The 56,264-nt window shown below is 71.3% G+C and carries 53 protein-coding genes and 1 riboswitch (1 of these 54 running past the window's edge); of the genes, 29 read left to right on the forward strand and 24 right to left on the reverse strand.

The window, feature by feature from the left end; genetic code table 11:
* Window positions 1–36: 36 nt before the first annotated feature.
* The 5 genes from ACFYV1_RS10045 to ACFYV1_RS10065 form a co-directional block, all read right to left on the reverse strand.
* A complete protein-coding gene (locus tag ACFYV1_RS10045; protein ID WP_389394947.1) occupies window positions 37–696 on the reverse strand; it encodes a response regulator transcription factor in 660 nt (219 codons plus the stop codon).
* Window positions 693–2,129 (reverse strand): sensor histidine kinase, encoded by a 1,437-nt coding sequence (locus ACFYV1_RS10050; RefSeq protein WP_389394948.1) that lies wholly within the window; start codon window positions 2,127–2,129, stop codon window positions 693–695. Before ACFYV1_RS10050 ends, ACFYV1_RS10045 begins: the two co-directional genes overlap by 4 nt.
* Window positions 2,104–2,397: a small hydrophilic protein gene (locus tag ACFYV1_RS10055; protein ID WP_389394949.1), complete on the reverse strand. Its 294-nt coding sequence runs from the start codon at window positions 2,395–2,397 to the stop codon at window positions 2,104–2,106. Before ACFYV1_RS10055 ends, ACFYV1_RS10050 begins: the two co-directional genes overlap by 26 nt.
* A 411-nt stretch (window positions 2,398–2,808) precedes the next feature.
* Window positions 2,809–3,090 carry an Lrp/AsnC family transcriptional regulator gene (locus tag ACFYV1_RS10060; protein ID WP_065488891.1) on the reverse strand — a complete coding sequence of 94 codons (282 nt, stop codon included), beginning with the start codon at window positions 3,088–3,090 and terminating at the stop codon, window positions 2,809–2,811.
* Window positions 3,087–3,818, reverse strand: a complete 732-nt coding sequence (locus ACFYV1_RS10065) for a rhomboid family intramembrane serine protease (RefSeq protein WP_389394950.1) — start codon at window positions 3,816–3,818, stop codon at window positions 3,087–3,089. Before ACFYV1_RS10065 ends, ACFYV1_RS10060 begins: the two co-directional genes overlap by 4 nt.
* 187 nt (window positions 3,819–4,005) lie before the next feature.
* Between ACFYV1_RS10065 and ACFYV1_RS10070 the strand changes: the two genes are divergently transcribed.
* The 5 genes from ACFYV1_RS10070 to ACFYV1_RS10090 all read left to right on the forward strand — a co-directional run bounded on the left by ACFYV1_RS10070 (window position 4,006) and on the right by ACFYV1_RS10090 (window position 9,880).
* Window positions 4,006–4,248, forward strand: a complete 243-nt coding sequence (locus tag ACFYV1_RS10070) for a hypothetical protein (protein WP_389394951.1) — start codon at window positions 4,006–4,008, stop codon at window positions 4,246–4,248.
* A gap of 36 nt (window positions 4,249–4,284) precedes the next feature.
* Complete coding sequence (locus ACFYV1_RS10075; RefSeq protein ID WP_389394952.1) at window positions 4,285–5,649, forward strand: NYN domain-containing protein; 1,365 nt, start codon at window positions 4,285–4,287, stop codon at window positions 5,647–5,649.
* Window positions 5,650–5,970: 321 nt separating this feature from the next.
* Window positions 5,971–6,996: an NlpC/P60 family protein gene (locus ACFYV1_RS10080; RefSeq protein ID WP_389394953.1), complete on the forward strand. Its 1,026-nt coding sequence runs from the start codon at window positions 5,971–5,973 to the stop codon at window positions 6,994–6,996.
* Window positions 6,997–7,231: 235 nt separating this feature from the next.
* Window positions 7,232–8,281, forward strand: coding sequence for an NlpC/P60 family protein (locus ACFYV1_RS10085; RefSeq protein ID WP_389394955.1), 1,050 nt, complete (start codon window positions 7,232–7,234; stop codon window positions 8,279–8,281).
* A 381-nt stretch (window positions 8,282–8,662) separates the two neighbouring features.
* Window positions 8,663–9,880 carry a hypothetical protein gene (locus ACFYV1_RS10090; RefSeq protein ID WP_389394956.1) on the forward strand — a complete coding sequence of 406 codons (1,218 nt, stop codon included), beginning with the start codon at window positions 8,663–8,665 and terminating at the stop codon, window positions 9,878–9,880.
* Here the strand turns inward: ACFYV1_RS10090 and ACFYV1_RS10095 are convergent.
* A complete protein-coding gene (locus tag ACFYV1_RS10095; protein WP_389394957.1) occupies window positions 9,837–11,075 on the reverse strand; it encodes a glycosyltransferase 87 family protein in 1,239 nt (412 codons plus the stop codon). The two genes, ACFYV1_RS10090 and ACFYV1_RS10095, sit on opposite strands and share 44 nt — an antisense overlap.
* A 134-nt stretch (window positions 11,076–11,209) precedes the next feature.
* Between ACFYV1_RS10095 and ACFYV1_RS10100 the strand changes: the two genes are divergently transcribed.
* Complete coding sequence (locus tag ACFYV1_RS10100) at window positions 11,210–12,352, forward strand: glycosyltransferase family 4 protein (protein ID WP_389394958.1); 1,143 nt, start codon at window positions 11,210–11,212, stop codon at window positions 12,350–12,352.
* Between the two features lie 86 nt (window positions 12,353–12,438).
* Entirely contained in the window at window positions 12,439–14,058 is a 1,620-nt protein-coding gene (locus tag ACFYV1_RS10105) for a GMC oxidoreductase (RefSeq protein ID WP_389394959.1), read from the forward strand.
* A 648-nt stretch (window positions 14,059–14,706) separates the two neighbouring features.
* Here ACFYV1_RS10105 and ACFYV1_RS10110 read toward each other — a convergent pair.
* The gene (locus ACFYV1_RS10110) at window positions 14,707–16,503 is read right to left on the reverse strand and encodes an AMP-dependent synthetase/ligase (protein ID WP_389394960.1); all 1,797 of its coding nucleotides are present in this window, start codon (window positions 16,501–16,503) and stop codon (window positions 14,707–14,709) included.
* A gap of 290 nt (window positions 16,504–16,793) precedes the next feature.
* On the opposite strand from ACFYV1_RS10110, the gene ACFYV1_RS10115 reads away from it, so the two are divergent.
* The 6 genes from ACFYV1_RS10115 (at window position 16,794) to ACFYV1_RS10140 (ending at window position 21,831) form a co-directional block, all read left to right on the forward strand.
* The gene (locus ACFYV1_RS10115) at window positions 16,794–17,561 is read left to right on the forward strand and encodes a metallophosphoesterase (RefSeq protein WP_389395277.1); all 768 of its coding nucleotides are present in this window, start codon (window positions 16,794–16,796) and stop codon (window positions 17,559–17,561) included.
* Window positions 17,562–17,664: 103 nt separating this feature from the next.
* Window positions 17,665–18,114, forward strand: a complete 450-nt coding sequence (locus tag ACFYV1_RS10120; protein ID WP_389394961.1) for an SRPBCC family protein — start codon at window positions 17,665–17,667, stop codon at window positions 18,112–18,114.
* Window positions 18,114–19,448: an ArsA family ATPase gene (locus ACFYV1_RS10125; RefSeq protein WP_389394962.1), complete on the forward strand. Its 1,335-nt coding sequence runs from the start codon at window positions 18,114–18,116 to the stop codon at window positions 19,446–19,448. The genes ACFYV1_RS10120 and ACFYV1_RS10125 overlap by 1 nt, the downstream gene beginning before the upstream one ends.
* Before the next feature lie 67 nt (window positions 19,449–19,515).
* A complete protein-coding gene (locus ACFYV1_RS10130; RefSeq protein ID WP_389394963.1) occupies window positions 19,516–19,959 on the forward strand; it encodes a DUF5304 domain-containing protein in 444 nt (147 codons plus the stop codon).
* 65 nt (window positions 19,960–20,024) lie between these two features.
* Window positions 20,025–20,966 (forward strand): ROK family glucokinase, encoded by a 942-nt coding sequence (locus ACFYV1_RS10135; RefSeq protein WP_389394964.1) that lies wholly within the window; start codon window positions 20,025–20,027, stop codon window positions 20,964–20,966.
* 100 nt (window positions 20,967–21,066) lie between these two features.
* Entirely contained in the window at window positions 21,067–21,831 is a 765-nt protein-coding gene (locus ACFYV1_RS10140; protein WP_389394965.1) for an endonuclease/exonuclease/phosphatase family protein, read from the forward strand.
* A 381-nt stretch (window positions 21,832–22,212) separates the two neighbouring features.
* Here ACFYV1_RS10140 and ACFYV1_RS10145 read toward each other — a convergent pair whose 3' ends face one another.
* Complete coding sequence (locus ACFYV1_RS10145; RefSeq protein WP_389394966.1) at window positions 22,213–22,767, reverse strand: hypothetical protein; 555 nt, start codon at window positions 22,765–22,767, stop codon at window positions 22,213–22,215.
* A complete protein-coding gene (locus tag ACFYV1_RS10150) occupies window positions 22,760–23,566 on the reverse strand; it encodes an alpha/beta hydrolase (RefSeq protein ID WP_389394967.1) in 807 nt (268 codons plus the stop codon). Before ACFYV1_RS10150 ends, ACFYV1_RS10145 begins: the two co-directional genes overlap by 8 nt.
* A 263-nt stretch (window positions 23,567–23,829) precedes the next feature.
* On the opposite strand from ACFYV1_RS10150, the gene ACFYV1_RS10155 reads away from it, so the two are divergent.
* From ACFYV1_RS10155 to ACFYV1_RS10175, 5 genes are all read left to right on the forward strand, one after another.
* Window positions 23,830–24,603, forward strand: a complete 774-nt coding sequence (locus ACFYV1_RS10155; protein WP_389394968.1) for a lysophospholipid acyltransferase family protein — start codon at window positions 23,830–23,832, stop codon at window positions 24,601–24,603.
* A gap of 32 nt (window positions 24,604–24,635) precedes the next feature.
* A complete protein-coding gene (macS, locus tag ACFYV1_RS10160) occupies window positions 24,636–25,844 on the forward strand; it encodes a MacS family sensor histidine kinase (protein ID WP_389394969.1) in 1,209 nt (402 codons plus the stop codon).
* A complete protein-coding gene (locus ACFYV1_RS10165; RefSeq protein ID WP_389394970.1) occupies window positions 25,841–26,515 on the forward strand; it encodes a response regulator in 675 nt (224 codons plus the stop codon). Before macS ends, ACFYV1_RS10165 begins: the two co-directional genes overlap by 4 nt.
* 146 nt (window positions 26,516–26,661) lie before the next feature.
* The gene (locus tag ACFYV1_RS10170) at window positions 26,662–27,690 is read left to right on the forward strand and encodes a 6-phosphofructokinase (protein ID WP_389394971.1); all 1,029 of its coding nucleotides are present in this window, start codon (window positions 26,662–26,664) and stop codon (window positions 27,688–27,690) included.
* A 107-nt stretch (window positions 27,691–27,797) separates the two neighbouring features.
* Window positions 27,798–28,805 carry a 2-hydroxyacid dehydrogenase gene (locus ACFYV1_RS10175; protein WP_389394972.1) on the forward strand — a complete coding sequence of 336 codons (1,008 nt, stop codon included), beginning with the start codon at window positions 27,798–27,800 and terminating at the stop codon, window positions 28,803–28,805.
* A 24-nt stretch (window positions 28,806–28,829) separates the two neighbouring features.
* On the opposite strand, the gene ACFYV1_RS10180 is transcribed toward ACFYV1_RS10175, so the two are convergent.
* The 3 genes from ACFYV1_RS10180 to ACFYV1_RS10190 form a co-directional block, all read right to left on the reverse strand.
* Window positions 28,830–30,695 carry an anthranilate synthase family protein gene (locus tag ACFYV1_RS10180; protein ID WP_389394973.1) on the reverse strand — a complete coding sequence of 622 codons (1,866 nt, stop codon included), beginning with the start codon at window positions 30,693–30,695 and terminating at the stop codon, window positions 28,830–28,832.
* 97 nt (window positions 30,696–30,792) lie between these two features.
* Window positions 30,793–30,852, reverse strand: coding sequence for a trp operon leader peptide (locus ACFYV1_RS10185; protein WP_389395278.1), 60 nt, complete (start codon window positions 30,850–30,852; stop codon window positions 30,793–30,795).
* 212 nt (window positions 30,853–31,064) lie between these two features.
* Entirely contained in the window at window positions 31,065–33,851 is a 2,787-nt protein-coding gene (locus ACFYV1_RS10190) for an N-acetylmuramoyl-L-alanine amidase (RefSeq protein ID WP_389394974.1), read from the reverse strand.
* A gap of 152 nt (window positions 33,852–34,003) precedes the next feature.
* Here ACFYV1_RS10190 and ACFYV1_RS10195 point away from each other — a divergent pair, with 152 nt between their 5' ends.
* Both ACFYV1_RS10195 and ACFYV1_RS10200 read left to right on the forward strand, forming a co-directional pair.
* Complete coding sequence (locus tag ACFYV1_RS10195; protein ID WP_389394975.1) at window positions 34,004–35,362, forward strand: class II 3-deoxy-7-phosphoheptulonate synthase; 1,359 nt, start codon at window positions 34,004–34,006, stop codon at window positions 35,360–35,362.
* 155 nt (window positions 35,363–35,517) lie between these two features.
* Window positions 35,518–35,772, forward strand: a complete 255-nt coding sequence (locus ACFYV1_RS10200) for a bacterioferritin-associated ferredoxin (protein ID WP_389394976.1) — start codon at window positions 35,518–35,520, stop codon at window positions 35,770–35,772.
* 61 nt (window positions 35,773–35,833) lie between these two features.
* On the opposite strand, the gene bfr is transcribed toward ACFYV1_RS10200, so the two are convergent.
* Window positions 35,834–36,313, reverse strand: coding sequence for a bacterioferritin (gene bfr / locus ACFYV1_RS10205; protein WP_389394977.1), 480 nt, complete (start codon window positions 36,311–36,313; stop codon window positions 35,834–35,836).
* Between the two features lie 154 nt (window positions 36,314–36,467).
* Here bfr and ACFYV1_RS10210 point away from each other — a divergent pair, with 154 nt between their 5' ends.
* Entirely contained in the window at window positions 36,468–37,100 is a 633-nt protein-coding gene (locus ACFYV1_RS10210; protein ID WP_389394978.1) for a sulfite oxidase-like oxidoreductase, read from the forward strand.
* Window positions 37,101–37,119: 19 nt separating this feature from the next.
* On the opposite strand, the gene ACFYV1_RS10215 is transcribed toward ACFYV1_RS10210, so the two are convergent.
* The 6 genes from ACFYV1_RS10215 to thiO form a co-directional block, all read right to left on the reverse strand.
* Complete coding sequence (locus tag ACFYV1_RS10215) at window positions 37,120–37,671, reverse strand: DUF4396 domain-containing protein (protein WP_389394979.1); 552 nt, start codon at window positions 37,669–37,671, stop codon at window positions 37,120–37,122.
* Between the two features lie 98 nt (window positions 37,672–37,769).
* Window positions 37,770–38,618, reverse strand: coding sequence for a deoxyribonuclease IV (locus ACFYV1_RS10220; RefSeq protein ID WP_389394980.1), 849 nt, complete (start codon window positions 38,616–38,618; stop codon window positions 37,770–37,772).
* Between the two features lie 5 nt (window positions 38,619–38,623).
* A complete protein-coding gene (pknB, locus tag ACFYV1_RS10225) occupies window positions 38,624–40,561 on the reverse strand; it encodes a Stk1 family PASTA domain-containing Ser/Thr kinase (RefSeq protein ID WP_389394981.1) in 1,938 nt (645 codons plus the stop codon).
* Window positions 40,562–41,122: 561 nt separating this feature from the next.
* On the reverse strand, window positions 41,123–41,917 hold the full coding sequence (locus ACFYV1_RS10230; protein ID WP_389394982.1) for a thiazole synthase: 795 nt from the start codon (window positions 41,915–41,917) through the stop codon (window positions 41,123–41,125).
* 6 nt (window positions 41,918–41,923) lie between these two features.
* Window positions 41,924–42,124 (reverse strand): sulfur carrier protein ThiS, encoded by a 201-nt coding sequence (gene thiS / locus ACFYV1_RS10235; RefSeq protein WP_389394983.1) that lies wholly within the window; start codon window positions 42,122–42,124, stop codon window positions 41,924–41,926.
* On the reverse strand, window positions 42,121–43,290 hold the full coding sequence (thiO, locus tag ACFYV1_RS10240) for a glycine oxidase ThiO (RefSeq protein WP_389394984.1): 1,170 nt from the start codon (window positions 43,288–43,290) through the stop codon (window positions 42,121–42,123). Before thiO ends, thiS begins: the two co-directional genes overlap by 4 nt.
* Window positions 43,288–43,400, reverse strand: a riboswitch (TPP riboswitch). It overlaps the preceding gene by 3 nt.
* 269 nt (window positions 43,401–43,669) lie before the next feature.
* On the opposite strand from thiO, the gene ACFYV1_RS10245 reads away from it, so the two are divergent.
* The 5 genes from ACFYV1_RS10245 (at window position 43,670) to ACFYV1_RS10265 (ending at window position 47,927) form a co-directional block, all read left to right on the forward strand.
* Window positions 43,670–44,836 carry an NAD(P)/FAD-dependent oxidoreductase gene (locus tag ACFYV1_RS10245; protein WP_389395279.1) on the forward strand — a complete coding sequence of 389 codons (1,167 nt, stop codon included), beginning with the start codon at window positions 43,670–43,672 and terminating at the stop codon, window positions 44,834–44,836.
* A 43-nt stretch (window positions 44,837–44,879) separates the two neighbouring features.
* Window positions 44,880–45,245 (forward strand): Rv2175c family DNA-binding protein, encoded by a 366-nt coding sequence (locus ACFYV1_RS10250; RefSeq protein WP_389394985.1) that lies wholly within the window; start codon window positions 44,880–44,882, stop codon window positions 45,243–45,245.
* A gap of 85 nt (window positions 45,246–45,330) precedes the next feature.
* A complete protein-coding gene (thiE, locus tag ACFYV1_RS10255) occupies window positions 45,331–45,981 on the forward strand; it encodes a thiamine phosphate synthase (protein WP_389394986.1) in 651 nt (216 codons plus the stop codon).
* 119 nt (window positions 45,982–46,100) lie between these two features.
* A complete protein-coding gene (gene metF / locus ACFYV1_RS10260) occupies window positions 46,101–47,018 on the forward strand; it encodes a methylenetetrahydrofolate reductase [NAD(P)H] (RefSeq protein ID WP_389394987.1) in 918 nt (305 codons plus the stop codon).
* Between the two features lie 51 nt (window positions 47,019–47,069).
* Window positions 47,070–47,927 carry a hypothetical protein gene (locus ACFYV1_RS10265; protein WP_389394988.1) on the forward strand — a complete coding sequence of 286 codons (858 nt, stop codon included), beginning with the start codon at window positions 47,070–47,072 and terminating at the stop codon, window positions 47,925–47,927.
* Between the two features lie 43 nt (window positions 47,928–47,970).
* On the opposite strand, the gene ACFYV1_RS10270 is transcribed toward ACFYV1_RS10265, so the two are convergent.
* The 5 genes from ACFYV1_RS10270 to ACFYV1_RS10290 form a co-directional block, all read right to left on the reverse strand.
* On the reverse strand, window positions 47,971–49,482 hold the full coding sequence (locus ACFYV1_RS10270; RefSeq protein WP_389394989.1) for a phytoene desaturase family protein: 1,512 nt from the start codon (window positions 49,480–49,482) through the stop codon (window positions 47,971–47,973).
* Between the two features lie 47 nt (window positions 49,483–49,529).
* Window positions 49,530–50,132: a DUF4126 domain-containing protein gene (locus ACFYV1_RS10275; RefSeq protein ID WP_389394990.1), complete on the reverse strand. Its 603-nt coding sequence runs from the start codon at window positions 50,130–50,132 to the stop codon at window positions 49,530–49,532.
* 372 nt (window positions 50,133–50,504) lie between these two features.
* Window positions 50,505–51,119 carry a TetR/AcrR family transcriptional regulator gene (locus ACFYV1_RS10280; protein ID WP_389394991.1) on the reverse strand — a complete coding sequence of 205 codons (615 nt, stop codon included), beginning with the start codon at window positions 51,117–51,119 and terminating at the stop codon, window positions 50,505–50,507.
* Between the two features lie 29 nt (window positions 51,120–51,148).
* Window positions 51,149–53,236 (reverse strand): YhgE/Pip family protein, encoded by a 2,088-nt coding sequence (locus tag ACFYV1_RS10285; protein WP_389394992.1) that lies wholly within the window; start codon window positions 53,234–53,236, stop codon window positions 51,149–51,151.
* On the reverse strand, window positions 53,208–54,143 hold the full coding sequence (locus tag ACFYV1_RS10290) for an ATP-binding cassette domain-containing protein (RefSeq protein WP_389394993.1): 936 nt from the start codon (window positions 54,141–54,143) through the stop codon (window positions 53,208–53,210). Before ACFYV1_RS10290 ends, ACFYV1_RS10285 begins: the two co-directional genes overlap by 29 nt.
* A gap of 163 nt (window positions 54,144–54,306) precedes the next feature.
* Between ACFYV1_RS10290 and ACFYV1_RS10295 the strand changes: the two genes are divergently transcribed.
* The 3 genes from ACFYV1_RS10295 to ACFYV1_RS10305 form a co-directional block, all read left to right on the forward strand.
* Entirely contained in the window at window positions 54,307–54,867 is a 561-nt protein-coding gene (locus tag ACFYV1_RS10295) for an SAV_6107 family HEPN domain-containing protein (protein WP_389394994.1), read from the forward strand.
* A gap of 255 nt (window positions 54,868–55,122) precedes the next feature.
* Entirely contained in the window at window positions 55,123–55,839 is a 717-nt protein-coding gene (locus ACFYV1_RS10300; protein ID WP_389395280.1) for a class I SAM-dependent methyltransferase, read from the forward strand.
* A gap of 248 nt (window positions 55,840–56,087) precedes the next feature.
* A protein-coding gene (locus ACFYV1_RS10305; protein WP_389394995.1) for a DUF3040 domain-containing protein crosses the window boundary here: on the forward strand, window positions 56,088–56,264 show its start. The gene runs 228 nt beyond the window's last position; the window shows 177 of its 405 coding nt (coding positions 1–177); it begins with the start codon at window positions 56,088–56,090; its stop codon lies beyond the right edge, outside the window.

The following is a 56,264-nucleotide window of genomic DNA, read 5'->3' on the forward strand; positions in this document are numbered from 1 at the left end:
CCGGATGAGGGAAAGTTCATCCCGGTCCGTGCCGTTCTACGGCATACGGTAGCCCATGCCCCGTACGGTCTCCAGGCGCTCGGCGCCCAGCTTCTTGCGCAGCGCCCTCACATACACGTCCACGATGTTCGAGCCGGGATCGAAGTCGTACCCCCACACATGGGACAGGATCTGCTCGCGGGACAGCACCTGGCCAAGATGGCGCAGGAACAGCTCCAGCAGCACGAACTCACGTGCCGTCAGGTCCACGGTGCGCTCGGACGCCCGGGCCCGGCGGGTGCGCAGATCAAGGCTCAGGTCCTTGCTGCGCAGCACCGTCACCTCCGGGGCGCGGGCCGCGGTGCGCAGCCGCAGCCGCACCCGGGCCAGCAGCTCCTCGAACCGGAACGGTTTGGTCATCCAGTCGTCGGCCCCGCCCTCCAACCCGGCCACGGTGTCCCGTACCGAGTCGCGGGCCGTCAACACGACGACCGGCAGCGTCACCCGCGCCTCGCGCAGCTCGCGCAGCACGGTGAAACCGTCCCGGCCCGGCAGGCCGATGTCGAGCAGCATCAGGTCGAAGCCACCGGTGACGGCGTAGTCCAGCGCAGTGTCGCCGTCGGCGGCGACCGTGGTGGTGAAGCCGTTGGAGCGCAGCCCCTTCTCGACGAAGGACGCGATCCGGTCCTCGTCCTCCGCGATCAGAATGCGGTTCACAGCGCTTCCTCCATGACGAGTACGAATGTCGCTCCGCCGCCGTCGGTGCGACGCAGTTCGACACGGCCGCCGCGATGCCCCTCCGCGATGGCCCGGACGATGGACAGGCCGAGTCCCGCGCCACTGGTGCGGGTGCCGCGGCGGGCGGTGCCGCGGCGGAAACGTTCGAAGATCACCTCGGCGTCCTGCTCCTGGACGCCGGGCCCGCTGTCGGCGACGTACAGCTCGACCCGCCCGTCGAGATCGCGGGACCCGATTCCTATCCGGGCGCCGGGGGCCGTGTGCTGGACGGCGTTCTGCGCCAGCTGCACCATCGCCTGGGTGATGCGCTGCGGGTCGAGCACCGCCTCGCGGTCGGCGACCTGGTCCAGGACCCAGTCCCGCTCGCCCAGCGCCCTCGCCTTCACGAACACGTCGGCGGTCAGCTCGCCCAGCTGCACCGGCTCGGGGCGGATGAAGTCGGGGCGCTCGGCCTTGGCGAGCAGCAGCAGGTCCTCGACGATCCGGCTCATCCGGTCGAGCTCGTCGGTGACCAGACGGATCGTCTCGCGCTGTTCGGCCGGGTCGTCGCCCATGACCTCCAGATGACCGCGGACGATGGTGATGGGAGTGCGCAACTCGTGCCCGGCGTCGTCGACGAACTGGCGCTGGCCGGCGAAGGCCCGCTCCAGCCGGTCGAGCATGGCGTTGAAGGTCTCGGCGAGCGCGGCGATGTCGTCGCGGCCCTGGACCGGGATCCGCTGGGTCAGGTCCTGCTCGGTCAGCTGCTCGGCGGTCGCCCGGACCACGCGTACGGGCGCCAGGATCCGGCCGGCGACCGCCCAGCCGATCCCCGTCGTCAGCAGCAGCGCCACCCCCGAGATGACCAGCAGAGTGCGGAACGCGGCGTCGGCGACGGAGCGTTCGCGGTCGGCGTGGAAGGCGACGACGAAGGCCGCCGGGGCGTCACCCACCGCGTCGATCGGGACCTTCGCCCAGCGCACCTCGCCGGCCGGCCGCCGCAGCACACCGGAGGAGGCCTTCGAATCGAGGATCGCGGAGAGGGAGGCCCGGTCGGGGTGGAGCGCGACGGAGGCCCGGATGTCGCGGGACTGCCGTATGACGTGCAGGCCCTGCCCGCTGGGCCGGGTCAGCCCGAGCAACTCCTCGTCGGGATCGGAGTACTGGCGCTGCAGGAAGACCCGCAGCAGCTTCTCGGGGTCGGTGAAGGTACGGCCGGTGTCCGGGTCGACGCCCTGCGGGACGAAGTTGCCGAACTCCTGCGTCTCCTGGGTGAGCAGCTGGTTGATCCGGTGGTCGATGTCGCGCAGCAGGATCGAGCGGGTGGTCGTGGCGACGGCGGCGAGGGCCACCGCCATCATCAGCAGCAGCCAGAGCAGGATGCGGACCCGTGCGGAGATCCGGCGGTCAGTTCTCTTCACCGACGTCGTCATCGTCGTCGTCGTCGGTGGCAGCGGGGCCGGGCACGACCGCGTCGGTGCCCGGGCCGGGGCCGGTGGACGGGGCGGACGGTGTCCCGGACGGGCTGCCGACCGGGCTCCCCGACGCCGGGGAGGCCGGCCGCGGGGTGGCGTCCAGCTCGACGGCGGGCGGCACCCGGGGCGTCTCCGGCGCTTCGGTCAGGGCGTAGCTCGTCGCGGCGATTCCGAGCGGGATGGCGACGACTGCGGCGAGCGTCATCAAGCGGTGGGTGAAAGCCATGTCTGTCAGCCTTGCGGCGGGGGAGTAAGCACGGATGAGCCCTGGATGAGGACTTCTTCATCTTCGGCTCCCGGACGCGGGCCTCTCGGGCTCGACCGGGCGGCACGCCTGCCTTGCGGCCGGGGCGCCCGCGACCGGGACGACCGGTCCGCCGTCCTCCCCCGGCACGGGAGGTACCCCCGAGGCCGGGGTCTTTCGTTCGGATCCTGCCGGGCTCGCGTGCCCTGGCACCGCACCTCGCTGCGTTGCCGTCAGTCGCCGACTCCTCCGTAGCCCTCCTGGCACGGGAGGTGCCCCCTCCGCGTGGGCTCCTTCCTCCGCCTTGCGATGCACGGCACCAGACCCTCCCCCTGCGCCCTGCGGGCGTGGGGGACCCCCACTCGCTGATCCGGCCTGATCCAAACGAGAGATCTAGGCGTCCAGGCCGATCGCGAACGCGGCCTCCAGGTCGTGCTGCGAGTAGGTGCGGAAGGCGACATGGGTGTCGGTGCCCTCGACGCCCGGGATCTTGCTGATCCGGCCGGGGATGACGTCCGCCAGGTCGTCGTGCCTGGCCACCCGCACCATGGCGATCAGATCGTAGGTGCCGGTGACGGAGAAGACCTCGCTGACACTGTCCAGCGCGGCGATCGACTCGGCGATCTCGGGGATACGGTCCACGCTGGTCTTGATGAGCACGATCGCGGTGATCACGGCTGGCTTTCTCCCTCGGTCGCTGCAGTTGCGTTCACTCTAGTCCCACGCCCGTAGCGGCCCCACGCGTAGACGAAGCCGACCCCGAACCCGACCAGGTGCGCCAGATACGCGACGCCCGGTCCGCTGTCCGCGCCCCTGGCCGCCAGCCACTGCAGCACGAACCAGAAGATCAGCACCGCCCACGCGGGGAAGCGCAGCGGCAGGAAGAAGAGAAAGGGGAAGAGACTGGTGACACGGGCCTTCGGGAAGAGGAAGAGGAACGCTCCGAGTACGGCGGAGATCGCCCCCGAGGCCCCCACCAGGGTCTGCTCGGAGTCGGCGTTGACCGCCGCGTAGACCAGGAGCGCGAGATAGCCCGCCACCGTGTAGAAGACCAGGAACTGGACCTGCCCCATCCGCTCCTCCGTCATCGCGCCGAAGACGAAGAGAAAGAGGAGGTTCCCCAGCAGGTGCAGCCAGCTGCCGTGGACGAACAGCGCGGTGAGCGGGGTGAGCAGGGCGCTCAGGGAGTTCCCCATCAGCTCGGCCGGGATCACACCCCAGCGTTCGAAGTACCCGGCCTGGGCCGCGAGCAGCCGGTCACCGAGGCCGTACGCCGGGTTGAGGCCGGAGACGGGACTGATGACGAAGATCGCGCAACAGACGGCGATCAGGCCGTAGGTCACCGCGGGCCCCGTCGCCGCGTTTTTGAGCGCATCCCTGGCCGTGGTCCACCGACTGATCATGGACAGAGCATGGCGTAGCGGGAGCGAACGGTACAGAGCGCCTCGCCGCGACACCCGGTACCCTCCACCGAGCCCGGCTCCGCGTGAGCAACGGGTACCCCCTTACCCGTAGGGTTGCAAGCAGTACATCCGCAGTTCGACGGCGCACCGCGGTACCCGCACTCGCACGAGACAAGAGGACGGCACCATGACGACGGTTCCCTCGCCGACGGCAGACACCCGGTGGCGCTGCACGCTTTGCGGCAACCTCACGCGCTTCGACGTCACACGCTCGTCCAAGGTCGTCGAGTACGTCCATCTGGACCTGGCCGGAGAGCCGAGCGTGGAGGAGCGCGAGGTCGTCAGTGAGACCATCGAGTCGGTCCGCTGCCGGTGGTGCAACGCGGTGGACCAGATCGAGCTGGTGGACAGGCCGGGAACAGCTTCCTGACGGAGCGGCCCGCATGGGTGGTTGGGGTGACGGATCGTGGGGCAGCCGGAGAACGGCGCGGAGCCGGCCGGTGCGGCCGGTGACGCCGCCGAGGCGCTCGACCGACCGCTGCCGGAAGGCGTACGACGGCGGGTCGTCGCTCTGGTCTCCGACGCGTTCGGCGGCCTGACGGTCTCCGAACTGCCCACCCAGCTGCGCCAGTACGCCCGCTTCACCCCGACGCGGCGCGCCAAGTTCGCCGGGAACGCGATGGCCGCCGCGCTGGAGGCCGACGCCGTCTTCCGCCAGCGCATCGGCGAACGGCTCGGCAAGACGCAGCCGGAGCTGGCCAAGGCACTCGAGTCCGGCTCGCCGCCGGCGGCCGCCGACCCGGTCGACGTGGCGGCCGCCGCCTATGTGCTGCGCCCCGTGGGCTGGGTCAAAATGGTCGCCGCCGCCGGTGAGGAGGTCCAGCGGGCCGACGCGGAGCGTGCCGACGAGGCCGGCCGCCGCGAGGTCGACCGGCTGCGTGAGGAACTGGCGGAGGCCCGCGGCCAGGTAAAGGCCGAGACCGAGCGGCTCCGGGCCGAGCTGGACGGCGCCCGCAAGGAGAGCGAGTCCGTCCACCGCAAGCTGCGCAGCGCCCAGGCCGATGTGAAGCGCGGGGAGGCCGCCCTGCGCCGCAGGGAGGCGGAGATCGACGGCATCCGGGCCCAGGCCGCGGCCCAGGTGTCGGCCGCCGAGAGCGAGACGCGGCGGCTCAAGGCGCGGCTGGCGGAGGCCGAGGCGGCGGTCGAGGCCGGCCGCCGGGCCGCCCGTGAGGGTCGTTCCGTCGAGGACATGCGGCTGCGGCTGCTCCTGGACACGGTGCTCGACGCGGCCCAGGGGCTGCGCCGCGAGCTCGCCCTCCCGCCGGCGGGTATGCATCCGGCCGACACCGTGGACGCCGTGGAGCCGGGGCGGATGTCGCCCAAGGACATCGCGGCGAGGGCGCTCTCCGAGACGGATCCCGCACTGCTCGACCAGCTGCTGGCGCTGCCCCAGGCGCATCTGGTCGTCGACGGCTACAACGTCACCAAGACGGGTTATCCGACGATGCCGCTGGAGAAGCAGCGGCTGCGGCTCCTGGGCGGCCTGTCGATGCTCGCCGCCCGTTCCGGCGCCGAGATCACCTGTGTCTTCGACGGTGCCGAACTGGCCGCGCCCGTACTGCTGGCGCCACCGCGCGGCGTCCGTGTGCTGTTCTCCAAGGCCGGAGTGACGGCGGACGAGCTGATCCGTCAGCTGGTGCGTGCCGAGCCGCCCGGCCGACCCGTGGTGGTGGTGTCCACCGACCGCGAGGTTGCCGACGGCGTCGCGAAGGCGGGTGCCAGGCCGGTCGCGTCCGCCTTGTTGCTGAAGCGGCTTTCGCGCGCCTCGTAACTACCGCGACTTATGCCCGATTTGGTGCGCCGCGGGCGGGACGTTGCGTCAAGTTCCCACTACTACGCGTGTGATGAGAGTAAAGAATGGTCTCCGTGGGTAAGATTTTCCCTGTGGGGATTTGAACTGATCACAAGAAGGTCACTAGGGTCATGCCTCGAACCTTCGCGCGGTTGATCGCCCATCCGGGGTGACAGCGAAGGAACCGCCGAGTTCGTGCAGTTCGACCCCATTTCCCCCAGGGACACGATGCGCGGACGCCGGGGATCCACGTCCCCCCACTGCCCGGTAGGCGGCTCGAGGAAGAAGGAGCTCGCCTTCGTGGCGTCCCACCGTCGTCCCAAGCAGCCGAGCCGCACCCGCGTGACCGTGCTCACCGCGACCGCCGCTGCCGCCGTCGCCCTGACCGCCCAGACCGCTCAGGCCGACCCGAAGCCGAGCAAGAGCGAGGTCAAGGAGAAGGTCGACAAGCTCTACCAGGAGGCGGAGCAGGCCACCGAGAAGTACAACGGGGCCAAGGAGCAGCAGGAGAAGCTCGACGAGCAGATCGACGCGCTGCAGGACAAGGTCGCCCGCGGACAGGACGAGCTCAACACCCTGCGGGACAGCCTGGGTTCGGTCGCGAGCGCCCAGTACCGCACCGGCGGCATAGACCCGTCCGTGCAGCTCTTCCTCTCCGGCGACCCGGACACCTACCTGGACAAGGCCTCCGCGCTGGACCAGCTCGGTGCCAAACAGACCGAGGCGATCCAGGAGATCCAGGCCAAGCAGCGCACCCTCGCGCAGCAGCGCCAGGAGGCCCAGAGCAAGCTCGGCGACCTGGCCGAGACGCGCAAGACGCTGGGTGAGAAGAAGAAGGAGGTCCAGGGCAAGCTCGCCGAGGCGCAGAAGCTCCTGAACTCCCTCACCGCCGCGGAGCGTGCGGCGCTCGCCGCCGACGAGAGCCGCGCGAACCGCGCCAGCGCCCGCGTGGACCTCGGACCGGCCGTGCCGGCCTCACAGCGCGCTTCCGCCGCGTTCGCGGCCGCCCAGAGCCAGATCGGCAAGCCGTACGTCTACGGCGCCTCCGGCCCCAACTCCTTCGACTGCTCCGGTCTCACCTCCTGGGCGTTCAGCCAGGCCGGTGTCTCCATCCCGCGCACCTCGCAGGCCCAGGCCAACGCCGGTACCCGCATCTACTCGCAGAGCCAGCTGAAGCAGGGCGACCTGGTCATTTTCTACGGCGACCTGCACCACGTCGGCTTCTACGCGGGCAACGGCCAGGTGCTGCACGCCCCGCGCAGCGGAACCAACGTGCGCTACGAGTCGATCAACAACATGCCCTTCCAGTTCGGCGTGCGCATCTGACGCACCTGGGCCGGGAGGCCGGGCGGATCGTTCGGGCCGGGTGCACACCCGCCCGAACGGGGGAATTCGCTCTCTTCGTTCTGACGTGGCGCCCCGCCGGTGACCTGTGGTCTCCGGCGGGGCGTCACTTTGTATGCCCGGTGGGGTTCTTGGTCACCCCGTGTTCACCCGGCTACTGTCTGCCGCGCACCGAACCGGTTTCTCCCCGGCAGTACTGCGGAAGGGAGCGCGGCACGTGGTTTCCCACCGCCGAACCTCACAACTCGGACCCGGCCTCACCCGAAGTGCCAGAGGCGTCGTCCTGTCCGCCGCGGCGGCGACGGCCGCCGCGGCCCTCGGCGCCGGTGCCGCACCGGCCGGCGCCGAGCCCGCGACCGGCGCGGAAGCGGCCCGCGCAGAGGTCGACCGGCTCCACGAGGAGGCGGAGCGCGCCACGGAGCGGTTCAACGAGGCGGGCGAGCGCGTCGAACACCTCAAGGACCAGGTCGCACACGCACGGGACAGGGTCGCCAGGAGCCAGGAACGCATCAACCGGATGCGCGAAGCGCTCGGCTCCGTGGCAGGAGCGCAGTACCGTTCCGGCGGCATGGACCCGGCCCTGGCGCTGCTGCTCTCCCAGGATCCGGACGGCTACCTCGAGGCCGCTGCCGGACTGGCCCGCATCAGCGAACGGCACTCCGTCGCGTTGAGCGACCTCCGCCGGGAGCAGCGCAGCCTCGGCCAGGACCGCGCCGAGGCGTCGCGGGACCTCGCGGAACTGGAACGCACCCGGAGCGCGGTGACCCGCCACAAGCGGACCGTCGAGCACAAGCTGGGCGAGGCCCGCCGGCTGCTGAACACGCTGCCGGAGGAGATGCGCGAGGCGTACGACCGGCCCGCCCGCTCAGGCCGCGACGGCCTGCCGGACCTGTCCGCCCTGTCCGGGCTCACGGCCGCTTCCCCGCACGCGGCGGCGGCGACGGCGGCGGCGCGCGGCGCCGTCGGGCGCCCCTACGTGTGGGGCGCGAACGGGCCGTCCGGCTTCGACTGCTCCGGCCTCGTGCAGTGGTCGTACGCACAGGCGGGCGTCGGCCTCCCCCGCACATCACAGGCCCAGGCGAACGCGGGCCACCGCGTGCCGCTGTCGCAGGCACGGCCGGGGGACATCGTGACGTACCGGAGCGACGCGAGCCATGTGGGCATGTACGTGGGGAACGGGCAGGTGGTGCACGCGCCGTACCCGGGAGCGGCGGTGCGGTACGACCCGGTGGGGATGATGCCGGTCCACGCGGTGACGCGGGTGTAGTGGGTACGGTCACGCCTGCGGCGGGCCGTTTCCCCACCCCGCCCTGCCCTCCCCTTTGGCCTGGCGGCCATGGAGGCACCCCCGTCCCGCAACCGGGCTCGGCCCGGACCCGTTCACCGCGCTCCGCGCGGCATTTCGGGGGCTCTGCCCCCGTACCCCCGCGCCTCGAGCGCCCGGCCGGGGCACCATCCACGGCCGCCGGGCCGTAGGGGGAGATCGAGGCCACCGCGCGAAGCGCGGTACACCGCCTGCCAGGGCGGCACGGGTCCGGGCGGAGCCCCCGTGCGGCGGAGCCGCACATCGGTACAGCGGGAAGGGGCGGGTGGGGGGGACAGGCCCGCGCAGCGGCCACCCGTGCGCCCCGTTGCGTACCATCGCAGGATGGCCCGTCACCGCCGCGCGCAGCGCACCGCAGGGGTCGGAGCCGCCGTGCTCGTGCTCGTCGGCGGGTGCGCCGTCGCCGACCGGCCCGTCGATCCCGCCGCGGCGGAGATCCGGCACACCCTGGACGCCCGCGCCGCCGCCCTGCTCGAACACGACCGCGTCGCGTACCTCGCGTCGCTCGAGCCCGGTGCGGCCGAGCTGAGGGCCGCGCAGGGCACCGAGTTCGACAACCTCGCGGACGTGCCGCTGAGTTCCTGGGAGTACCGGATCAAAGACGTGCGCCGGCACGGCGCCGAGGCCGTCGCCGACACCGAGGTGCGGTACCGCGTCGCCGGTTACGACACCGCCCCCGTGACCGCCTCGCGCACCGTGGAGCTGGCCGTGCGCGACGGCCGCTGGTACGTGACCGCCGACCGCCCGGGCACCGGCGCCCCCCAGCAGCTGTGGCAGCAGGGCGATGTGGACGTCGTACGCGGCAGGCACAGCCTGGTGCTCGGCGTCGGCCAGGACGAGAAGCGGCTGCGTGCCCTCGCGGAAGCCGCCGACCGTGCCGTGCCCGCGGTCTCCCGCGCCTGGCCGTCCGAGTGGGCGGGGCGCGTCGTCGTGCTCGTACCGGACTCGGTGGACGCGATGGGCAGGCTGCTGGGGGGGCCCGCCGCCGGGTACCGGGGTATCGCGGCCGTGACCACCGGCGAGACGGACCCCGGTGCGACGGCGCCCGCGGACCGGATCGTGGTGAACCCGCAGGCGTACGGACTGCTCGGCGATTTCGGGCAGGGCGTCGTGCTGACCCATGAGGCGACTCATGTGGCGACCCGGGCGCACACCTCGGCCGTGACCCCGATGTGGCTGTCGGAGGGGTTCGCCGACTGGGTCGCGTACCGGGGCACGGGGCGCACGGCCGCACAGGCGGCGCCGGAACTGCAGCGGGCGGTCCGGGCGGGCGACGTACCGGCCGGCCTGCCCGAGGACCGGGACTTCTCCTTCGGCGGGGACACCGGCGCGCTGGCCCGGGCCTACGAGGGAGGAAAGCTGGCCTGCGAGATGATCGCCGACCGCTGGGGCGAGGAGGCTCTCACGGAGTTCTACCGGTCCGTCGGCGCCGGCCGGCACCGCGACGGTGCGGTGGAGCGCGCGCTGGGCGCGGAATTCGGCGTCACCCCGGCCGAGTTCACCGTGATGTGGCGGGACTATCTGACCGCTCGTCTCGGCTGAGCGCGGATCCTGCCTGCTCCCCGCCCGTGACCGTCTGCCGCCGGAGCCGCAGGCACGCGTCGGCCGTCGCGGCCACGAGGAGCCCGTTGCGCACCACGAGCAGCGCGATCCCCAGCGGATCGCTCGCCACGACGTGGGAGAACCACATCGGGAACTCCAACTGTGTCACCCCGGTGGCCGCCAGCACCAGGACGGCCGGCCGGACCATCCGACTCGACCGGTGCACCAGGCACACCGCCGCCAGCCCGACCAGCCACACCATGTACTGAGGGCTGATCACCCGGCTCGTGGTGGTGAACAGCAGCACGGCGGCGAAGGCGGCGTCGCACGGTGTGGCGGGCGTGAACCGCCGGGCCCGTGCCCGCCACACCGCCAGCCCGCCGAGCGCGGCGAGCGACAGGGCCAGGGCCAGTCCGCTGACCAGCGGCACGTACGGGCCGAGGAACTCGACCGAGCCGTAGTTGAGCAGGACCTGCCCCTGCCAGCCCAGGTGGCGTCCTACGTGGAACACCAGGGCGCCCAGCGACTCGATCTCGGTGCCGCGGTCGCGTTGGGACAGCAGGAAGGCCAGGGCGCCCGGCATCGTGGCGGTCAGCAGCAGAGCGGGCAGAACGACCGCCACACCCGCGGCCGACCACGACCGGCGGGTGACCGGCCCCCGCGGCGTGCCGAGGAGGACCAGCAGCGGCCACACCTTCATCAGCGCGCCGAGGCCGGCGAGCGCGCCCATCACCTTGGGGCGGCGGACTCCCGCGAGGAGTGCGGCCACCGCGAGCGCGGTCACCATGAGGTCGTACCGGGCGTAGACGGTGGGGCCGAGCAGCGGTACGCCCGCCACCCACACCCAGCTGCCGCGCCGGGCGGCGGCACGGCGTTCCGTGCGCAGCAGCAGTACCAGGACCAGCAGGTCGCACAGCAGGACGACGAGGAAGAACGCGGAGGTGTAGCCGAGGCCCGGCACCAGCCCGGGCGCGAGGATCGCGAGCGCGGCGCCCGGCGGGTACTGCCAGGTGACGTCGTTCAGCGGGTAGCTGCCCGTCCGCAGCACCTCGTGCCAGCCCTGATAGATCACGGAGACGTCGGTGGTGACGTCGGGCCCCGGGTACGTGACGACCTTCAGCACGCACAGCAGCAGTGCCGCCCGCGTCAGGACCCACACCGCGACGTGACAACGGGCCGGACTCGGCAGCACCATGGCCGTATCGCCCCTTTCGTACGGTAATGGGCGTTCCCATGATGCCGGGAGGGCCGGCGCCGGAGGCCGAGGCGTGGCCGGGCGGGGGCCGTGGAGGAGCCAGGGGGCGGAGTCGTTCGGTACTGTCGGCGGCGATGCACAAGACCTTGATCGTGACCAACGACTTCCCGCCCAGGCCCGGCGGCATCCAGGCGTTCCTGCACAACATGGCGCTGCGGCTGGATCCCGGGCAGCTCGTCGTCTACGCGTCCACGTGGAAGCGTGGCCGGGAGGGCGAGGAGGCGACCGCGGCGTTCGACGCGGACCAGCCTTTCACGGTCGTACGGGACCGTACGACGATGCTGCTGCCGACCCCGCGGGTCACCCGCGCGGCCACCCGGCTCCTGCGTGAACACGGCTGCGAGTCCGTGTGGTTCGGGGCGGCCGCCCCGCTCGGGCTGATGGCGCCCGCCCTGCGCAGGGCGGGGGCGCGGCGCCTGGTGGCCACCACGCACGGCCACGAGGCGGGCTGGGCTCAGCTGCCCGCGTCCCGGCAGTTGCTGCGCCGCATCGGCGAGGGCACCGACACGATCACGTATCTCGGCGAGTACACGCGCTCGCGTATCGCCGCGGCGCTGACCGCGGACGCCGCCGGCCGGATGGTGCAGCTGCCGCCAGGTGTGGACGAGAAGACCTTCCACCCAGGCTCCGGCGGGGATCTGGTCCGGCGCCGGCTCGGTCTGAGCGACCGGCCGGTCGTGGTGTGCGTCTCCCGCCTGGTGCCGCGCAAGGGGCAGGACACCCTGATCCGCGCGATGCCCGCGATCCTCACGAAGGTGCCGGACGCGGTGCTGCTGATCGTCGGCGGCGGACCGTACGAGAACGAACTGCGGGGGCTCGCTGCCGAGACCGGCGTGGAGGGTTCTGTGCGCTTCACCGGCGCCGTCCCGTGGTCGGAGCTCCCGGCGCACTACGGCGCGGGCGACGTCTTCGCCATGCCGTGCCGTACCCGCAGGGGCGGTCTGGACGTCGAGGGACTCGGAATCGTGTACCTGGAGGCGTCGGCGACCGGACTGCCGGTCGTGGCGGGCGACTCGGGCGGTGCGCCCGACGCGGTGCTGGACGGGGAGACCGGCTGGGTGGTGCGCGGAGGCTCGGCCGAGGAGTCGGCTGAGCGCATCGTCGCGCTGCTGGAGGACCCGGAGCTGCGCCGGCGGATGGGGGAGCGGGGTCGGGCGTGGGTCGAGGAGAAGTGGCGCTGGGACCTGCTGGCCGAGCGTTTGAAGACACTTCTCTGAGCTGCGTAAACCATTTTTGACGGGTCGTCATGTCCGGTGCCGCGTGACGGCTGGGCGGATTCCGGAATTGCGCCCATGCTCCGGACATGACACCACATCTGACGCGTCGTCATCTGTTGGGCATCGCCGCCCTGCAGGCCGCATCGGCGCTCGGCTTCACCCGCATCGGTCTCTCCTCGGCGGCAGCCGTGGAGCCCCCCGCCGTCGACCACTCGACCGCCGTCGTGGTCGGCTCCGGATACGGCGCGGCCGTCGCCGCGCTCCGCCTGGGCGAGGCGGGCATCGACACGCTCGTCCTCGAGATGGGCCGCCTCTGGAACACCCCCGGCCCGGACGGCAAGGTCTTCTGCGGAACGGCCGCGCCGGACCGGCGGGCCATGTGGTTCCGCACCCGTACGGAGGCGCCGCTCGCCACCTTCCTGTGGCTGGACGTCGTCAACAAGGACATCAGCCCCTACCCCGGCGTCCTCGACCGGGTCGCCCACGACGGCATGTCCGTGTTCGTGGGGCGCGGCGTCGGTGGCGGGTCCCTCGTCAACGGCGGCATGGCCGTGGCACCCCCGCGGGCTTACTTCTCCGAGGTGCTGCCGCGGGTCGACGCGTCGGAGATGTACGGGACCTGGTTCCCCAGGGCCCGGCGGATGCTCGGCGTCAACACCGTCGACCCCCAGTGGTTCGAGTCCACCGAGTGGTACCGCTTCGCCCGGGTCTCCCGCAAACACGCGGCCGCCGCCGGACTGCGGACCGTGTTCGTGCCCAGCGTCTACGACTTCGGGTACATGCGGCGCGAAGAGGCCGGGCAGGCGGCGCGGTCGGCCCTCGCGGGCGAGGTCATCTACGGCAACAACCACGGCAAACGCAGCCTCGACAAGACGTACCTGGCCGCTGCGCTGGGCACCGGGCGGGTCACGATACGGACCATGAGCCGCGTGCGGGACGTGCGCCGGGAGCCGGACGGCACCTATGTCCTCGGCGTCGACACGCTCGCTCCGGACGGCCGCGTCACAGGGACCTCGGAGATCGGCTGCCGGCGGCTGTTCCTCGGGGCGGGCAGCCTGGGCACCACGGAGATCCTGCTGCGGGCCAGGGAGACCGGAGCCCTGCCGGACCTCGACGAGGAGGTCGGTGAGGGGTGGGGACCCAACGGCAACGTGATGACCGGCCGCGCGAACCATGTGTGGGACACGGTCGGTGCGAACCAGGCGACGATGCCCGCGCTCGGCATCGACGACTGGACCAACCCGTCCGACCCCGCCAACCCGGTGTTCGCGGAGATCGCACCGCTGCCGATGGGCTTCGAACACTGGGTCAGCCTCTACCTGGCGATCACCAGGAACCCGGAACGGGGCCGCTTCCGCTACGACGCGGCGACGGACTCGGCTCGGCTGGAATGGACCCGCTCCCAGAACGAGCCCTCCGTGGCGGCCGCGAAGGCGCTCTTCGACCGCGTCAACCGGGCCAACGCGACGATCTACCGGTACGACCTGTTCGGGGCCAACCGCGTCTTCGCGGACGACTTCACCTACCACCCGCTGGGCGGCTGCCTCCTGGGCCGCGCGACGGACGACTACGGCCGGGTGCGCGGGGCGAGGGGGGTGTACGTGACGGACGGGTCGCTGATACCGGGCTCGCTGGGGGTGAACCCGTTCGTGACGATCACGGCGCTGGCGGAGCGGAATCTGGCGCGGGTGGTGGGGGAGGCATAGCCGTACGTGTTCCCCTCCCCGCCCCTTCCCGAACCGAGCTCGGCCCAGGGCCCGGGCCCCGTTGCCCCTGCGGGCGGCGTACCGCGCTTCGCGCGGTGGCCTCAATCTCCCCTTGCGGCCTTGCGGCCTTGGGTGGTGTCCCCGTCCGGGCTGGGATTGCGGCTGCGCGATCCCTTCCGTATCGGGCTTCGGCCGGGTCTGTTGTTGCGCTGGGGGCGGTGTACCGCGTTTGGTGCGGTGGTTTGAGTCGCCCCTTGCGGCCGTGGGTGGTGTCTCCGTGCGGGCTGGGATTGCCGCTGCGCGAGGGTGGCTTCAGTCTCGCCCCGCGGCCTGGCGGCCGTGGGTGGTGCCCCCGGCCGGGCTGGAATTGCGGCTGTGCGGCTTCCTGTACCCGGCTCCGGCCGGGGCCGGTGTACCGCGTTTGATGCGGTGTTCTCGGACTGCCCCACGGGGGGGGCGGGAGCCTCCCGCACGCCGTCAGGCGTAGGGAGAGTTCCCCCGGCCGGCTGGAGAAGCCGCTGCGTGGCACCAGCGCGCCGGCGGGGGCAACTTCAGCCTCGCCGGCGTTTGAGGCGCGGGGGTACGGGGGCGGAGCCCCCGAACCGGGTCCGGGCGGAGCCCGGAAGGGGCGGGGAGGGGGCAGACCCCTCAGCCCCGGTAGATCGCCTCGATCTCGTCCGCGAAGTCCTTCGCCACCACGTTCCGCTTCAGCTTCAGCGACGGAGTGATGTGCCCCGCCTCCTCCGTGAACTGCGAAGGCAGGATGCGGAACTTGCGCACCGACTCCGCCTTGGAGACCGCCGCGTTGCCGTCGTCGATCGCCTTCTGGATCTCGGCCTGCAGGTCCGCGTCCTCGCGGAGCGCCGCCGCCGTCGAGCCGGTCGGCTTGCCGTGTTCCGCGGCCCAGCGGCCGAGGAACTCCTCGTCGATGGTGACCAGCGCGCCGACGAACGGGCGGCCGTCGCCGACGACCATGCACTCGGCGACCAGGGCGTGCCCGCGAATGCGGTCCTCGATCACCGCGGGGGCGACGTTCTTGCCGCCGGCGGTGACCAGGATCTCCTTCTTGCGGCCCGTGATCGCGAGGTAGCCGTCCTCGTCGAGGGTGCCGATGTCACCCGTGTGGAACCAGCCGTCGGCCAGCGCCTCCGCCGTCGCGGACTCGTTGTTCCAGTAGCCGGCGAAGATGTGCTCGCCGTGCAGCAGCACCTCGCCGTCGTCGGCGATGCGCACCACGGAGCCCGGCAGCGGCTGGCCGACCGTGCCGATCTTCTGCCGGTCCCACGGGTTGAACGCGGTCGCCGCGCAGGACTCGGTGAGGCCGTAGCCCTCGAGAACGGTGAAGCCGATGCCGCGGAAGAAGTGACCGAGCCGCTCGCCCAGCGGCGCGCCGCCGGAGACCGCGTACTCGCCCCGCCCGCCGAGCACGGCCCGCAGCTTGCTGTAGACGAGCTTGTCGAAGACCTTGTGCTTGAGCTTGAGCCCGATCGGTACGCCCTGCGGGCTGCCGATGGCCCGGCTGTAGGCGATCGCCGTGTTCGCGGCCTTGTCGAAGATCTTGCCCTTGCCGTCCGCCTGGGCCTTCGCCCGCGCGGAGTTGTAGACCTTCTCGAAGACGCGCGGCACGCCGAGGATCAACGTCGGCCGGAAGGAGGCCAGTTCGTCGGTGAGGTTCTTGATGTCCGGCACGCAGCCGAGCTTGATCGGCGCCATCACGGCGGCCAGTTCGACCATGCGTCCGAAGACGTGCGCGGCCGGCAGGAAGAGCAGCACCGAGCTCTGCCCCGTACGGAACAGCGGCTTCAGGCGCTCGACCAGGTTGCCGCACTCCGCGAAGAAGGCGCGGTGGGTGAGGACACAGCCCTTGGGGCGCCCGGTGGTGCCGGAGGTGTAGACGATCGTCGCCGGGTCGTCGGCCTTGGCGGTGGCGCTGCGCTCGTCGACGGTCGCGTCCAGGACCTCGGCGCCCGCGGCGGTCAGTTCGTCGACCGCGCCCTTCTCGATCTGCCAGACGTTGCGCAGGGCGGGCAGCGATTCGCGGACGGACTCCACGGCGGCGGCATGCGCGGTGCCCTCGACGATCACGGCCGAGGCGCCGGAGTCACCGAGGATCCACTGCACCTGCTCCGCGGAGCTCGTCTCGTACACCGGCACGGTCACCGCGCCGACGCTCCAGATCGCGAAGTCGAGCTGGACCCACTCGTAGCGGGTGCGGGACATCAGGCCGACCCGGTCGCCGGGCTGGATGCCGGAGGCGATCAGTCCCTTGGCGGCTGCCCGGACCTCGGCCAGGAACTGGGTCGCGGTGACGTCGGTCCACGCGCCGGCGACCTTGCGGCCCATCACCGCCACATCCGGGTGCTGCGCGGCATTGCGGCGGATGAGATCCGTCAGGTTGCCGTCCGTGGGGACCTCGTACAGGGCCGGAAGGCTGAACTCGCGCAAGACTGCTGCTCCTCATCGGGCGCCGGCGCCACGGCTCTGTGTGATGCACCGGCTGCGGTCCAAGATCGGGCAGGTGCTCGGTGGGGGTGAGCACGACTGGACTGCCCGGACGTTACCCACCAGTAGTCGGTTCCCGATAGGGGTTCCCGGCCAATGTTCTGTGCGTCACACGTTGATGGCTGTACTTCGCGCAGAGTATTCCACTCCCCCTGCGGAGCCCAAGTAACCGCAGGTAGGCCCCCTCTACCCAGGGCTCGCCGGGGCGCTCTAGGGTGATCGTCATGCGAGGCATGCGAGTCAACGTGGTCAGTGACGTGCACGGCAATGCAAGAGATCTCGCCACGGCGGGTGACGGCGCCGACGCTCTGATCTGCCTCGGTGACCTGGTGCTTTTCCTCGACTACGCCGACCACTCGCGCGGCATCTTCCCCGACCTGTTCGGCGTCGAGAACGCCGACCTGATCGTGGAGCTGCGCACGGCCCGGCGCTTCGAGGACGCCCGCGAGCTCGGGCGGCGGCTCTGGGCGGAGCTCGGCATGGACAAGGAGACCGCCATCGAGGCGGCGGTGCGGCGCCAGTACGCCGAGATGTTCACCGCCTTCCCCACCCCGACGTACGCCACCTACGGCAACGTCGACATTCCGGCCCTGTGGCACGAGTACGCCCGCCCCGGCACCACCGTGCTCGACGGCGAACGCGTCGAGATCGGCGGCCTGGTCTTCGGTTTCGTCGGCGGCGGGCTGCGCACCCCGATGCGCACGCCCTACGAGATCTCCGACGAGGAGTACGCCGCCAAGGTCGAGGCGATCGGCGAGGTCGACGTGCTCTGCTCGCACATCCCGCCCGACGTGCCCGAGCTGACGTACGACACCGTGGCCCGCCGCTTCGAGCGGGGCAGCCGCGCCCTGCTGGACGCCGTCCGCCGCACCCGGCCCCGGTACGCGCTCTTCGGCCATGTCCATCAGCCGCTCGCCCGCAGGATGCGCGTCGGCGCGACCGAGTGTGTGAACGTCGGGCACTTCGCCTCCGCCGGGCGTCCCTTCTCGCTCTCCTGGTGACCCGGTTCCTCTCCAGGGCCACGCGCAGTCCCGTGGTCGTGGCGCGATAGCCTGCACACCACACATCAGCCCGGTCCGTACCGCACTGTGAGGAGCCGCAGAGATGGCGGAACACACCAGCTCGAGCATCACGATCGATGCGGCGCCGGCCGAGGTCATGGGGGTCATCTCCGACTTCGCCCGCTACCCCGAGTGGACCGGAGAGGTGAAGGAGGCGGAGGTGCTCGCCACCGACGCCGAGGGCCGTGCAGAGCAGGTCCGACTGGTGCTCGACGCCGGCGCGATCAAGGACGACCACACGCTCGCCTACACCTGGCACGGCGTCGACGAGGTCAGCTGGACGCTGGTGAAGTCCCAGATGCTGCGCGCCATCGACGGCTCCTACAGCCTCGCGCCGGTCGGTGGCGGCGACCGTACCGAGGTGACCTACCGGCTCACCGTCGACGTCAAGATCCCGATGCTCGGCATGATCAAGCGCAAGGCCGAGAAGGTCATCATCGACCGTGCCCTGGCCGGACTGAAGAAGCGCGTCGAGAGCGGCGCCGGCGCCTGATGCGCAAGGTCCTCGTCACCGGCCTCGGCGGCGCGGGCCGCACCACCGTCGCCGCGGCCACCGCGCTCGCCGCGGCCGAAGGCGGCAGTCGCGCACTGTTCCTTTCGGCCGGCCCCGGCGAAGTGCTCGGTGCCCCCGTCACCGCCGGCGTCGAGGAACCGGTCAGGGTTCACGAAGGGCTGTGGGCCGCCCGCGTCGACGCCGCCGCGGACTTCCGCGCCGAATTCCTCGACCTCCAGGAGCGCGCCTCCGCGGCCCTCGACCTGCTGGGTGCGGCCCGGCTCGAGGACGAGGAGCTGACCCGGCTGCCCGGCAGCGAGCAGTTCGCCCTGCTCCGTGCGCTCACGGTGGCGTCGCGCGGCGAGTGGGACGTGGTCGTCGTCGACATGCCGCCGCTGCCGGAGACGATCGCGCTGCTGGCCCTGCCGGAGGAACTGCGCCGTTATCTGCGCCGCCTGCTGCCGGCCGAACGCCAGGCCGCCCGCGCCCTGCGCCCCGTGCTCGCCCAGCTCGCGGGGGTTCCGATGCCCGCACAGTGGCTCTACGGGACCGCCGAACGCTGGGACACAGAGCTGGCCGGCGTGCAGTCGGTGATCGAATCCGCGAACACCACCCTGCGCGTGGTCGCGGAACCGGGCCCACGGGCCGCCGCGGACCTGCAGGAGGCACGTACAGGGCTCGCGCTGCACGGGCTGCGCGTCGACATGCTCGTACCGAACCGGAACCTGCCCAAGGAGACGGCGGACCCCTGGCTCGCCGGTCTCGCCGTCCAGCAGGAGAAGTGCCTGCGGGACTGGTACGAGACCTGGCTGCCCGGCTCCTCCGTGTGCGAGGTGCCCCACCTCGGCCGCGACCCGCAGGGCCTCGACGACCTGGCCCTGCTCCACACCGGGGCAGTCCTCACCCACGGGGACTCCCGGGACACCGGGGACGGCACCGGCTCCGGTGCGGGCAGCGGGCTCGCACCCGGACATCACCCGGACAGGGAGGCGCCACGCGGCGGCCCCGGCCGGGTCACCCGGCAGGACGCGGACACGGACGCAGACGCGGACACGGGCGCGGACACGGGCGCGGACACGGGCGCGGACACGGGCGCGGACACGGGCGCGGACACCCTCTTCGTGTGGGAACTGGAGCTGCCGGGCGCCGTCAAGGACGAGCTCTCGCTCGTCCGCCGAGGGGACGAACTCCTGATCGACGCCGGGCCGTTCCGCCGGATCCTGCCGCTGCCCTCCGCGCTGCGCCGCTGCACCGTCGCAGGCGCCGGACTGGCGGACGGCCTGCTGAGGGTCCGATTCGCGCCCGATCCCGCCCTGTGGCCGCGTACCCGCTGAACGCCGTACCGCCGTTCGGGTAACGTCGAGAGCACACGACATCTCGAAGCGGCTCCAGGAGTACGTCATGAGCGAAGCGACCGAGCGCCCCGACGCCGACGCCTGGGCGACCGCCTGCGAGGAGGACCTTCGCGAGGAGCAGGCCCGGCGCCGTGCCCAGCACGGCCCGCCGCCCGGCTCGGCCGCGGAGGAACTGCGCAAACTCTTCGACGTCGTGGCCGAGAAGGTCACCTCCTTCCAGACCTCGCTGCCGGGCGTTGCCGCGCAGAGCGCCGTCCAGCAGTTCGTGAACCAGGCGAAGGCCGCCGTCGAGCCCGTCATCGAGCGAAACCCGCAGGTCTTCGACCATCTGGCGGCCGCCGGCGGTGAACTTCTCGCCGCCTACCGGTCCGCCGTCGAGGGCCAGGAGCGCCGCTGGACCCAGCGGCCGGCCGGTTCCCGGGACACCGAGGACACCGACGACCCGCGTGACGAGGGCCCCGGCGGCAGCGAGCACATCGACCTGGACTGACCAGGGGATGCCCGCCCTCGGGTACCGTTGGCCCCAGCGGGGCTCGACCGAATACTGAGGGACACATGGGACTCACCATCGGCGTCGACATCGGCGGCACGAAGATCGCAGCGGGCGTGGTCGACGAAGAGGGCACCATTCTCGAGACGCACACCGTGCCCACCCCGTCGACTCCCGAGGGAATCGTCGACGCGATCTGCTCCGCCGTCGCGGGCGCGGGTTCCGGGCACGACATCGAGGCGGTCGGCATCGGAGCCGCCGGATACGTCGACGACAAGCGCGCCACGGTCCTTTTCGCGCCGAACATCGACTGGCGCCACGAGCCGCTCAAGGACAAGGTCGAACAGCGCGTCGGCCTGCCCGTCGTGGTCGAGAACGACGCCAACGCCGCCGCGTGGGGTGAATACCGCTTCGGCGCCGGCCAGGGCCACGAGGACGTCATCTGCATCACGCTCGGCACCGGCCTCGGCGGCGGCATCATCATCGGCAACAAGCTGCGCCGCGGACGCTTCGGCGTCGCCGCCGAGTTCGGCCACATCCGGGTCGTGCCCGACGGTCTGCTCTGCGGCTGCGGCAGCCAGGGCTGCTGGGAGCAGTACGCCTCCGGCCGTGCCCTCGTCCGTTACGCCAAGCAGCGCGCCAACGCCACCCCGGAGAACGCGACGATCCTGCTCGGCCTCGGTGACGGCACGATCGACGGCATCCAGGGCAAGCACATCAGCGCGGCCGCCAGGCAGGGCTGCCCGGTCGCCGTCGACTCCTTCCGTGAGCTGGCGCGCTGGGCGGGGGCCGGCCTCGCGGACCTGGCCTCGCTCTTCGACCCGTCCGCGTTCATCGTCGGCGGCGGTGTCTCCGACGAGGGCGACCTCGTCCTCGACCCCATCCGCAAGTCCTTCCGCCGTTGGCTGATCGGCGGTCAGTGGCGCCCGCACGCCCAGGTGCTCGCCGCGCAACTGGGCGGCAAGGCGGGTCTGGTGGGCGCGGCTGACCTGGCGCGCCAGGGCTGACCCGCCCCTTTGCCGGTACCGATTACGCCAGGTGCCCGCCACGCTTCCCGACGGCCGCAGCCTTCGGGAAGCGCGGCGGGCACCGTCGTATGTTGCTCCCATGTCGATCACTCCGAGCAGCGACCTCCCCAAGTCCCGTACCGAGCCGGACGGTTCGGCCGTGATCAGGGTCCTGAGCTACAACATCCGCTCCATGCGCGACGACGAGGCGGCCCTGGCGCGGGTGATCCGGGCCTGCCGCCCCGACCTGGTGTTCGTGCAGGAGGCCCCGCGTTTCTTCCGCTGGCGCAAGCACGCGGCACGGCTGGCCGCCGCCACCGATCTGGTGATGCTCTCCGGTGGTGCGACGGCGGCCGGACCGCTGCTGCTGTGCTCGCTGCGGGCGACGGTCGAACGGACCGAGGACCTGCTGCTGCCCCTCCGCTCCGGTCTGCACCGGCGGGGCTTCGCGACAGCCGTCGTGCGGTTCGCGGGTGCGCGGGTCGGGGTCGTGAGCTGTCACCTGAGCCTGCAGGCCGATGAGCGTCACGCGCAGGCGGGGATGGTGCTTGACCGACTGAAGGCGATGGACGTGCCGCAGGCCGTCGTCGCGGGCGACATCAACGAACGCCCCGGCGGCCGGAGCTTCCGCCGGCTGGCGGGGGAGCTCCAGGACTGCTGGGCGGTGGCGCCGTGGGGCGGCGAACAGACGTCGACGGCGGCCGATCCGCATCAGCGGATCGACGCGGTCTTCGCGACCGAGGGCGTGGAAGTGCTGGGCTGCGGCGTCCCGCTCCACGTACCGGGCGTCTCACCGGCGGACCTCGCGACGGCCTCCGACCACCTTCCGGTCCTGGCGGCGCTGAGGCTTCGGGCGACGGGGTAGTGGGCGGCTGCTGCTCCCCGAACCGGGGCGGGTTCCGGGCCCTGGGCCGCCCGGTGGGCCCTGTGCCGCCCGATGGGCCCTGTGCCGCCTTGCGGCCGGTGCTCCGCGCTTGGCAGGGCGGCCTTTGACGGCCTTTGGACCGCGGCGGCACTGAGGCTTCGGGGGGCGGGGTTTGCTCCCCGAACCGGGCTGCCGCCCTGCGCGCGGTGTGGCCCGGCTTCCCCGGCCCCGTGCCGCCCTGCGCACGGCGGCCTCGGGGAGTGCCCGACGGGAGGCACATCCAGCCTCGCCGGCGTTTGAGGCGCGGGGGTCCGGGGGCGGAGGCCCCGGACCCCCACGCGGAGCGCGGTACCGGCCGGTGCCGCGCGAAGGCGCGGGCGGTCAGACCACCGCGCCCCGCCCCGGATCGTCCGGCTCGTCGTCGTCGCCGTGCGACATCCGCGCCACCAGCGTCGCGAACCCGCCCAGGAAGCCGCCGATGCACAGCGTCGTCAGCCACCACGTCATGTCCCATCGCAGCACCACCGCGATCAGCATCAGCACCGGCCCGCCGATCACCGCGAGCCATGCGAACTTGGCCGTCACGTCGGCCTCCGGCAGCGGCGGTGGCTCCGGCGGGACGAAGTGGCCCTCGTCGCCGTCGTCGAAGTCGTCGTCGGACGGTTCCGCCACCTTGTAGTCCCGAGGCCCGCCGACCCCCGGCGCGAAGGTGACAGAGCTGCCCAGCGCGGGCTTGTCCTCCTCCTCGGGGCGGTTCGCCGGCTCCGGTGTCCCGTTCATGTCGCTCTCGAGCAGCGCCAGGTCCTCCACCGACTTGAACGGCTTCGCGCCCGGCGGGTCGGACGGCTCCTCGCCGTACCCTGCGACGATGGCCGCCCACGCGGCCTCCTCGTCGATCGGCTGCGGCTCACGGTCCGCGTCGTGCTGTTCAGCCACCGGTCGTGCTCCCTCCCAAGGCTTCCGGCGCGGCGGACCCCGTGGTCCCCGCGCTGGGAGCGAGCCGGCCGATGAACGCGTAACTCTCCTCGAAGATCCGCTCCGCATCATGGTCCAACGTCGCCACGTGGTAGCTCTGTTCCAGCAGGATCTCCGTGACGTCCGTGGAGGAGACACGGCTGAGGATCCGGGCCGAGTCGGCGGCGGGCACCACATGGTCCTCGGGGCTGTGCAGCAGCAGCATCGGCTGCGTGACCTGCGGCAGCTCGCTGTCGACCATCCGGAAGAACCTCCGCACCGAGTGCGCGGCGTGCAGCGGTACCCGGTCGTACCCGACCTCCACGACGCCCTCCTTGGCGATGTCGCTGGTCAGGCCCTTCGTGGAGGGCACCAGGTGCCGTACGACGGGCAGCAGGGACGCCATCGCGCCGTGCACCTTGATCCCCGGGTTGACCACGACGATGCCCCGGACGGTGTCCCCGTGCCTCGCGGTGAGCCGCAGCGCCAGTGCGCCGCCCATGGAGAGGCCGAAGACGAAGACCTGCCGGCAGCGCTCGAGCAGCGAGCGCAGCTCCCGGTCCACCTCCGCGTACCAGTCCTGCCAGCCGGTGACCTGCATGTCCTGCCAGCGGGTGCCGTGACCGGGCAGCAGCGGCAGGGACACCGTGAGCCCCCGCTCCGCCAGATACTCGGCCCAGGGCCGCAGCGACTGCGGGGAGCCGGTGAATCCGTGACAGAGAAGGACTCCGACCTCGCCGCCTTCATGGCGGTAGGGCTCGGCTCCAGGAATGACCGGCACCGGGGTCTCCTGTTCGTGAGGTGTACGTGGTGTACGCGGTGTATGTGGTCTACGTGGTCGTACGTGGTGGTGTACGTGGTCTGAGGGAGGGATGCGCTGCGCGGCGTACGGGCGGGACGAAGGGTGTACTTCACGGTACGCGACCGGACCGACACCGACCAGGGCCGTCCGTACATGGGTCGTGGCGGCCCGGGGACCCGGCGCGGAGAGCGCGGGCCCACCTCGGGTTAAGGTCTGTTCGACAGCAACAGGAGGCATTCGAGTTGATCTACGGCGCCATGAAGTTCTCCATCGGAGGCTCGCTGAAGCTTGCCTTCAGGCCCTGGGTGGAGGGTCTGGAGAACGTTCCCGCCGAGGGCCCGGCGATCCTCGCGAGCAACCATCTGTCGTTCTCCGACTCGTTCTTCCTGCCCGCGGTGCTCGACCGCAAGGTCACCTTCATCGCCAAGGCGGAGTACTTCACCTCGCCCGGTGTGAAGGGCCGGATGACGGCCGCGTTCTTCAAGGGCGTCGGCCAGCTTCCGGTCGACCGCTCGGGCGCGCGCGGTGCGGGCGAGGCGGCGATCAAGGCCGGCATCGACGTGATCGAGTCCGGTGGGCTGTTCGGTATCTACCCGGAGGGCACCCGCTCCCCGGACGGCCGCCTCTACCGCGGCAAGCCGGGTGGCCTCGCACGCGTGGCGCTGGCCACCGGCGCCCCTGTGATCCCCGTGGCGATGATCGACACGGAGAAGATCCAGCCGCCCGGCAAGGTCGTCCCCAAAGTGATGCGTCCGGGTATCCGGATCGGCAAGCCGCTGGACTTCAGCCGCTACCACGGCATGGAGGGCGACCGTTTCATCCTTCGTTCGGTGACCGACGAGGTCATGTACGAGATCATGAAGCTGTCCGGCCAGGAGTACGTCGACATCTACGCGACGGCCGCGAAGCGGCAGATCGCCGACGCGGAGAAGGCCGAAAAGGCAGCCCGCGCGGAGGCCGAGAAGGCGGAGAAGGCCGGCAAGGCCGAGAAGAAGTCGCAGCGACCGGCCGCGTAGCCGGGTCGCGGCACTGCTACGGGGTGGGGAAAATGGCCAGGCGCGAGCGGGTCGTACGGATGTCCGTCGAGCTGCCGCTGTGGCGTGCGCTGGCCGCGTACCGCCTGCTGACCATGGTGTACGCGGTGCTCCTCTTCGTCTTCACCCGGCAGAACTTCGAGCGCCCGCTGGTCGCGGTCGGTGTCCTCGCGGTGATGGTCGTGTGGACCCTCGCCACCCTCCCCAAGGTCGCGAACGCGGCGCGCTGCACCGGCGGCTTCCTGGTCGCGGACCTGGCCATCGCGCTGACCGGCATCCTCCTCACCCCGCTGGCCGATGTGCACGCCCAGACCCATGACGGCCCCACCCTGCCCTCGATCTGGACGGCGGGCTCGGTGCTCGCCTTCGCGATCAAGGGTGGCTGGCGGTGGGCCGGCTTCGCGTCCTCCTTCGTCGCCGTCGCCAACATCATCGAGCGCGGTGAACCCAGCCGGGACACGTTCCACAACGTGCTGCTGGTGTGGGTCGCCTCCATAGCCATCGGCTACGTCGTCGAGGTGGCGCGTGCCTCGGAGCGCACTCTCGCCCGCGCCTTGGAGATCGAGGCGGCGACCCGAGAGCGGGAGCGGCTGGCGCGCGACATCCACGACGGTGTGCTGCAGGTGCTGGCGATGGTGCAGCGGCGCGGTACGGCGCTCGGGGGCGAGGCCGCGGAGCTGGGCAGAATGGCGGGCGAGCAGGAGATCGCGCTGCGCAGCCTGGTCGCCGGCGGTCTGGTCCCCGCCTCCCGGGTGTCGGAGGACGAGTCGCAGGGCGCGGTCGTGCGGATCGTCGACGTACCGGACGACGACGAGCCGGGGCGGCCGTGCGATCTGCGCACGCTTCTCTCCCCGCACGCCGGGGCGCGGGTGACACTGTCCGAGCCGGGTGCCCCGGTGCTGATGGACGCCGCGGCGGCGCGCGAACTGGCGGCCGCCGTCGGGGCCGCCCTGGACAATGTGCGCAGGCACGCCGGTGAGGACGCCCGGGCCTGGATCCTCGTCGAGGACTGGACCGACGAGGTGATCGTGACGGTCAGGGACGACGGCCCGGGCATCGCGGAGGGCCGGCTCGCGCAGGCCGAGGGCGAGGGCCGGCTCGGTGTCGCCCAGTCGATCCGCGGGCGGCTGCGGGATCTCGGCGGGACGGCCGAGCTGATCTCGGTCCCCGGCCAGGGCACGGAAGTAGAGCTCAAGATCCCTCGGGGGAAGGCAGGAAGATGACGGACCAGCAGACGATCAGGGTGATGGTGGTCGACGACCACCCCATGTGGCGGGACGCGGTGGCCCGCGACCTCGCCGCGGCCGGCTTCGACGTCGTCGCCACCGCGGGCGACGGCGCGCAGGCCGTGCGCAGGGCCAGGGCCGCCGCGCCCGACGTGCTCGTGCTGGACCTCAACCTGCCCGAGATGCCGGGCGTGCAGGTGTGCAAGGAGCTCGTGGGGGCGCTGCCGGGGCTGCGGGTCCTGGTCCTGTCGGCGAGCGGTGAGCACGCCGACGTCCTGGAGGCGGTGAAGTCCGGCGCCACGGGCTATCTGCTGAAGTCCGCGAGCACGGAGGAGCTGACGGACGCCGTGCGTCGCACGGCCGTGGGCGACCCCGTCTTCACGCCGGGTCTCGCGGGCCTGGTGCTCGGCGAGTACCGTCGCCTCGCGTCCGAGCCCGCGTCACCGGCCGGTGCCGACGATCCGAAGGCGCCGCAACTGACGGATCGGGAGACCGAGGTGCTGCGACTGGTCGCAAAGGGCCTGTCGTACAAGCAGATCGCCGAACGGCTGGTCATCTCGCACCGCACCGTCCAGAACCATGTGCAGAACACGCTCGGCAAGCTGCAGTTGCACAACCGGGTCGAGCTCGTGCGGTACGCGATCGAGCGAGGCCTGGACGACGCGTGACCGGACGGATCCATCCGTACGGGTGAACAGCGGGCGGTCAACGGGCGCACATCGCGCAGGAATTGACCATTCGGCCCATCCCTGAGTGACCTGCGTCACCATTAGCGTGACGGTCATAGGGCTCATCAGGCGAAGGGAATTCTTCCATGCGCGTCGGAGTACTGACCGGGGGCGGCGACTGCCCCGGCCTCAACGCGGTCATCCGCGCCCTTGTCCGCAAGGGTGTGCAGGAGTACGCGTACGAGTTCGTCGGCTACCGCGACGGCTGGCGCGGTCCGCTCGAAGCCGACACCGTCCCGCTCGACATTCCGGCCGTCCGGGGCATCCTGCCCCGCGGCGGCACGATCCTCGGCTCTTCGCGCACCAACCCTCTGAAGGAAGCCGACGGCATCCGCCGCATCAAGGAGAACCTCGCCAAGAACGAGGTGGACGCCCTGGTCGCGATCGGCGGCGAGGACACCCTCGGCGTCGCCGCGCGGCTGTACGACGAGTACGGCGTCGCCTGCGTCGGCGTGCCGAAGACCATCGACAACGACCTGTCCGCCACCGACTACACCTTCGGCTTCGACACGGCAGTCGGCATCGCCACCGAGGCCATCGACCGCCTCCACACCACCGCCGAATCGCACATGCGTGTCCTCGTCGTGGAGGTGATGGGCCGTCACGCGGGCTGGATCGCCCTCCACTCCGGCCTGGCCGGCGGCGCCAACGTGATCCTCATCCCCGAGCAGCGCTTCGACGTCGACCAGGTCTGCGCCTGGGTCACGTCCCGCTTCAAGGCGACCTACGCCCCGATCGTCGTGGTGGCGGAGGGGGCGATGCCGCAGGACGGCGACGCGGTCCTCAAGGACGGCACGCTCGACTCCTTCGGCCATGTCCGGCTGTCCGGCGTGGGGGAGTGGCTGGCCAAGGAGATCGAGAGCCGTACGGGCAAGGAGGCCCGCACCACCGTCCTCGGCCACGTCCAGCGCGGCGGCACGCCGAGCGCGTTCGACCGCTGGCTGGCCACCCGCTTCGGGCTGCACGCCATCGACGCCGTGCGGGACGGGGACTTCGGCAAGATGGTGGCGCTCCAGGGCACCGACATCGTGCGGGTGCCGATCGGGGATGCCACCGCCAGGCTCAAGACGGTCGACCCCAAGCTCTACGAGGAGGTCGGCGTCTTCTTCGGCTGACACCGAACACGCCGAAGGCGTCGACGTCTCCGGTCGGCGCCCACCTGCCCGGCTGTGGGCCGTATATTCGCGATATCCGGCCCACAGCTCGCGAACCGGGAGAAATCGTGGAAATCCTCGCCTTCGGTGTCCAGGCGGACGAGAAGCCGCTGATCGAGAGGGCGTTCGCGCCGACCCACGACGTCCACTGCCTGGACGTGTTCCTCAACGAGGACACCGCCCCCATCGCCGCGGGTCACGAGGTGATCTCCACCAGCGTCAACGCCCGGCTGAACGCCGAGGTGCTGCGGACCCTCGCCGCCGGCGGCACGGCGATGATCGCCCAGCGGTCCACCGGCTTCAACAACATCGACCTCGACGTGGCCGCGGACCTCGGCCTGACCGTCGCACGCGTGTCGTACTACTCGCCGTACGCCGTCGCCGAGTTCGCCTGGACGCTGGCCATGGCCGTCAACCGGCGTGTCGTACGAGCCTCCAACCGCACCCGCGACTTCGACTTCCGGCTCGACGGCCTGATGGGCCGCGACATGCGCGGCCGCACGGTCGGCGTGATCGGCACCGGAAAGATCGGCGAGGCGTTCACCAGGATCGCCCACGGTTTCGGCATGCGGCTGCTCGGCTGGGACCTCGCCCCCAACCCCGTCTGCGTCGAACTGGGCATGGAGTACGTCGACAAGGACGAACTCCTCGCCGCCGCGGACCTGGTCAGCCTGCACGTACCGCTGCTGCCCGCCACCCGGCACCTGATCGGCGCCGGGGAGCTGCGGGGCATGAAGGACGACGCGATCCTCGTCAACTCCAGCCGCGGGGGCCTGGTCGACAGCGACGCGCTCGTCGCCGAACTGCGCCGCGGCCGCTTCGCCGGGGTGGGCCTCGACGTCTACGAGGCGGAGGCCGGGCTCTTCTTCCTCGACAAGTCGATGGAGGCGGTCGACGACGACACCCTGGCCCGGCTGATGACCTTCCCCAACGTGCTCGTCACCTCGCATCAGGCGTACTACACGGCGGAAGCGGTCGGCCAGATCGTCGACACCACCGCACGCAACGTCGACGACTACCTGGCGGGCCGGCGAGGCGAGAACGTCCTCGTCCCCGCCTCGCCGCCCGCCCCCTGACGGTCGCCGCCCCCGGTTCGGCCGCTATCCGACGAGCACACCCGCCAGCAGCGACGCCGTCAGCGCCGCGCCGTTCATGGTGAGCACCGACTCCGGGTGGAACTGCACGCCCGCGAAGCCGTCGCCGCGCAGCGCGTGCACGTCGCCGGTCTCCGCGTCCCGGCTCAGCTCGATCCGGTGCATGGCGAGCTCCGCGGCGGCCGCGTCGTCGCACCGCGCCGTGAAGCTGTTGTAGAAGCCGACCGTCTCCGGGCGGCCGAAGAAGTCGATCCGCTCCTGCGCGCCCTGGTACGGCTCGGCCTTGCGGACGATGTCGATGCCGAGCTCCGCCGCCAGCAGTTCGTGACCGAGGCACACACCCAGCAGACCGTGGCGGTGACTTCTCAGCAGGTCCGCCGCGAGCGCCCGCAGGAAGCGCATCTTCGGGTCGAAGGCGTCCCCCGGATCGCCGGGACCGGGGCCCAGCACCACGGGCCCCCGGTGAGAGAGCACCCGGTCCCGCAGAGCCGGCGCGTCGTACCGCAGCACCGTCACGTCCAGGCCCGTCGAGCGCAGCAGATGCGCCAGCATCGCGGTGAACGTGTCCTCGCCGTCGACGACCAGCGCGTGACCCGACAGCTCCGCCGTACGCTCCTGCATCCGCAGCCAGAACGGCGCGAGATCGGCCCGCCGGGCGTCCAGCGCCGCCCGCACCCGCGGGTCCTCCGCCAGCCGCGGGGCCGGTCCCGCGGCGTGCGGCCGGCCGGGGCGCACGCCCAGCGCCGCGAGCACCCCGGCCGCCTTGGCATGCGTCTCCGCGACCTCGCCCGCCGGATCCGAATGCCGCACCAGCGTGGCCCCGACCGGCACCCGCAGCGCGCCTTCGGCGTCGATGTCGGCGGTACGGATCAGGATCGGCGAGTCGAGCGTCTGCGCGCCGCCCGTGTCCTGACCGATCAGCGCCAGGGCCCCCGCGTAGTAGCCCCGCCCGCCGGCCTCGTGCCGCTCGATGACCCGGCAGGCGTTCTGCACCGGCGATCCCGTGACCGTGGCCGCGAACATGGTCTCCTTCAGCACCTCGCGCACATCGAGGGAGGAACGCCCGCGCAACTCGTACTCGGTGTGCGCCAGATGCGACATCTCCTTGAGCCGGGGACCGACGACCACCCCGCCTCTGTCGCCGACCCTGCACATCATCTTGAGCTCCTCGTCGACCACCATGGACAGCTCCTCGCGCTCCTTGCGGTCGTCCAGGAAGCCGAGCAGCGCCTCTGCCGTCGGTCCCTCCGGCGGGTAGCGGAAGGTCCCGCTGATCGGGTTCATCACGACCGTTCCTCCGCTCATGCGCACATGCACCTCCGGGCTCGCGCCGACCAGCGTCCGCTCCCCGGTGTGCACGACGAAGGTCCAGTACGCTCCCCGTTCGCCGGCCAGCAGACGACGGAACAGCGCGAGCGCGTCGGTGCGGCCGAAACCGGGGATCCGCCCGGTGAAGGTGCGGCGGACGACGAAGTTCGCGCCCTCGCCGCGGCCGATCTCGTCCTCGACCACACGCCGGACGACGTTCGCGTACGCCTCGTCGTCGACGTCGAACTCCCCGTCCTCGACCCGAACGGCATGACGGGGCAGGGCCGTGAGGACCTCGCCGAGAGGGAGTTCGTGGTACTCGTCGGCCACCAGCACCGACAGCGGCGTGCCGTCGTCGGTGACGTCGAAGCCGCGCTCCGCGATCTGGCGGAACGGGATCAGCGCCAGCGAGGGACGGTCGCCCACCGGGATGTCGGCGAGGCGCGCGGCCTCGTGAACCCGGCCGATCAGCACCTCGACGGTGTCCTGGTCACGGCCCGGTGTGCGCCGGCGGAGCAGCGCGAAGGGCGGGCAGTCGTCCTCGAGCAGTCGTCCGATGAGCATGCGGGGTGTTCCTTCCGTGGGAGGAGGAACGGCCACTGTCCCGAAAACAGTGAAGGCCGCCCCTCGGGCGGCCTTCGCGATCGGTGTCTGCGCGCGATCAGGAGGTGGGCCGCCGGAGTGCGGTCCACCACCAGTTCTGAATCTGCTGCGCGAACATGCCGCCGACCCTAACGCATCCGCCCGCGGTGCCGGGGCCTGTCCCACGATGAGGACGGGCGCGGCGCCGCGGGCGGGAGTGTCCGGACGGACACCGGAGATCGGATCAACCGGATCGGATCAACCGGATCGGATCAGCCGGATCCGATCAGCCGGATCCGATCAACCGAATCCGATCAACCGAATCCGATCAACCGGATCGGATCAGCCGGATCAGATCAGCGCGTTGTAGATCTGCCAGCCGGGGCCGATCGACGTACGGGGCGCGAACGGCGCGGAGGCGCTGCCCGACCCCTTGTAGAACCACAGCGCACCGGAGGGCTCGCGGGCGACCATGTCCGCGATGCCGTCCTGGTCGAGGTCACCGGTGGTGACCAGGGTGTCGAACATGTTCCAGCCCGCGCCGACCCTGACACGCGGCTCGTACGGCGAGGTGGCGCTGCCGGTTCCCTTGTAGAACCACAGCACGCCGGAACCGTCACGGGCCACCAGGTCGGCCTTGCCGTCCTGGTTCAGGTCGCCCGGGCCCAGGATGGTGTTGTAGATCTGCCAGCCGAAGCCGACCTTCACCCGGGGGGCGAACGGCGCGCCGGGCGTGCCGGTGCCCCGGTAGAAGTAGATGTCGCCGGAGCCCTCGCGACCGATCGCGTCGCCCTTGCCGTCGCCGTCCATGTCGCCGGTGCTGAACACCATGTTGTACAGGTTCCAGCCCGCGCCCACCTTCAGACGCGGCTTGAACGGCTGGTCCTTGTCGCCGCTCGCCACGTAGTGCCACAGCAGGCCGGAGCCGTCGCGGGCCACCATGTCGCCCACCTGCGCGTCCGCGCGCAGCGGACCGAGGTCGGTCATCAGGTTGTAGCCCTGCCAGCCGCCGCCCACGCGGTAGCGGGTGAAGAACGGCGCGGAGGCGCTGCCGGTGCCCTGGTACTGGTACAGCGAGCCGCCGGAGTCACGGGCCAGCAGGTTGAAGCGGTTGGTGCCGGGGTCGGGAGCGGTGGGGGCACCCTCCACGACATCGGCGGCCTTCACCCAGGTGATCTTGTGGTGGAAGCGGATCGGCACGAAGAGGGTGTCGCCGATGACGTTCTTCTGCGCGGAGCCGAACCAGTCGTCGCCCCTCACCGCGGGGCCGGCCTTCACATAGGCCTGTCCGGAGGCGAAGTCGAACTTCGTCAGGAAGGCGTTCTCGTCACCGGGCGGCTCGAGGCCCGCGGCGGTGTAGGCGGCGGTCTCCGGGAAGGAGCGCCCGTAGACCTCGGCCGACGTCGCACCTGCCGCCACCTTGACGGTCGTGGCATCGGTCACCGGGACGGTGTACTGGCCGCCCGGGTTGTGGAACCAGGCCTTCTTGCCCGCGTACCAGATCGCCGTCCAGTTGGTCCTGGCCTCGGCGACGACGTAGCTGCCACCGGCACGGACCTTGTTCCCGTAGTTCGAGCCCTCGGACCAGAGGGAGGTGAAGTACGGGTCGGTCAGCGTCGACGCGCTTGTCGAGGGCGACGTGTAGAGGTAGCCGAAGTTCGACGGGCGGGGGGTGACGGCGTCGCCGCCGACGGTGAGCTTGGGCTGGTTCGCCGTGGTGAACGGGGGAACGACACGGACCACCTGGCCGGCCCTGAGCGGACCACCCGCACCCTGGTCGCCCTGCGGGGCGCCCATCAGGTCCATGTAGTGGTTCCAGTCCCAGTACGGGCCCGCGTCCCAGTGGAGGTTCCTCATGCCGGCGTCCGTCTGGAGCGCCACCTCGTCATGCCCGATGATGTGGTCGCGGTCCAGCGGCACGTTGTACTTGGTGGCCAGGAACTTCACCAGGTCGGCGGAGGACTGGTACTGGGGCTCGGTGTACCACTTGCCTTCCTTGATCGCGTAGCCCTCGTGCTCCACGCCGATCGCGTGCATGTTGTGGGTCCAGTTGCCCGCGTGCCACGCCAGGTGCTTGTTCTCGATCATCTGGGTGACCAGACCGTCCGAGGCGCGGATCAGATAGTGGGCGCTGCCCGGGACGTCCGGGTTCGTGAGCGCCGCGAGCGAGCCGTCGTAGCCGCCCTCGGTGTCGTGGATGACGATCTGCCGGATGTCCACGCCCTGGTTCGGGCGGTCGCCGAGCGTGTAGTTGCGCTTGCCCGTGCTCGACGTGCGGGACGGCACGTAGTTGCAGTACAGGCCGGTGGGGCACTCGGGCGTCGGGTCCGCCGTGGTGGAGGCGTAGCTCGCCGCCAGCGGGACGTTCGCCCGCTTGACCGGCTTGACCGACGGGTCGGCCGGCAGGGAGACCTGCTCGCCGTCCAGGGTGAGCTCCCGCTCTCCCGTCCTGATCGACTCGAAGACGCGCTTGGCGAAGAGCTCGGCGCCCTTCTTCTCCGGCGACTGGCTGTAGCGAGCCACCGCCGGGTACCAGGCGCCCGGGTCGTCGGACAGCTCCGCGCCGGCTTCCTTCTGGTATTCGGCGAGCAGAGCCGCGCCGGCCCGGATGGACTCGGAGGTGTCGCTCTGGACCGCCTCGGAGGAGCTGTCGATCAGCTCGGCCGCCTTGTCCGCGGTGTGGAGCCGGGGATCGTCGGTGTCGACGGTGGCCTCGGCCAGGATCCGACGGACCTTGTCGGGATCGAAGGACTTCTCGATCTCCGGCTTGCCGCTGCCGTTGAAGTGGGCGATGGCCTCCTCGCCGGCCTCCTCCGTCTCGATGTCCTCCGGGTCGACGTCCGTCAGACCCATCACGTTGTACGCGCCGGTGACGCTCGGCTCGCCGTCGTGGGCCTCCCAGCGCGTCTGCCGGTACGAGACCGCCATCAGCACGCTCTGGGGAACGTCGAACTCGCGTGCCGCTTCCGCGAACTTGCTCTGGAGCGACTCGTTCCGGCTGCTCTTGTCGTTGCCGAGCCCGACGAGATCGGGGGACGCGACCGCGACCGTCCCGATCGTGGCGGTGGCGACGACTGCTGCTGCCACGCCGTAGAAGAGCCGTCTTTTCTTTCGATCCCTGCGGTGCCCCTGGCTCACGCCCACCCCTGGTTGTTTTGTTTTTGATTTGTTTGCAAATCGGGGCGCAGGGTAACACCACTGGATCCGGTGAACCTCTTCGAGAGACATTTCGGGCAGCTGTCTCATTGGCTGGGCACTGGGCCGGACAGGTAGCTGAAGCCCGTAATGTTGTGCTTGTGACCGTGAACGCTGAATCCCACGCCGTCGCCAAGGCGACCTGGCGAGACCTGCCCGCGGCGCAGCAGCCCGAGTACCCCGATGCCGAGGCTCTGCGCGATGTGATCGCGGACCTCGAGTCGTATCCGCCGCTCGTCTTCGCGGGCGAGTGCGACCAGCTGCGCGCCCGGATGGGAGCCGTCGCCAAGGGCGAGGCGTTCCTGCTCCAGGGCGGCGACTGCGCAGAGGCGTTCGACGCGGTGTCCGCCGACCACATCCGGAACAAGCTCAAGACGCTGCTCCAGATGGGTGCGGTGCTGACGTACGCGGCGTCCGTGCCGGTCGTCAAGGTCGGCAGGATCGCCGGCCAGTACTCCAAGCCGCGCTCCAAGCCGACCGAGACCCGCGACGGCGTGACCCTGCCGACCTACCGCGGCGACTCCGTCAACGGCTTCGACTTCACCGAGTCGGCCCGTATCCCGGACCCCGAGCGCCTGAAGCGGATGTACAACGCCTCCGCCTCGACGCTCAACCTGGTGCGTGCCTTCACCACCGGTGGTTACGCGGACCTGCGCCAGGTGCACGCCTGGAACCAGGACTTCGTGAAGTCGTCCCCGTCCGGCCAGCGCTACGAGCAGCTCGCGCGTGAGATCGACAACGCGCTCAACTTCATGAAGGCGTGCGGCACCGACCCGGCGGAATTCCGCACGGTCGAGTTCTTCGCCTCCCACGAGGCCCTGCTGCTGGACTACGAGTCGGCCCTGACCCGTACCGACTCCCGTACCGGCCGGCTGTACAACACCTCGGGTCACATGGTCTGGATCGGTGAGCGCACCCGCCAGCTCGACGGCGCGCACATCGAGTTCGCGTCCCAGATCCGCAACCCGATCGGCATCAAGCTGGGGCCGACGACGACGGTGGACGAGGCGCTGACCTACATCGACCGTCTCGACCCCGAGCGCGAGCCGGGCCGGCTGACCTTCGTCGTCCGCATGGGCGCCGACAAGGTCCGCGACAAGCTCCCCGAGCTCGTCGAGAAGGTCACCGCCTCCGGTGCGACCGTGGCCTGGGTGACCGACCCGATGCACGGCAACACCTTCGAGGCGGCGTCCGGGCACAAGACCCGCCGATTCGACGACGTCCTCGACGAGGTCAAGGGCTTCTTCGAGGTCCACAAGGCGCTCGGCACCCACCCGGGCGGCATCCATGTCGAGCTCACCGGTGACGACGTCACCGAGTGCGTGGGCGGCGGCGACGAGATCTTCGTCGACGACCTGCACCAGCGCTACGAGACGGCCTGCGACCCGCGGCTCAACCGCAGCCAGTCCCTGGACCTGGCGTTCCTGGTGGCGGAGATGTACCGCGACCAGTAGTGACGGCTCGACGACAGTGGGGCGTGGATCGCTGTGATCCACGCCCCACTGGCATATTCGGGGCTTTTACCCACCCCGGGCGCCGGGTAAGGTTAGGTTAGCCTCACCGATCATCGGGACGGCGACGCAATCGATCCCGCAGGGAGGTGGACCGCGTGTACGTCTGCTCGTGCTTCGGCATCACGGAGAAGCAGGTCAAGGAGCACGCGGAAGCCGGCGCCTGCACGCCCCGGCAGATCGCGTCCGTCTCCAAGGCGGGGACCGACTGCGGTTCCTGCGTGCGTCGCATCCAGGGGATACTCGGCCGCGGCGCCTGCCCCCGCCGTGAACTGCTCGAGCAGGGCGGTGGCGCCTCAGTGCTTGCCGCCGATCCCGACGGCACACGGCCCGCGCTCGACGAAGCCGCGTAGTCCCCCTCGGCGCCAGGACTCCCGGCCGCCTGATCCCGGGTCCACTGGCCGATCGGCGCCGCTAACCCTCCGGCTGTTCGATCAGCTGGGCGATGTACAGGGCGTCACCGAGCTTCCCGACCAGTTCCAGCTGGGTGTCGAGGTAGTCGATGTGGTGCTCCTCGTCGGCCAGGATCGACTCGAAGATGTTCGCCGACGTGATGTCGCCCTTGGCGCGCATGACCTCGATGCCGCGCTTGAGGCGGTCGATGGCCTCCACCTCGATCTGCCGGTCCGCCTGGAACATCTCGGTGACCGTCTGCCCGACGCGTACATGGAACAGCCGCTGGTAGTTCGGCAGACCGTCCAGGAAGAGGATCCGGTCGGTCAGCACCTCCGCGTGCTTCATCTCGTCGAAGGACTCGGCGCGGGTGTACTTCGCGAGCTTCGTCCAGCCGAAGTTCTCCTGCATCTTCGCGTGCAGGAAGTACTGGTTGATCGCGGTCAATTCGGCAGTCAGCTGCTCATTGAGGAACTCGATGACCTCGGGGTCGCCCTGCATCGCAGAGGCTCCTTCCGCACGTGTGACTGGGCAGGTTCGCGAATCCTTGCACCGTGACAAGGGGTCGTCCAGTAAGTGCACGCTTAGTAGGAGTTGCCCGAATCGGCCCAGACCTGGTCATGACCACCCCTCCCGGTCTGTCACCATTGAAGGCATGGGTCAGCCGGAGAGCCGGGAATACCGCGCACAAGAGGAGTCCGAGCTTCCGCCGGGGCAGCGACTGCAGCGCGGCTGGCCCGTCACCCACTACGGGCCCGTGCCCAAGTTCAAGCCGGACCGCTGGGAGTTCAGGGTCTTCGGCGCCACGGCCGATGGCGAGAAGCGCTGCTGGAGCCACGAGGAGTTCTCCGCGCTCCCCTTCTCGAGTGTCGTCGGTGATCTGCACTGCGTGACGAAGTTCAGCATGGTCGGGGCCGAATGGGGTGGCGTGCCCGCCCGCACGGTCGTGGAGCTGGCGCCACCCGCGCCTGCCGTGACCCATGTGATGGTCTGGGCGGAGTACGGCTTCAGCGCCAATCTGCGGCTCTCCGACTTCGTCGCCGAGCGAACGATCTTCGCCACCCACAAGGACGGCGAGCTGCTGACCGCCGAGCACGGCTTCCCGCTGCGTCTCGTGGTGCCGCACCTGTACGCCTGGAAGGGGCCGAAGTGGGTGCGGGGCGTGGAGTACATGACGGCCGACCGCCGCGGTTTCTGGGAGGAGCGGGGCTACCACAACCTCGGTGACCCCTGGCGGGAGCAGCGGTACTCCTACCAGGAGGAATCGGGCGACGGCCCGGAGCTCTGAGACCCGGGCCGTGTACGGCTCAGTGGTGGTACTGGTGGACCACCGCGTGCCCCTTGCCGCGCCCGATCATCCACTTGTTGACGGGTGTGGTGATCGCGAAGGCGACCAGGAAGGCGAAGGCCAGGGCGCCCCAGAACAGACCGTCGGACAGATGGGCGTCCATCGCGCCGGGGACCAGGAGCAGCACGCCGTTGTCCACGATCTCCATGACGGTGATGGAGAGGGTGTCGGCGGCGAGAGCGACTCCGATCGCGGCCTTCAGGCTCAGTCCGGCCCGCAGGATCGCCCAGAGCGTCAGCGAGTAGCCGAAGAAGAAGGCGAGCACGATGGCGAGGACCATGGTCGGGGCGTTGCCCCAGCCCAGGGCGGTGCCGATGACCATGCCGAGTACCTCGCCGATGGCACAGCCGGTGAGGCAGTGCAGGGTCGCCTTGGCCGCCATGCCCCACCCGACCTTGCCTGTGCCGTGGTCGCCGTGGTCGCCGTGGTCGCCGTGATGGCCCTGGTGGTCCTGGTGGCCGTGGTGCGCGTGCTGGTGGTGATCCGTGTGCGTCTCATGTCCGTGCTGCATGATCGTGCCCCCGGCGTCAGGATGTGCGTTGCCTGTCGATGAGTGGGAACCATATACCCCCACCGGGTATTCCGGGAGGGTCTGCCCTTTCAAAGATTTCAGCGCAGTTTCTTCAGCCGTGCCACGTCCGCCGCGTGTCCCTCCCTGCCGCCGGGAGTCTCGATGACCAGCGGTACGCCTTCTGTGGCGGGATGCGACATGAGCTCCCGGAACGGCTCCTCACCGATGTGGCCCGTGCCGATGTTCTCGTGCCGGTCCTTGTGCGCACCGACGACGTCCTTCGAGTCATTGGCGTGGATCAGCTTCAGACGCCCCTCGCCCACCGTCCCCACCAGCAGATCCAGCGTCCGCGCCATTCCGCCGGGGGCAGCGAGATCGTGGCCGGCCGCGAAGATGTGGCAGGTGTCCAGACAGACACCCAGCTTGGGATGAGCGTCGAGGGCCTCGAAGTACGGACCGAAGTCCCAGGTCCGCGAGCACAGCGAGAAACCCTGCCCGGCAGTCGACTCCAGAAGCAGGTACGGGTCGTCGTCGTGCGTCAGTTCGTCCAGCAGCGGCAGCATCCGCTCACGGACCTGCGCCAGTGCGACCTCCCGGTCACGGCCTCCCGTGGCGGACCCGGTGTGCACCACGACACCCCGGGCGCCGATCTGGCGTGCTCTGCGCAGCGAGTGACGCAGGGAGAGAACCGACTGCTCGACCGTGGCCTCGGTGTGGGAGCCGAAGTTGATCAGATACGGGGCATGCACCCACGCGGAGATGCCGTCGGCCGCACACTCGGCCCGGAACTTCTCGTCCTGGGCCGGACTGCCCTTGGGAGTCGCCCAGCCACGCGGATTGGCCACGAAGACCTGCACGGCCTCCGCCTCCAGCTCCCGTGCGTAGACGAGTCCGGTCGTGGCGAGGCCACCGGCCACGGGGACGTGGCCGCCGACAGGGTTGCGCATCGGTACTAGAGCCCCTTGGTCTTGATGGTGATCGTGCTGCCCTCCGGCGCCTGGCCGCCGCCCTCGACGGACTGGCTCTCGACCTCGTCCCCGAGGAACGGGAAGTTCTTCTCGACCTTCACCACGAAGCCCGCCGCCTCCAGCTCGGTGGTCGCGTCGCCCACCTTGTCACCGACCACGTCCGGTACCTCGACCATCCGCGGGCCCTTGGAGACCGTGAGCGTGACCGTGTCGCCGCGAGCGAGCGTCGTGCCTTCGGCGGCCGACTGCCGGGCGACCGAACCGGCCTCCTCTGCCGAGTGGATCCGCTCCTCGGCGACCTCGACCTTCAGTCCGGCCTCCCGGAGCTCGGCGGTCGCGTCCGCCACGGATTCACCCGTCACATCGGGGACGTCGATCGGCGCGCCCTTGCTGACCACGAGCGACACCGCCGAGTCGGGACTGCGGCTGCTGTCCGCGGCAGGATCCGTGCTGATCACCGACCCCTGCGCGACACTCTCGTCGAACTCCCTGGTGACCACGCCCGGTGCGAGCCCCGCCTTGCGGAGCTCGCGCTGCGCCTCGGCCAGGGGCTTGCCGACGACATCCGGGACTTTCACGATCTTCGGACCGCGGGAAACGACGATCGTCACGGAGCCGTTGCCCCGTATCCGCTCGTTCGTGCCCGGGTCGCTGTCGATCACGGTGCCGCGGGCGACGGTCTCGCTGAAATCGTGGCGGACCGTCTTCACCTCGAGTCCGGCCTTGCCGAGCGCCTGGCGCGCCTCCTGCTCGGTCTTGCCGATCAGGGCCGGGACGCGGGTGAACTGGCCGGAGTTGATGTACCAGACGCCGGCGCCCACACCGATCACGGCGATCACCGCGATCAGCAGTGCGAGCAGCCCGCGGCGGGGCAGCGGACCGACACGGCGCACCGGCCGCTCGGGCTCCGGCTCCGGCCGCTCCGGAGGCGGCAGGATCAGCCGTGCGGTGTGGTGCACGGCGGGCTCTTCGCGGGGCAGCGCCCGGGGGATCACATCCGTACGGTCCTCGTCGGCGGCGCCGGGCGGCGTCCCGTCCTGCGAGCGCGCCGTCGGCGGCACCGCGTCGAGCTGTGCCGTGTCGAGCGAGGCGCGTGCCTCGCGGGCCTGCGCGAGCAGCGCCACCGCGTCGTGCGGCCGGACCTCGGGGTTGCGGGCCGTCGCGCTCGCGACGAGCTCGTCCAGCTCGACGGCGAGACCCGGGAAGAGCGCGGACGGCGCGGGAACATCCGCGTTCAGGTGCTGGAACAGCACCTGTGCCGGGGTGTCGCCGGAGTGCGGCTTGGCGCCGGTCAGCATCTCGTAGAGCACGACACCGCACGCGTACACATCGGCGCGGGTGTCCGCGGTGCCGTACTCGATCTGCTCCGGAGCGAGGTACGAGACGGTGCCCAGAACCGTGCCGGAGGTGTTGGTGACGGAACCGACGGCCCTCACGAGACCGAAGTCGGCGACCTTGACCCGGCCGTCGTCCCCGATCAGCACGTTCTCCGGCTTCATGTCGCGATGCACGAACCCGGCCCGGTGCGCGGCGCCGAGCGCGGCGAGCACGGGCTCCAGGATGTCGAGCGCGGCCCGCGGCTGAAGCGCACCGCGCTCCCGGAGCACGTCGCGCAGGGTGCAGCCCTCCACGTACTCCATCGCCAGATACACGTACGCGCCCTGTGCGCCCTGGTCGAACACCCCCACCACATTGGGGTGGGCCAGCCGGGCGACGGACTTGGCCTCGCGGATGAAGCGCTCCACGAACGTCGCGTCGGTCGCGAGGTCCGGGTGCATCACCTTGAGAGCGAGTACGCGGTCGAGGCGGGTGTCGACGGCCCGGTAGACCGTGGCCATGCCGCCGACGGCGATGCGCTCATCGACTCGGTAGCGGCCGTCGAGCACCTGCCCGACGAGGGGGTCCTGGAGGGTCGTGTCCACCCCGCGATTCTACGAGGCGGGGCGGCGGGCTCAGACGGGCCGTGCGGGGCGGGGGGGTGGACTGCAGCCGAGCTGTGACGCGGGGCGGCAGTGCGGGTGGCGCCTGCGGCGGGCCGTTTCCCCACCCCGCGCCCGGGCCCTCTGTCGCTTTGTGGGCGGGGTCGTTTCCCCGCACCGGCGCGTCCCTTTCCGAAGCGGGGCAGGCCCCGGGTCCTGTTGCCGCCCTGCGGGCGGGCCGTTGTACCGCTCTGGCGGACGGCGTACCGCGCTCCGCGCGGTGGCCTCGAACTCCCCCTACGGCCTGGAGGCCGCGGGTGGTGCCCCCGAGCCGGGCTGGATTCGCCGCTGCGGGGCATCTTCAGCCCCGCCGGCGTTTGAGGCGCGGGGGTACGGGGGCAGCGCCCCCGAAACACCGCGCGGAGCGCGGTGAACGGGTCCGGGCTCGGCGATTGAGGCGCGCATATCCAGGGCAGCGGCCCTGAAACACCGCGCGGGGCGGGTCCGGGCGGAGCCCGGTTGTGGGACGGGGGTGCCCCCATGGCCGCCGGCCCACCCGCACCGTCAGAACGCCGGCCGCTCCGGGTCGAGGGCCGCCCGCCCCTCGTGGGGCGACGACGCCTCCGCGAAGTGCCGTCGCGGAATCCGGCCCGCCCGGAACGCCAGCCGCCCCGCCCCCACCGCGTACCGCATGGCCTCCGCCATCAGCACCGGCTCCTGCGCCCGCGTCACCGCGGACGCCAGCATCACCGCCGCGCACCCCAGCTCCATCGCCAGGGCCGCGTCCGACGCCGTGCCGGCGCCCGCGTCGAGGATCACGGGGACGCCCGCCTGCTCGACGATCAGCTGGAAGTTGTGGGGGTTGCGGATCCCGAGCCCGGACCCGATCGGCGAGCCGAGCGGCATGATCGCGGCGCAGCCCACGTCCTCCAGCCTCCGTGCGAGCACCGGGTCGTCGTTCGTGTACGGCAGCACGGTGAAACCGTCGTCGACGAGGGTCTCCGCCGCGTCCAGCAGTTCCACACCGTCCGGCAGCAGGGTCCGCTCGTCGGCGACGACCTCGAGCTTGATCCAGTCGGTGCCGAGCGCCTCCCTCGCCAGGCGCGCGGTGAGCACCGCCTCGCCGGCCGTGAAGCAGCCCGCGGTGTTCGGCAGCACCCGGATGCCGAGCCGGTCGAGCACGGAGAGCACGGACCCCTGGACTGTCGGGTCGAGGCGCCGCATCGCGACGGTGGTGAGTTCCGTGCCGCTCGCGACCAGGGAGCGTTCGAGCACGTCGAGGCTGGGCGCCCCGCCCGTACCCATGATCAGCCGGGAGTCGAACGTCGTCCCGCCGATGGTGAAACGGTCGTCTGCCATGCCGGCTCAGCCTCCCTGCACTGCGGTGAGAATCTCGACGCGGTCGCCGTCGCCGAGCCGGGTGCCGGCCCACTGGCTGCGCGGGACGACGGCCTCGTTGACGGCGGCGGCCACGCCCGACGGCGCCGCGGTGAGTGCCGCGACGACGGTGTCGAGCGTGGTTCCCGCGGCGAGGTCGCGTGCCTCGCCGTTGACGGAGATGTTCATGCGGGCTGCTCCTCGAGGATCGAGGAGAAGCGGCGTGGGGTGAAGGGCCGTGCCACCTCCGGCAGTTCACCGCTCACCAGCGCGGCCGCCAGCACGTCGCCGGTGAGGGGGGTGAGCAGCACCCCGTTGCGGTAGTGCCCGGTGGCCAGCAGGAGCCCCGGCAGTTCGGTGAAGCCGAGCAGCGGCGCGTTGTCGGGGGAGCCGGGCCGCAGCCCGGCCCGGGTCTCGACCAGGGGCAGTTCGGTGATGCCCGGTACGAGCTCGTGCGCGTCGCGCAGCAGCTCGTACACGCCGCCGGCGGTGACGGTGGTGTCCCAGCCGAGTTCCTCGCTGGTCGCGCCGACGACCAGTTCACCGTTCTCGCGCGGCACGAGGTAGACATGGCTGCCGCGCACCACGGCGCGCACCGTGCGGGAGAGGAACGGCGCGTAGGGCCGGGGCACGGTCAGCCGCAGGACCTGGCCCTTCACCGGCCGGACCGGCGGGAGCACATCCGCCGGGACGCCCTCGAGCCGTCCGCTCATGCTGCCGCCGGCCAGCACCACCTGTGCCGCGGAGAGTTCACTGCCGTCGGCGAGCACGGCCCCGGCGGCCCGGTCACCGGTGACGACCAGTCGCTCCGCCCAGGTGCGGCGGAGGTCGACCCCGGCCCGTTCGCAGGCCGCGACCAGCGCCGCCGCCAGCCGCCGCGGGTCGACCTGGTGGTCGCCGTCCACCCGCAGTCCGCCGCGCACACCGGGCGCGAGCATCGGCTCGAGGCGTCGGCATTCGCGGCCCGAGAGCCATTCGGAATCGAGCCCCGACCGGCGCTGCAGGGCGTGCAGTTCACGCAGATGCGCGCGGTCGTCGGCGTCGAGCGCGACGGCGAGGGTGCCGCACGAGCGGTAGCCGACGCGCTGCCCGCTCGCCTCCTCCAGTTCGGCCACGAAGGCCGGGTAGCGGCGGGCGGACTCCACATTGAGACCGAGCAGCGTCTGCTCGCCGTAGTGGAGTTCGGTGACGGCGGCCAGCATCCCGGCCGCGACCTGCGCGGCCCCGCCGCCGGGCTCGGGGTCGGCGACGACGACCCGCAGCCCGCGCTGCGCGGCCCGCCAGGCCGTGACCAGGCCGATGACTCCGCCCCCGATGACAAGGACATCGGGAGTACGTGGTGTGCGAGACGACATGGGCGTCCAGCCCCTCCCTTCGCCGGCATGACCCGGATCAGGTTCGTACGGTCGGAGGCCGTCCAGCCTCCCTCTCAGCCCGGTGCGTCCGGGCTCCCGCGAGTGCCTTACGGTGCCACCCTAACCGTTCCGGGTCACGTGCAGCTGAAGAAGGACGGCCGGGCCTCCTCCGGGTACTGCGCCTTCGAGGCCGTCGAGCTGCCGGACGGGCGGGGCGGCTGGAGGAGACGCGGGAGAGGGAGTCCCAGGAGGGCGGCGGGACGAGCGCGGTGGAGGAGTCGCCTTCCTGACCTGTCGTCAGGTACGCGCGGATACGTAAGGTGTGCGGGTGGACGAACAGCAGACAGCGTCACGGCGCGTGGTGATCGTCGGCGCGGGCATGGCCGGCGTGCAGACCGCGGTCGCCCTCCGCGAACAGGAATTCACCGGCCGGGTCACGGTGATCGGTGCGGAGCCGCACCAGCCGTACGACAGGCCCCCGCTGTCCAAGGCGATCCTGCTCGGCAAGGCGGAGGACTCCGCCTTCGACATCGACTTCGAGGCCCTCGGTATCGAGCTGCGCCTCGGCGCGGAAGTGACACGGGTGCGGACCGGCGCCCACGAGGTCGACACCGCCGCGGGCCCCGTCCCGTACGACGTACTGGTCCTGGCCACCGGCGCCGCGCCGGTCAGTCTGCCGGGCACCCGCCACGTTCCCGGTGTCCATCTGCTGCGGACGCTGGACGACGCCGCGCGACTGCGTCCGCTCCTCGCGGAGCAGCACGACATCGTCGTGGTCGGCGCGGGGTGGATCGGTGCGGAGTTCGCGACCGCCGCCCGCGAGGCGGGCTGCGCCGTCACCGTTCTCGAGGCCGCCGACCGCCCGCTGGCCGGGACCATGCCCGCCGAGGTGGCCGCCCCGATGGCCGCCTGGTACGGGCAGTACGGCGCCGAGCTGCTCACCGGCGTCCGGGTCGCCGCCGTCGAGGCGGGGTACGTCGTGCTCGACGGGGGCCGCAGGATCCCGGCCGGCGCCGTCGTCGTCGGAATCGGCGCCCGGCCCGCGACGGGCCTGCTCGCGGGCTCCGGAGTGGAGCTCGGCCCTGACGGCTCCGTCGTCGCGGACCGGTATCTGCGTGCCTCCGCCCCGGACGTGTACGCCGTCGGCGACTGCGCCTCCTACCCCTCGGGCCGCTACGGCGAGCGGTTGCTCGTCCACCACTGGGACAACGCGCTCCAGGGACCGCGCACCGTCGCCGCGAACATCGTCGGGGGCCGGGAGCTCGAGGCGTACGACCCGGTGCCGTACTTCTGGTCGGAGCAGTTCGGGCGTTTCGTCCAGTACGCGGGTCATCACGGCGTCTTCGACACCCTGCTGTGGCGGGGCGACCCGGCGGACGAGACCTGGTCGGTGCTGTGGCTGCGGGACGGCGCCCTGGTGGCCCTGCTGGCCGTCGGCAGGCCCCGTGACCTGGCCCAGGGCCGCAGGCTGATCCAGTCCGGGGCGGCGCTCGACACGGAGCGGGCCGCCGACTCCTCCGTCCCTCTGAAGGCGGCGGCGCGGTAGGTCCCGGCTACCGGCTGTCGGTCTTGGATGGCAGGCTTGTCCCGTGACCGAGATTGACGCAAAGACCGATGCCCTCGTCCCCGCCTGGCTCCACCTGCCGGACATCGCGGAAATGCTCGATGTCGAGGTGACGCGCGTGCGGCAGCTGGTCAAGGACGGCCAGCTGATCGCCGTGCGGCGCGGTGAGAACCGGGCGCTCCAGGTGCCCGCCGCCTTCATCGACGGCAACAAGGTGGTCAAGGGCCTGTCCGGCACCCTGACGCTCCTGAGGGACGACGGCTTCTCCGACGAAGAGATGCTCGAGTGGCTCTTCACCCCCGACCCGACCCTGCCGGGCACGCCCGCCCAGGCGCTCAGCGAGAATCGCGGTACGGAGGTGAAGCGCCGGGCCCAGGCGCTCGCCGTCTGACGTACCGGAAAACCATCACCGCGGCCGGATGTACGGCCGGGCCGCCCGGCCCGCGCATCCGGCCGCCCTACGGGGGGATCGCCTCATGATCACGGCTAGCGCGCCGCTGTCCGACGCCCGGCTCTATCTGTGCACGGACGCCCGCAAGCGCCAGGGTGACCTTCCGGAGTTCCTCGACGCCGTGCTGGCGTCCGGGGTGGACATCGTGCAGCTGCGCGACAAGGGCATGGAGGCCGGCGAAGAGCTGGAGCACCTCCAGGTGTTCGCCGACGCCTGCCGCCGCCACGGCAGGCTCCTCGCGGTGAACGACCGCGCGGACGTGGCGCACGCCATCGGCGCCGACGTGCTGCACCTGGGTCAGGGCGACCTGCCGGTGCCCGCCGCACGCGCGATTCTCGGGGACCGTGTGCTGATCGGCCGCTCGACGCACGCCGAGTCCGAGGCGGCGGCAGCAGCCGTCGAGCGGGGCGTCGACTACTTCTGCACGGGCCCCTGCTGGCCCACCCCCACCAAGCCGGGGCGGCACGCCCCCGGCCTCGACCTGGTGCGGTACACCGCCGGGCTCGGGAGCGACCGTCCGTGGTTCGCCATCGGCGGGATCGACGCGGGCAATCTGGACGAGGTGCTGGACGCCGGGGCCCGCAGGGTCGTCGTCGTTCGCGCGATCACCGAAGCCGACGACCCGGCCGCCGCGGCCGCCGACCTGGCGAAGCGGGTCAGGGCGCGGGTCGGCTGACGGTCACGCGCCGCCGATGATCGTCCATTTATGTCCAAGGGGTGGACAGGAGACCGACAAAGCGGAAATATTTATCGGTTCGGGTTGGGGGACCCCCGCAGTTTGGCTAACCTGCCCGTATGGCCCTCGGTACTGCTTCCACCAGAACGGATCACGCACGCACGGTGCGTGACCTGCTTGCGACGGGCAAAACGTCGTACTCGTTCGAGTTCTGGGCGCCCAAGACGGAAAAGGGCGAGCGGAATCTGTGGAACGCGCTGCGCAGGGTCGAGGCGGTCGCCCCCAACTTCGTCTCCGTGACCTACGGCGCCGGCGGCTCCACCCGCGCCGGCACGGTCAAGGCCACCCAGGAGATCGCCGCAGACACCACCCTCACGCCGGTCGCGCACCTCACCGCGGTCGACCACTCGGTCGCCGAACTGCGCAACATGATCGGCCAGTACGCGGACGCGGGCATCCGTAACATCCTCGCCGTGCGCGGCGACCCGCCCGGCGACCCGATGGGTGAATGGGTCAAGCACCCGGAAGGCGTGCGGTACGCGGCCGACCTGGTCCGGCTCATCAAGGATTCCGGCGACTTCTGCGTGGGAGTGGCGGCCTTCCCCGAGATGCATCCGCGCTCGTCGGACTGGGATGAGGACGTCCGGCACTTCGTGGCCAAGTGCCGCGCGGGCGCCGACTACGCGATCACGCAGATGTTCTTCCGGCCCGAGGACTATCTCCGGCTTCGCGATCGGGTCGGTGCAGCGGGTTGCGAAACCCCGATCATCCCCGAGATCATGCCCGTCACCAGCGTCAAGCAGATCGAACGCTTCGCCACGCTCAGCAACGCGCACTTCCCGGACGAACTGAAGATGCGGATCCTCGCCGTCAAGGACGATCCGGCCGCTGTACGCTCCATTGGCATCGAGTTCGCGACGGAGTTCTGCGCGAGGCTGCTCGCCGAGGGTGTCCCGGGGCTGCACTTCATCACGCTCAACAACTCCACCGCGACGCTCGAAATCTACGAGAATCTCGGACTGCACGAGCAGTCGTGACCGGCCGCAGACGCCCCGCTCCGGGGCTGCGGCCGTATGAGAGGGGCGGACATGGGCTGGACGGTCCTCTACATCGCGTTCGGCATCGTCGCGCTGTGGCTGCTCGGTGAGGTGCTGCTGCAGTACAAGGCCCGGCTCCGCTGGCGGGTGCTCGCGTTCTGCGGGTTCCTGGGCGTCGTCATAGGCGTGCTGCTGGCCTCCGTGGTGGTCATCGCGCTCGGCACCATGGCGTTCGCGGTGGGCCAGACCTATGTGACGCTCTCCTTCCGGCGCGGTTTCTCCACCGGCTGGGCCCTGGGCGGCAGGCCCGGCGTGAGCAGGCGGCGGAAGTCCGGTGCCGAACGGGAAGCGACACGGGAGCCCACGCTCGAGGTCACCGACCTCTCCTACGACACCGACGAGCAGGGCGCGGCGGCGGACCGCACGGACCCCGTCTACGAGCCGCAGCCGATGCCGGACGAGACGGGCCAGTACGGCGTCTACACGGAGGAGGCGTACGCCGCCCGGCATGACGAGGCGCAGACCGGAGCGCAGGACACGCACGAGGCGCAGGACCCGAACCACGTCTCGCACGGCACGGGTTACGGCGCCTACGACGCGTACGGCGACTACCGGCAGGAGCCCGCGGAGCAGGCGGGCTACGCCGCCCAGTACGACTACGGCAGCGGCAGCCAGCAGTACGCCACGTACTCCGACCCCTATGTCGGCGGTCAGCAGTACAGCACCTACGACTCCTACGGCGGCGACTACGGCGAACAGCAGCAGTACGCCGGCTACGGGCAGCAGGAGGGCTACACGGAGACCCCGCCCGGCGGTGTCTGGGTGCCGCAGCAGCGTGAGGGCGATCAGCAGGAACAGCCCCCCGCGTACTACGACACCGGATACAACGAGCAGCAGTACCGCTACTGACGACCGTTGCAGTTGCCGCTGCCGCTGCCTTGGCCGTCGAGCCTCACCGGGAGCCGCGGAAGCCGGAACCCTCCACGATCAGCCCGGCCACCAGCGCCCCGGACATGCCGGCGTGAGCCAGCCCGCCCCCGGGATGGGCCCAGCCGCCCGCGAGATACATGCCGGACAGCGGACCGGCGTTCGGGGCGGGGAGGAACGCTCCCGAAGCTCCGGCGAGCGCCGGAGCGGGGACCACGGCGGCCGCCGTGTCCCCGAGGGTGTCCTCCGGAGTGCGCACCTCACGCCACAGCATCCGTTCACCCAGCTCCGGCACCGCTGCCAGGGCCGCCTCCACCATCCGGTCCGCCGCCGCTCCGGCGGCGTCCGCCCAGGACCGTTTGCCGAGCAGCTCAGCCGGCACGGTGGACGTCAGGGTCACGGTCTCGTGGTCGTCGTCGGGCCGCAGCAGCGGGTCGTCGGGCCGCATGACGATCACGGTCGGACGCGGGCCCGTCTTCCCGGCGTCGATCGCGTCCCACTCCCCGAGCGGATCCGGGGCATGCACGACGGTGCGGTGCGCGGTGCCCTCCGGCCGGCCGCCGCGCAGCGCCAGATGGACCGTCAGCCGCCCGGTGCGCACGGCATCCTGCCGTGGCCACCCGTCCGGACGGTCCCGCCCGACGACAGGGTTCCGCCCCACGGCACGGCCCTCGAACAGCGACGGCACCGGGGCGCCGGACACCACCATGTCCGCCTCGACCGGCTCGCCCCCGGCCCGCTCCAGGCCCACCACGCGGCCGTCCTTCTCCAGCACCCGCGTCACGGGGGTGCCGAAGACGAACTCGACCTTCCTGGCCAGGCACCGCTCGTACACCGCGTCGGCCAGGGCGCGCAGACCGCCCAGCACGTACCAGGAACCGAAGGTCTGCTCCATGTAGGGCAGCACCGACGCGGAGGCGGGTGCGGTGCGCGGATCGAGCCCGTAGGCCAGCGCATGGCTGTCGAGCAGCGCGGCGAGACGCGGATCGCGCAGCTCGCGCCTGCCGATCTCACCGAGGGTGCGGGCCGGCCGCCGCAACAGGCCCTGGCGCAGGGCGGGATAGGGGTCCTTCGAGAAGCGGGAGGTGTCCGCGGGCAGCGGTTCCTCCAGCAGCGGGCGGCGTGAACGCTCCCAGGCGTCCCGGGCACGGCCGAGGAACTCGCCCCAGCGCTCACCGGCACCCGGCCCGAGCGCCGATTCGAGCGCGGAGACGGTGCCGGCCCGCGACGCGTTCGGAAGGAGGACGTCCGTGCCGTCGGCGAAGAGATGCCGGCTCGCCGGATCCACCTGCGTCAGCCGGACGCACTTCTCCAGCGGCTCCTTGCCGGTCTTGACGAACAGATCACGCCAGACGGCCGGGAGGTGCAGCAGACCGGGGCCGGTGTCGAAGACGAACCCGTCCCGCTCGAAGCGTCCCACCGAGCCGCCGTACGTAGAGGTCCGCTCGTACACCGTCACCCGGTGGCCTGCCACGGCCAGCCGGGCGGCAGCCGCCATGGCGCCCATCCCGGCGCCGATCACCGCAATCCGTGCCATGACCGCGACTTTATTACCCGGGTCCGAGCGTCACGGACCCGGGCAGGTCACCAGTTCGTGCCCGTCAGACGTCTCTCCTCCCGGCGCTGCGCCCTGCGCCGGAGGAACCGCCGGATTCTCGCGGCGAGGAACACCACCATGACGATGCCCAGTACGAGGAGCGTGCCCGCGATCACCGCGGCGGCCACCGGGTTGAAGACCGCGAAGGAGATGATCCCGGCCACCCCCAGGTCCTCCGCCAGGCTCACGCCGATGTTGCTGAAGGGCTCCGGCGAGGTGTTGACGGCCATGCGGGTGCCGGCCTTGACCAGATGGCTGAGCAGCGCGGTCGAGCCGCCCACGGCGCCCGCGGCGAGCTCGGGCAGCGAACCGCTCTCGCCCGCCAGCAGCGCTGCGACGACGGCGCCGGCGACGGGCCGGATCACCGTGTGGACCGAGTCCCATATCGAGTCGACGTACGGGATCTTGTCCGCCACCGCCTCGCACAGGAAGAGCACTCCGGCGGCGACCAGGACATCGGTGCGCTGCAGCGCCTCCGGCACCTGGTCGGACACGCCGGTCGCACCGAAGACGCCGAACAGCAGGATCACCGCGTAGGCGTTGATCCCGCTGGCCCAGCCGCTGGTGAAGACGAGAGGGAGTACGGACACGGACGCGATCGTAACCAGCCGCAGGGCCCCGCGCGTGGGTCCGCGCACGGAGAGCTGAGTATCCGTACCTAGCCACCCAGATGAGTAGCCGCGCGGATGGGGGCGGACCTGCCGGGACGACAGAGTGGTGACCACGGAAGGGGCGCGGCGCCGGCACCGCCGACACGGGGCGGCGGAACGGTGCGGCTCCCCTGACGGAACGGGGTGCAGGACGGAGAGCCCATGACCACGGGGGAACAACGGGGGTCCGGGCTCTTCGGACCACGGGGGAGCGGGGGAGCGGGGAACGGGGAACGGGAGACGCCGGGCGGGCTGGATCTCCAGCCCGCCCGGCGTTTCGTGGTTCCCGTTCGCTCCGCGGCTCCCGGCGGGTCAGTCCCGCCGTCCGCTCACCCGGCCGTGCAGCAGCAGCGACAGGGCCCCGTGCACATCGTCGAGCGACCGCTCCCGCTGGAACGCCTGCCAGTCCAGCGCCGCCACCAGAACCATTCCGACCAGCGCGGCGGCGGTCAGCGGAATGTCGATCTCGTTGCTCAGCTCTCCCGCCTCGACGCCCTCCCGCAGCACCGTCTCCACGACGGCCACCGCCTGCTGTCGCACCACGAGGAGCGTGGACTGCCAGGCGCGGTTGGTGCGCCACAGCTCTGCGACGTACAGCTGGGTGAAGGCCGGATAGCGGTCGATGAACACCAGACCGGCCCTGATCATCGCGTCCAGCGCCTCGACCTTGGAACCGCCGCGCGCGGCCGAGTCGTCGGCCGCCTCCTGCAGTGAGGCCGTGAGGAGGCCGACGCCGAAGCGCAGCAGCTCCTCGAAGAGCTCGGTCTTGCTCTTGAAGTTGTAGTAGACCGTGCCCTTGGCGACCCCGGCGCGCTCGGCGATCTCGTCGACCGTCGTGGCCGAGAAGCCCTGCTCCGCGATGAGCGTCACGGCCGCCTCGTAGAGCTTGGCGCGCGTGGCCCGGCGTCTGGTGCTGCTGGTGTCCATGACATCGATTCTCACAGGTCGGACCGCCGTCACAGACTCAGCTCGGGGTGGAGCCTGTCGAGCGTCCACACCTGCTTGCGGCGCGCGGAGAGGGCGGTCAGCGCCAGGGCACCCGCGGTGAAGGCGAGAAGCACCGCACACGCCTGCCACACCGGGCCCGGTCCGCCGCCCGTGATGAGCCTGCGCAGCGCGTCGACCACGTAGGTCATGGGCAGGAACGGGTGGATCGCGTTGAAGAAGCCGGGACTCGTCTGAACCGGGTAGGTGCCGCCCGCCGACGTCAGCTGGAGCATGAGGACCGCGAGGACCAGGATCCGGCCCGCGGCGCCGAAGCGGGCGTTGAGCCACTGGATGATCGCCGCGAAGCAGCAGGTGACCAGGGCGAGGAAGCCGACGGTGCCGGCCGCGTGGGCCATTCGGAGCCCGAGGCCCCAGTGCAGTACGGACATCAGTGCCGCGACCTGGAGCAGGCCGATCGCCGCCACGGGAAGCAGTCCCGCCAGCGCGATCCGCCATGCGGAAGAACCGGTGGCGAGAGCCCTGCGGTTGAGCGGTTGGATGATCATGTACGCGACCATGGCGCCCACCCAGAGGGAGAGCGGGATGAAGTACGGCGCGAAGCCGGTGCCGTAGTTGGGCGCCGAGTGCAGGGACTGGCCGGCCAGCTGGACGGGGTCCGCCATCACCTCGGTACGCCGGTCGCGGTCCTTCTTGTCGTAGTCGGGGATCTTCTCGACACCCTCGCCCAGCCCGGTCGCCAGTTCCGCCGACCCGTCGGCGAGCCGGAACAGCCCGCCGTCGAGTTCGCCGGCGCCCTTCTTGAGCTCGGCCACACCGGTGTCGAGGTCGGCGGAGCCCGTCTTGGCGGTGGTGAGCCCGGTGTGCAGCCGGCCGGCGCCCGTGGCGACCTTGTGGGCACCGGTGTTGAGCTCGTTGATCCTTGCTACGGCGTACTCGAGGTCCTCGTCCAGCTTCGGGGCGCGCTTCGCGATGTCGTCGGCCTTCTTCTCGAGGTCGGTGAGGTGCTTCTTCAGTGCCTTGAGGTTGCCGTCGCTGTCACTGACCAGTGCGGCGGCGTCGGCCGCGATCCCGGCGACGTCGGCCGCCGTGGTCTTGGCGCGCTTCAGGCCGGGGCAGGCGCTCGCGTCGGGGATCAGCGCTTCCTCGCACCGGGTGCGGTGGATCTCGCTCAGCTCGTCGGCGTTCTTCTGGGCGCGGGTTGCCGCGTCGGGGGCCCGTTCGGCCAGGCTGTCGAGGTTGCGCCGCACGGCCCGGGAGGCGTCGGCGACGAGCCGGGCCGTGTCGCCGATCGACTCCCCGTTGTCCTTGAGGTACGGGCGCAGCCGGTCGGCGTAGCCGTTGACCTTGTCGGCCAGCGCCTGCGTGCCCTCGGCGACCTGACGGGACCCGGTCTTCAGCTCACCGGCGCCCTTGTGCAACGACTTGATGCCGCCCGCGAGTCTGCCACTGCCGTCCTTGGCGTCCTTGAGGCCGTCGGCGAGATCCTCGGAACCCTTCTTGGCCTTTCCGGCACCGCTCTTGAGCTTGTCCGCGCCCTTCGCCGCCTCCGCCGTCGCCCGGTGGATGTCGGAGAACGAGATGAAGATCCGGTCGAGGAACGACCGTGAGGCGTCGGTCGACGCGGCGGTGCGGACCTCGGAGAAGACGGTCCGTGAGATCTGGCCGACGATGTAGTTGTTCGCGTCGTTGGTGCGGACCTGCAGCGCTCCGGTCTCGGGGAAGTCGCCGGAGCTGGAGGCGATGCGCCGGCTGAAGTCCGACGGCACGGTCAGCGAGAGGTAGTACGTGCCGTCCTCGACGCCCCGGCGGGCCTCTGCGTCGCTGACCTCGTGCCACTCGAAGACGTCGCTGTCGTGCAGGCCCTTGGTGATCTCGTCACCGGCGTCGATCCTCTCGCCGGACGCGGTGGCGCCCCTGTCGTCGTTGACGAGAGCGACGGGAATCCTGTCGAGCCTGCTGTACGGGTCCCAGAACGACCACAGGTACAGGGCGCCGTAGAGGAGAGGCAGCAGCAGGACCGCGACGACGGCGGCGGCGGGCAGCTTTCCGCGGCCGAAGCGCTTCAGCTCAAGCGCGGCCAGTTTCGGCGATCGCATCGGCCGTCCTTTCCTCGTCGGTGTCGGTGTCGGTGTCGGTGCCGGTGCCGGTGGTGCCGGTGCCTGTGCCGGTGGTGGTGGTGCCCGAGGCCGAGTCCGGCTCTGGGTCCCGGCCCTCGTGTGTGGCCGGGTCCGTGTCCGTGTCCGTGGTGGGGGCGTCGGTGTCTGCGGCCGTGCCCGAGCGGGATGCCGGTCCGCCGGTGCGGACGACGACAGCCCCGTCCGGCGCCTGGCTGCACACCGCGAGCACGGTCGTGCCGCTGTCCGCGACGGAGCGCAGCAGCGCCCAGGCAGCCGTCCGCTCCGTGTCCGAGAGCTTGAGGTCCGTGTCGTCGACGGCGAGCAGCCGGGGGCCGCCTATCAGGGCCAGGGCGACGGAGAGCCGCAGTTCCTCGAGCCGTTCGAGGTCGCGCACCGCGGTCCGCTCCTGCTTGGGCAGCGAGGAGAGATCGAGCCCGGCGGCGGCGAGGGCCTTCTCGACGCGCTCACGCGCCGCCGCGGACCGCTCCGCGCGCGGCCTCAGCAGGACGCGAAGGGAACCGTCGAAGCGCCGCTGGAGCAGCGCCCGTTCGCGCAGGTGCTCGGCGACGGTGAGTGCGGGGTCGAGATCGCTGACGCCGGGCACCGGGCCGAGCGCGCTGACCCTTCGCACCGCGGTCATCCTGCGCGGCAGTCCGAGGCCCGCGATCTCCGCGCGACCCTCTGTGGGACGCATCCGCCCGGTGAGCGCGAGCAGCAGACAGGTGCGCCCGGAGCCCGACGGTCCCTCGATCGCGACGAGCTCACCCGGCTCGGCGTCGATGTCGACGGAGCGGAACGCCCAGCCGCGCGGACCCTTCAGCCCGAAGCCCTCGGCGCTCACGGCCGCCCCCCGGGGGCAGTCCGCCTGCCCCACCCCGATTCCCATCCCCGATCCCCTCCGACAGTTTTTAGACTGACCAGTCAGTGCAAAAACTACCCCCGAACCCATGAGCGAAGCAAAAGGCCAGGTCAGGGCGGATTGTCAGTGGGTGCCCCCACCATGGACACATACGGCCACAGCGCCGTCACACGACGACAGGAGGATCGTCATGGCCAGCTACAACGCAGCCGCCGCTCACCGGCGCCGCGCCACCGGCCCTGCCCCCTCATCGACCGGCCCGGCGCACGACGTGCACCCCGTGCTGCGCCGCGCCACCGCACCGCCCGCCGCGCTCGATCTGCTCGCCCAGGCCCGTACCGGACTCGATGAGGCAGCCGCCCTCGAGGTGCCGAACGAGCGGTACGCCACGGCGCATCTGGCCGCCCTGCGCACCGCCGCCGCGGTGCTCGCCGTCCGCGGCCGTCCGGAGACGAGCGCGCGACGGCGACAGCGGATCCGCAGCGCCTGGGAGGTGCTGCCGGAGATCGCGCCCGAGCTGTCCGAGTGGAGCCTGCTGTTCGCCTCGGGGGCGGACCGACGGGCCAGGGCGGAGGCGGGCATACAGGGCGCGGCCACTCGCCGCGACGCCGACGACCTTCTCAGGGACGCGGCCATGTTCCTCCGCCTGGTGGAGCGGCTGCTGGTGCTCCAGCCCGTGCTCCCGCAGCCCAGGGCGCAGCAGCCGGAGCAGGCGCCGGCCCGTGGCGAGCGGGAGGACGCCACGGGATGAGACGGACGGAGGCCCGGGGGAGGGGGACACCGCCGGAGGGCGGTCGCGGGGCCCCGGCCGGCACGGGACGGGCCGTCGCGGGGAGGCCGGCCGGGGCCGGGGAGTGAGACGGAGCGCAGGTCGTATCGGTGGAGGCAATAGGGTGGGCGAAGGCCAGCCAGCACATTCGCCCGAGGAGCCACTGTCGTGTCGGAACCGTCCCCCACCGGTGGGGAGACCCCACCGCGCCCCTCTCGCGCCTCTCTCCGTACCGCCGTGGTCTGGGAGGTCCTCAAGGAGGCTCTCGACCGCCGTGTCGAGGCGACCGGGACGGACAGCCTGGACATCCTCGACACCGGCGGCGGCACCGGTAACTTCGCCGTGCCCGCCGCCCGTCTCGGCCACCGGGTCACCGTCGTCGACCCCAGCCCGAACGCCCTGTTCGCGCTCGAGCGCCGGGCAGCCGAGGCCGGTGTCGCCGACCGGGTGCGCGGTGTCCAGGGCGACATCCACGGCCTCTTCGACGTGGTCGAGCGCGGTGGCTACGACGCCGTCCTGTGTCACGGCGTGCTGGAGTACGTCGACGACCCCGCAGAAGGCGTGCGCAACGCGGTGGAGGCGCTCCGGCCCGCCGGAGCGCTCAGTCTCCTCGCCGCCGGGCTCGGCGGCGCCGTCCTCGCCCGTGCCCTCGCCGGACACTTCTCAGAGGCCCGCCAGGCCCTGGGCGACCCCGACGGCCGCTGGGGCGCGGGCGATCCGGTGCCCCGGCGCTTCACCGCCGAGCAGCTCACCGAGGCGGTCACGAAGGCCGGTGTCGAGGTCGGCGCGGTACACGGCGTACGGGTCTTCGCGGACCTCGTTCCCGGCGTTCTGGTGGACACCGAGCCGGGTGCTCTGGACGCGCTGCTGAAGCTGGAGGCGGCCGCCGCCGAGCTTCCGGCCTTCCACTCCGTCGCCACCCAGTTGCACGTCCTGGGCGAGAAGCGGGCCTGATCAGCGGCGCAGCCGCAGATGGAGTACGCCACAGACCCTCCGTCAGCAGCTTTCGCACCGTATGATCGGGGGACACCATCCGGCATGACGGATCGGAGGTTGGGGAATCTACGCCTCAGCACCCCGATCGGGCATGGCGGCCCGGACTGGCGTTTTGCGAGAGGGCGGGTTTCCCGGGGGCGAATCCCTGCCTATCCTGAAAGGGCCGCATACCGGTCGCCCCCGCGACCGACGACGAGGAGGACTCCGTGCCGCTCTCGGAGCACGAGCAGCGAATGCTCGAGCAAATGGAGCGAGCGCTGTACGCCGAAGATCCCAAGTTCGCGACAGCGCTTGAGGGAAGCGGGCTGCGTACGTACACCCGGCGACGGGTCTACCAGGCGGTCGCCGGCTTCCTGGTGGGTATCGCGCTCCTCATGGCCGGA

The organism is Streptomyces sp. NPDC003023 (assembly GCF_042888225.1).
Lineage (GTDB): Bacteria > Actinomycetota > Actinomycetes > Streptomycetales > Streptomycetaceae > Streptomyces.

Bases quoted from the DNA above. Each gene is read 5' to 3' on its own strand.
- ACFYV1_RS10135 (WP_389394964.1), top strand. From the start codon at position 20,025: ATGGGACTCACCATCGGCGTCGACATCGGCGGCACGAAGATCGCAGCG.
- ACFYV1_RS10285 (WP_389394992.1), bottom strand. From the start codon at position 53,236: ATGCGATCGCCGAAACTGGCCGCGCTTGAGCTGAAGCGCTTCGGCCGC.
- bfr (WP_389394977.1), bottom strand. From the start codon at position 36,313: ATGCAGGGCGACCCCGAGGTCATCGAGTTCCTCAATGAGCAGCTGACT.
- ACFYV1_RS10295 (WP_389394994.1), top strand. From the start codon at position 54,307: ATGGCCAGCTACAACGCAGCCGCCGCTCACCGGCGCCGCGCCACCGGC.
- ACFYV1_RS10050 (WP_389394948.1), bottom strand. From the start codon at position 2,129: ATGACGACGTCGGTGAAGAGAACTGACCGCCGGATCTCCGCACGGGTC.
- ACFYV1_RS10220 (WP_389394980.1), bottom strand. From the start codon at position 38,618: ATGCGCAACCCTGTCGGCGGCCACGTCCCCGTGGCCGGTGGCCTCGCC.
- ACFYV1_RS10170 (WP_389394971.1), top strand. From the start codon at position 26,662: ATGCGCGTCGGAGTACTGACCGGGGGCGGCGACTGCCCCGGCCTCAAC.
- ACFYV1_RS10095 (WP_389394957.1), bottom strand. From the start codon at position 11,075: ATGGTGCTGCCGAGTCCGGCCCGTTGTCACGTCGCGGTGTGGGTCCTG.
- ACFYV1_RS10245 (WP_389395279.1), top strand. From the start codon at position 43,670: ATGGCCGGCGTGCAGACCGCGGTCGCCCTCCGCGAACAGGAATTCACC.
- ACFYV1_RS10265 (WP_389394988.1), top strand. From the start codon at position 47,070: ATGGGCTGGACGGTCCTCTACATCGCGTTCGGCATCGTCGCGCTGTGG.
- ACFYV1_RS10215 (WP_389394979.1), bottom strand. From the start codon at position 37,671: ATGCAGCACGGACATGAGACGCACACGGATCACCACCAGCACGCGCAC.
- ACFYV1_RS10130 (WP_389394963.1), top strand. From the start codon at position 19,516: ATGAGCGAAGCGACCGAGCGCCCCGACGCCGACGCCTGGGCGACCGCC.
- ACFYV1_RS10125 (WP_389394962.1), top strand. From the start codon at position 18,114: ATGCGCAAGGTCCTCGTCACCGGCCTCGGCGGCGCGGGCCGCACCACC.
- macS (WP_389394969.1), top strand. From the start codon at position 24,636: ATGGCCAGGCGCGAGCGGGTCGTACGGATGTCCGTCGAGCTGCCGCTG.
- ACFYV1_RS10270 (WP_389394989.1), bottom strand. From the start codon at position 49,482: ATGGCACGGATTGCGGTGATCGGCGCCGGGATGGGCGCCATGGCGGCT.
- ACFYV1_RS10100 (WP_389394958.1), top strand. From the start codon at position 11,210: ATGCACAAGACCTTGATCGTGACCAACGACTTCCCGCCCAGGCCCGGC.
- ACFYV1_RS10210 (WP_389394978.1), top strand. From the start codon at position 36,468: ATGGGTCAGCCGGAGAGCCGGGAATACCGCGCACAAGAGGAGTCCGAG.
- ACFYV1_RS10065 (WP_389394950.1), bottom strand. From the start codon at position 3,818: ATGATCAGTCGGTGGACCACGGCCAGGGATGCGCTCAAAAACGCGGCG.
- ACFYV1_RS10140 (WP_389394965.1), top strand. From the start codon at position 21,067: ATGTCGATCACTCCGAGCAGCGACCTCCCCAAGTCCCGTACCGAGCCG.
- thiS (WP_389394983.1), bottom strand. From the start codon at position 42,124: ATGAACATCTCCGTCAACGGCGAGGCACGCGACCTCGCCGCGGGAACC.
- ACFYV1_RS10115 (WP_389395277.1), top strand. From the start codon at position 16,794: ATGCGAGTCAACGTGGTCAGTGACGTGCACGGCAATGCAAGAGATCTC.
- thiE (WP_389394986.1), top strand. From the start codon at position 45,331: ATGATCACGGCTAGCGCGCCGCTGTCCGACGCCCGGCTCTATCTGTGC.
- ACFYV1_RS10230 (WP_389394982.1), bottom strand. From the start codon at position 41,917: ATGGCAGACGACCGTTTCACCATCGGCGGGACGACGTTCGACTCCCGG.
- ACFYV1_RS10090 (WP_389394956.1), top strand. From the start codon at position 8,663: ATGGCCCGTCACCGCCGCGCGCAGCGCACCGCAGGGGTCGGAGCCGCC.
- ACFYV1_RS10280 (WP_389394991.1), bottom strand. From the start codon at position 51,119: ATGGACACCAGCAGCACCAGACGCCGGGCCACGCGCGCCAAGCTCTAC.
- ACFYV1_RS10055 (WP_389394949.1), bottom strand. From the start codon at position 2,397: ATGGCTTTCACCCACCGCTTGATGACGCTCGCCGCAGTCGTCGCCATC.
- ACFYV1_RS10290 (WP_389394993.1), bottom strand. From the start codon at position 54,143: ATGGGAATCGGGGTGGGGCAGGCGGACTGCCCCCGGGGGGCGGCCGTG.
- ACFYV1_RS10105 (WP_389394959.1), top strand. From the start codon at position 12,439: ATGACACCACATCTGACGCGTCGTCATCTGTTGGGCATCGCCGCCCTG.
- thiO (WP_389394984.1), bottom strand. From the start codon at position 43,290: ATGTCGTCTCGCACACCACGTACTCCCGATGTCCTTGTCATCGGGGGC.
- ACFYV1_RS10070 (WP_389394951.1), top strand. From the start codon at position 4,006: ATGACGACGGTTCCCTCGCCGACGGCAGACACCCGGTGGCGCTGCACG.
- ACFYV1_RS10165 (WP_389394970.1), top strand. From the start codon at position 25,841: ATGACGGACCAGCAGACGATCAGGGTGATGGTGGTCGACGACCACCCC.
- ACFYV1_RS10180 (WP_389394973.1), bottom strand. From the start codon at position 30,695: ATGCTCATCGGACGACTGCTCGAGGACGACTGCCCGCCCTTCGCGCTG.
- ACFYV1_RS10120 (WP_389394961.1), top strand. From the start codon at position 17,665: ATGGCGGAACACACCAGCTCGAGCATCACGATCGATGCGGCGCCGGCC.
- metF (WP_389394987.1), top strand. From the start codon at position 46,101: ATGGCCCTCGGTACTGCTTCCACCAGAACGGATCACGCACGCACGGTG.